The sequence below is a fragment of the Ruegeria sp. AA6 genome, from assembly GCF_056542865.1.
This window is the reverse complement of record NZ_JBQGAN010000021.1, coordinates 1-57,671: the sequence shown is the minus strand read 5'-3', so window position 1 is coordinate 57,671 and position 57,671 is coordinate 1. Positions and strand designations below refer to the sequence as shown.

Below are 57,671 nucleotides of genomic sequence, written 5' to 3'. Positions count from 1 at the left end.
TGACGTGACACCCAGCGGCAATCAACTCAAAGCGCTGGTCGGGACGGATTACAGCACTTCGACCTCCGAGCAGCTGTATGATCAGGTGGTGATAAACTATGGGACACTGCCTATGGATGATCTCTACTTCGATCTAAAACCCCATTCTACCAACGGGGGAGCGGTTGATTACGAAGCCCTGATCAAAGGAACACCGCAGGGCACCGAGGCCAATCCCGATGGCAGTTTTCAACTATTCCGTATCGGAGACGCCGTGAGCGCACGCAACACGCATGCCGCGATCTATGATGCGCTGCGGCTGGTAAAGGATATCTGAGATGCGCTCATCAAAAACTATTCATGTTATTTCCGCGCATGCCGAAGGCGAGGTTGGGGATGTGATCGTCGGCGGCGTCCTGCCCCCGCCCGGAGAAACCCTGTGGGATCAGCGCCGCTGGATCGCCGAAGACCAGACGCTGCGCAATTTCGTGCTGAACGAACCCAGAGGCGGTGTTTTCCGACACGTCAATCTGCTGGTGCCACCCAAGAACCCCGAGGCGCAGGCCGCCTTCATCATCATGGAGCCCGAAGATACGCCGCCGATGTCAGGGTCAAATTCGATCTGCGTTTCCACCGTATTGCTGGACGCCGGCTTGATTCCGATGCAGGAACCCGAAACCCACATGGTGCTTGAGGCCCCCGGCGGCCTGGTGCGCGTACGCGCCGCGTGCAGGGATGGCAAGGCTGAGCGTATTTTCGTCCAGAACGTGCCCTCATTCGCCTGCGACCTGGACCGCACGCTTGAAGTTGAAAGTCTGGGTACGCTCAACGTTGACACGGCTTATGGTGGCGACAGCTTTGTGATTGTCGATGCGCAAAGTCTTGGCTTCTCGTTAAACGAAGACGAAGCGCATGACATCGCTACTTTGGGCGTTCGGATCACGAATGCTGCGAACGCCCAAATCGGGTTTACGCATCCGGAACAACCGGATTGGAAACATATTTCGTTCTGTCTTTTTGCCGGCCCCCTCACCCAAGGCCCTGATGGGTTCGAGGCAGGAGCCGCTGTCGCCATCCAGCCGGGCAAAGTTGACCGGTCCCCCACCGGTACCGCCTTGTCGGCGCGTATGGCCGTGCTGCATGCGCGCGGAACGATGGCCGTTGGGGATCGCCTCACGGCGCGCTCGCTGATCGGGTCCACTTTCTCTGGCACGATACTCGAAGAACTGTCTATAGGCGGTCAAAAAGCGATCCGCCCCGAGATATCCGGGCGCGGTTGGATTACGGGCATTCATCAGCATATGTGCGATCCAAGTGACCCGTGGCCCGAAGGTTACAAGCTGTCAGATACTTGGGGCGCGCGGTAACAGATCTTGGCATTGGAACACTCATGAATATTCCGTTCATTACTTTCGAAGAGGCTGAACCCCTTCTCGACTGGATAAGCCTCGCCGAAGCACTGGCGAATGGTCACGCGCGCGCCAAAGCCAGCATTGGCGACACGTACCTGTATCGCGGTCAGGACACGATGCTGAGCCGTTCGGCCTGGGTGGACGGCCTGGGAATTGCAGTGAAGACGGCCAACATCTTTCCGGGCAATTCTGCCAAAGGTAAACCCGCCATAAACGGATCTGTCTGCCACTTTTCCGATGACGACGGCTCGCTTGAGGCATTGGTTGATTTCCACCTTATCAACAAGTGGAAAACTGCGGGCGACAGTCTGCTCGGTGCGTTGCGTCTAGCCAATCCAGACAGCCGTGAGATTCTCATCGTAGGAGCAGGTGCGGTTGGAGCTTCCTTGATCGAAGCATTCAAAGCCGGATTTCCGAATGCGCAAATACGGGTCTGGAATCGGACGGCGTCGAAAGCCGCGGATTTATGCGAGCTTTATCCCGGAACTTCACATGTCGCCGATCTGAAAAGCGCCGTTGGCGCGGCCGACATCGTTCTGACGTGCACAATGGCATCAGATCCGGTGATCAAGGGGGAGTGGTTGCGGCCCGGTCAGCACCTCAATCTGATCGGGGCTTATCTCCCCGACATGCGTGAAGTCGACGATGAGGCAATCAAGCAATCGGTCATTTTCTGTGACAGTTTCGAGACCACTGTGGAGAGCATTGGTGAGTTCATGATCCCGCTGTCCAATGGGGTGATTAACCACCGGGACCTGCGCGCCGACTTTTATCAACTCGATGAATTTCCACCCTACGATCCTGACCAAATAACGCTCTTCAAGAATGGCGGCGGCGCGCATCTCGACCTCATGACCAGCCACTATATTTTGCAGAAGTGGAAGGCCGCCCAGGTTGCCACAAGCTAGGCTTTGTTGGGCTTAGGACGCGCCCCCACACAACACCCGCAAAGCGCGCTTCATCCCTGCGGCGTAGTCCTCACTGTTGGTTGATTTGAGCAACAGCCCTTTCGATACAGTGTTGATCACAAACCCCATATCTTCGGCGGCCTCCGCAGACGCGGCAAGGCCGCTGTTCAGGATATAGGCCGACATGGCGATCGAGAACGTTCCTTCATAATCCGCCTCGGCACGGGCCGAGGATGCAATCGCGAATTCCATAATTTCCGCCCCATGGGGTGTGCCACGCCAGATTGCGACGTGGTCGCCGATCCAGGCCTGAAACGCCTGGGCCAGAACAACCTCCGGCACTTCGCCGCCCTGCGCGAAAACCTCAACTGCCGCATTGGTTACCGTAGTAAGGACGCTGTCCACCGCCCAGTCCAATACCGCCTCTTTCGATCCGTACTGGTTGTAAATGGACTGCCGGGACAGTCCGGCTGCTTCAGCTATGTCCGTCATCGAGGCTTTGCGAAAGCCGTATTGCGCAAACACATAAAGAACATCGAAGGCGTTTGAAGATTTTTTCATTTTACCTACTAGACACTTTGGTTCCGATTTGTAAATACGATACACAACAAGACCACCAACTGCAACCCCAATCGACAGGACCCCCTCGATGGAACAGAAGATCACCGACTCGGGCTTCAGCAATTGGAAGCCAACGCAACTGCCGGACCTGACTGGCAAGACCTACGTCATCACTGGCGCAAACTCGGGCATTGGCTATGAAGCTGCCCGCATGTTGGGTGAAAAAGGCGGCAACGTCGTTATGGTTTGCCGGTCGCGGACCAAAGGCGAAACGGCGCAGCGCAAGTTGTCGGCCGTTAGCAAAGGTAAGGTTGACCTTATCCTCATGGACCTCAGCGATCTCTCCTCGGTCCGTAAGGCGGCAGAAGAGCTGCGCGGGCGCTATTCGAAAATCGACGGGCTGATCAACAATGCTGGTATCATGATGACGCCGCAGACAAAGACCGTTGATGGGTTTGACCTGCAGATGGGTGCGAACCATCTGGGACACTTCCTATGGACTGGCTTGCTGCTGGACTTGGTCGAAGCTGCCGAAGGCCGTGTCGTTGTGTTGTCCAGTGTCGTTCACAAATACGACCCGCTGGATCTGGATGACTTCATGAGCGATAAAAAGTACACTCCGGTAAAGGGATATACGCAAAGCAAACTTTCCAATCTCATGTTCGCATTTGAATTGGATCGTCGCCTCAAGGCGGCGGGCAGCAAGGCGATCTGCGTTGCGTGTCACCCGGGCTACACCGACACAAACCTGCAATCCACTGGCCCGACAGGCTTCATGAAAGCTCTGATGGCTGTGTTGAACAAGCTGGTGGCACAACGCCCCGAGGCGGGCGCTTATCCCACCGTTCTGGCGGCAGCAGGCAACGAAGCCAAGCGCGGTGCATATTACGGCCCGACGAAAATGGGGGACACCCGCGGCCCAGTCAGTGACGCAAAAGTCAAAGACCACGCGCTGGATCAGGAAAAACAGCGCCAGCTTTGGGCGAAAAGCGAAGAATTGGTTGGGTTTGCATTCAAACTACCCGCCGTCGCGAGCGCCGCTTAATCGTTTACCTACCACTTACCTCTTACCACACCCCCTCACTCACTCACGCAACTGGCCCGGGCGACGCGAAAGTGTCGGCCGGGCCAAAATTTACCAACTCGCAACGGAGTTTAACGTGATCAAGACACTGTTCGTCTGGCTTTTCGCCTTATTCCTTTTAACCGGAGGAACTACGCATCTGATAAATCCGGCTGTCTTTGATGGGTTCATGCCGGATTTCATCCCCAAAGCGCCAGCGAACATCCTTGCAGGAGTTGTTGAGATCGCGATCGCAGCAGCTCTGATCTGGCCCCGCTTCCGGTCTTATGGCGGGCTGTTTGCCGCGCTGCTGTGCGTCGCCTTCACGCCCTTTCATGTGTGGGACCTGTTTCGCCCCGATCCGGTCGTCGCACCTTACTGGGCGGCGGTTGCGCGATTGCTCATGCAATTTGTGATGATCGGCTTTGGCCTGCATCTGTGGCGGCAATACTCCAACCCAAAGCAGATGGAGTATCGGGCCCGATATTAAACGGCACCAGAGCGGTCGGGTCGCTCATTATCAACTAGACAGGCTGAAGTGCGAGCGTCGCACACGCAGCTTCTGAATACTCAGACCGCATCCGCTGCAGGATTGGCGCTGGGTTATGGTGCCAATATGACGTTGGACAAGCCTTCGTAAGCGCCAAGGTCTTTCTCGGACAAACTATCCGTTACGATCATTGGGGACCGTTCGAACTCTCCGATGCTCAACAGCCCAAGCGCACCGGCCTTCGCCATCTTCGAATGATCCACCGCGAAAATGACCTGATCGGCGATCCCGGCCATTGCTTTCGCCATATCCGCCTCGCACTGCTCGGTCACCAAAAACCCGCGTGACTGGTGGACTTGCGCAGCGGTCAGAACACAGAAATCCACGTGCAGTCTTTCTACAGTCTCGAATGCGGTTCGGTCATAAGACGCACCATCGTAGTCGCGTAGTTGAGTTCCGGCGAAGTAGACGTCGTTTCCTTTGACAAGCGACAGCGTACTGGCAACAAAGGCCGAGTTTGTGACCACGGTCAGATTCCGGCGTATCTGAAGTGCTTTGGCGACGAAACCCGCGCTTGAACCTGCATCAATTGCAACTGCCGATCCGTCCGGGATCAGTTCTGCCACTTTAGCCGCGATCTGCGCCTTTGCTTCACGGTTATGCTGCATGCGATTTTGAAACGGTTCGGTCATCGGATTGTCTAGACTGACAATCGCGCCGTGAACTTTTTCAACTAAACCCGCCTCGACCAAAGGTTTGACGATCCGACGAATAGTCTGCTCCGAGACCCCAAGCATGTTCGCAAGCTCTGACACGCTCAGCGTGCCTCGTAGTGCAACTGCGTTCAGAATCTCGTTGTCGTATTTTGCCATTTAGACTTCTTCTCAAAAACAAACTTTGCGTTCAAGCATCCAATCCAACGTCAAGCGTAGTGTGACGGCGGAGTACCCGGCCACCGTGTCGTCCAGATGAGAACTCACAAGACCACAGCTCTCCAAAGACGAACTTGGGACGGCCGCGCTCACATTACAACATAATGCAACATTTTGTGTTGCTTTTTGTTGTTTTGATGTCAATCTGGCGCAAACTTCCTCGAGGACCGGATATGGCACAACACTCTGCAAAACATCTCATCATCGGTGGTGGCATCATCGGATGTTCAACGGCCTATCACTTGGCAAGAAACGGCGAGAAAGACGTTGTGTTGCTTGAGAAAGCTTCGCTGACCGAAGGCGCGACCTGGCACGCGGCAGGGCTGGTCGGGCAACTACGATCCTCGCGCAACACCACCCGTATGTTAAAGCGGTCCGTCGCCATGTATGACCGGCTGGAAGAAGAAACCGGCATGGCGTTTGACTGGAAAAAGGTCGGCAGCCTGCGTCTCGCAGCCACCAAGGAACGCCTGCTGGAAGCGCAGCGGCTGACCACCATGGCAAAAAGCTTTGACCTTGAGATGGAGATGATCTCAGCCGCAGAAGCCAAGGACCTGTACCCGTATATTGATGCCACCGGCTTGCAAGGCGCGGCCTTCATCCCGTCGGATGGCCATGTTGATCCGGCCAGCCTGTGCCAGGCCATCGCAGCCGGTGCCCGCAAGCATGGCGCGCAGATCCGGCAAGGGGTAAAGGTGCTGGATTTCGAGATCACGGATGGCCGCATCACCAAGGTGATGACCAGCGAAGGGGACTACGAAGCAGATACCATCGTCATGGCCGCCGGTATGTGGAGCCGTGAGCTGGGTGCGAAACTTGGCATTCACGTGCCTGCATGCGCCGTCGAGCACCAATATATCGTGACCGAACCTCTGCCGGACGAAGCACTGGTCAAAGGATTGCCCACGCTGCGCGACCCGGAACGGTTGGTGTATTACAAGCCCGACGCCGGCGGACGACTGGTGATCGGTGGCTATGAAGAGGGCACCCTGCCCTTCGGCGACAACGGCATTCCCGGCGAGTTTGTGCGCCAGCTTCTGCCAGACAATCTGGATCGGTTCGGACCACTGGCCGAACTGGCCGCCGAGGTGACTCCCGTGCTGAACGAGGTCGGCATCCGCTCCGTGATCAACGGCCCGATCCCCTATTCGGCCGATGGCGATTTCGTGCTGGGGTGGGCACCGGGTTTCGACAATCTGATGATGGGGACCGGATTCCTGTATGGCATCGCGGCTGGCGGCGGAGCGGGTGAGATGATTGCCGAGTGGATTACAGAAGGCCGCCCGAGCCTTGACCTCTGGCCGCTGGATTGCCGCCGCTTTGGCTCGCATCACGGCACCAAGAGTTTCATGTATCCGCGCGCCGTCGAACATTACGCCCACCACTACAAAATGCGCTATCCGGGCCAGGAACATGAAAGCGCGCGCAACCTGCGCCTGTCACCGCTACACGGGATTCTCAAGAAAAACGGTGCAGTTTACGGATCGAAAAACGGTTGGGAACGGCCTTTGTGGTTTGCCCCCGAAGGCGTTGAACCCGTTGATCAACTCGATTTCCTTGATCCCGGCTGGCATAAGTTTGCAGCCGAAGAACACAAAGCCGTCCGTGAAGGCGTCGCGCTGATCGACCAGTCGAGCTTTGCCAAGTTCGAAATCCTCGGCCCCGGTGCGCTGCCGCTGTTACAGCGTCTTGCGGCCTGCAACATGGATAAGCCCGACGGCACGGTGATCTATGCACAATTCTGTAACGAGACCGGCGGGATCGAAGCAGATGTCACCATCACCCGTTTGGCACGCGACCACTTCTATCTGGTAACCGGATCAGGGTTTGGCGCCCATGATGAGGATTACATCCGCCGTCACATGCCCAAAGACGGGTCGGTCCAGATGATCGAAGTCACTTCGGGTCGGGCGGTGATCGACATCTGCGGCCCCAAAGCCCGCGATGTTTTGCAGGCGGTTTGCGAACAGGACGTCTCGAACGCGGCCTTTCCGTTCGGAACCGCGCGCAATATCACCGTCGGAAGCGCCCAGGTCCGCGCTGTCCGCATCGGGTTCGTCGGTGAGCTTGGCTGGGAACTGCATGTACCGACGGAATTTGGCGCCCATGTCTATCAGACCCTGCGCAGCGCAGGTGAGGAACACGGCATTCGGGACATCGGTTACAGGGCCATCGACTCGCTGAGACTTGAAAAAGGGTATCTCTACTGGTCCGGTGACATATCGCCCGACTACACTCCGATCGAGGCCGGTTTGGGGTTCCGGGTGCATCTGAAATCCGGCGGAGATTTCATCGGTCGCGACGCGTTGGCCCGGCAAAAAGCCGAAGGACCAGCACGCAAGCTATGCACGTTTGTAACCGAAGCCAAGTTGCCGCTGTTTGGGGGCGAGACCATTCTGCGTGACGGGCAAACCGTGTCACTTGCGACCAGCGCGGGCTATGGCCACACCGTCGGGAAAACCATTATCTTCGGCTATCTGGATCAGACGATCAGCGATGAAAGCGCGTTTGAGATCGAGGTGTTTGGCGAACGACACAACGTCACACGGGTCGACGGCCCATTGTTTGATCCGCAGAATGAAAAACTAAAGTCCTGAGGGGGTAGACATGTACGAACATACAGACACCATATTGGCCACACTCCGAAACGTCTCTGGGTTCGAGGACGTCAAACCCGACGACTGCAAGATCACACGATTGGGAGGGCTGACCAATCTGGTTCATCTGGTCGAAGCCCGAGGCAGCAGCGTGATCGTGCGCATTCCGGGCGAAGGCACCGAGGCGTATATCAATCGCGCAATCGAAATTACGAATGCCGAGGCCGCTTGGCGCGCTAGTGTGTCCGCCGAGGTATTGTGGGCGGATGCCTCGACTGGCGAAATGGTTTCGCGCGCGATTGGTGGGATTGAGACGATGACACCTGCGCTGTTCCAGACACGCGCAGGATCACCCGCCCGCGCGGGCGCGGCGTTGGCAAAGCTGCACAACTCGGGCGAAACTTTCGAATTCCGTTTCGAACTTTTTGCGATGATCGACGATTACCTGCAGATCTTGTCGACAAAGGATGTCGACTTGCCCGAAGGGTATCACGACGTGGTCAAAGCTGCCGAACCGGTCAAAGAGGCGCTAAACGCCAACCCGGCTAAGCTGGCCCCGTGCCATTGTGATCCATTGTGCGAAAACTTTCTGGATGACGGAGAGGTCATGTGGATCGTTGACTGGGAATATTCCGGCATGAATGACCCGCTGTGGGATGTTGGCGATCTGGCCGTCGAGGCCGAGATGGACGCGACGCAAGAGGCCGAGTTGTTGCACGGGTATTTTGGGCGCGAACCGACGGCTGCGGAACAGGGGCGAGTCGTCATTTACAAGGCGATGTGCGATCTGCTTTGGACCTTGTGGGGGCTGATCCAACACGCTGACGATAACCCGGCCGAAGATTTCTGGGCCTATGCCACACAGCGTTTTGAACGCTGCAATGCTCTGATGCAAAGCGGTGATTTTGCAAGCCATGTGGCAGCGGTCAAGGCTGGCTGATCGTCAATAAAAAAGCCGAACGCAGGTACGGATTGCAAAAGACTTGTGTTCGGCGGGCAAGGAATAAAATGTCCGCGTGAAAATCCTTACCGCACGCGACTCTTCATGCTTGCCACATGCAATTTGACGTGTATTACGGCCAACAAAATGCGGTAAAATTGCTAGCTGGCAAAATCCTGCCACAGCTTGAGCACGCGGGTGGAGGTCTTCTGGGCACAATGAACGTCACCAGCGGCCTTCCCCTGACTACAATTGTTTTGGTCATAAGACACCAAAGCCGTGACCACAGAGCCGCGTTCAATACCTTGCTAGACAGCGCCACTCAACTTCGCGGCGGCGCGCCGATCCGTGCCATGCGGCGGCTGCCACTCGACCCTGTAAGCGACTGCGAGGCACAGCCTGGCTTGGACCCTATCCTAAGCAAAGGCTGACAGGTCAGACCCTGCACCTAACCGCAGCGGCAGGCAATTCCGAATTAAGACCGGCTCGATACCAATGTCGCGCAAAAACTGAGCATCTGGCCCGAGACTATCGGGCCGGGCAACCTAGCGTTCCGGCGCATCCGGCTGAACAGATGGATGTGCATTCTGAAAGGCCGGCAGTTGCATTGCCGAAGCATACCGGGCGTTCAGGGTCGGGTAATCCCCTAGGGGGCAATCGAAGCGTTCTGCATTGTACATCTGTGCCGCAAGGCAGATATCGGCCAGCGTCGGATCCTCGCCAAAGCAATAGGTGCTGACTGGATCATTCGCGATCATGGCTTCGCAGGTGCGCAGCCCTTCCGCGACCCAGTGGCGATACCAGGCAAGCCGCTCCGGCTGCGTGATGCCCATTTCGTTTTCGAGGTATTGCAGCACACGCAAGTTGTTCAATGGATGCGTATCGGATGCAATCACCTGCGTGAAAGACCGAACGCGCGCGCGCAAGCGTTTGTCTTCTGGCAGAATGGCAGGCGTATCGGGCCGCGTTTCATCCAGATACTCGATGATCGCAACAGATTGCGTCAGCGTAAGATCACCGTCCCTGTAAACCGGTACGAGACCTTGCGGATTCAGCGCTCGAAACTTGGGCTCATGCTGTTCCCCACCCAGAAATACGGGCACAAGCTCGTGATCGATACCCTTGAGGTTCAACGCAATCCGAACCCGATAAGCTGCAGTCGATCGGAAATAGGTATACAGAACGGGTCGATCAGCTGACACGCAACAACACCTTTCCGATATGCGCATTCGACCGCATGTACTCTTGCGCTTCTTCGGCGGCATCCAAATCAAAAGCCTTATCGATCAGAGGCTTCACATCCCCTTGCGACAGCCTTTCGTACAGATCGTCCTCGAACCGTTGCACAACCTCAGAGTGTTCCTCAACGCTGCGGGTTCGGAAGGTCACGCCAATCAGTCGCAGACGTTTCTTGGCCAATTCATCCAAGTCGATCTCATCGACATACCCGCCCATACGACCAACCTGCACGATTCGACCGAGAATTGCGGCACAGTCCACATTCTGCTGCAGGACACCTTTGCCGATATTGTCCATTATGACGTTGACGCCCTTTCCATCAGTCGCCTCAAGCACCATGGCAACCGTGTCCTGAGTCTTTGCGTTAATCCCAACGTCCAGCCCAATGCCTTGGAGCTTTTCCAGTTTCTGCGGCGACCCGGACGTGCCCAAAACAACCGAAGCACCAAGCGCTTTGGCAACCTGTACGCCCGCAATACCCGCGCCCGATGTGGTGGCCTGAACAAGCACGGTTTCACCGGCCTGCAACGCACCGTTGGTGACAATGGCGTCATGGGCGGTCATAAACGACACCGCAGTCGCCGCGGCCTCTTGCCAGGAAAACCCACGAGGCACCCTCAGCGCAAGCCGTTCATCGACAACCACTTTTTCGGCATAGGCACGTGACGCCATCGCCATAACCCTGTCACCAGGGGCAAATCTGGTCACATCTGATCCGACCGCGACAACCTCACCAGCCATTTCCAGACCTGCAATCGGGGCTTCGGCGGGCTTGTCGGCATGCCCGTAATGCGCCGCGTGGCGCAATAGATCAGCGCGGTTTACACCTGCAAACCTGACGGCAACCAAAATTTGCCGAGGGCCGACCTGAGGTTCCGCAGCCTCAACCGCTGTCAGACCCGGTTTGCCATCCCGATCAATGATTGCGATTGCTTTCATCGCAGCACCTCCTCCTTAAACATGCATTTTGCATATATTGCATTTTGCAATTATTAACAAGACTTAAGTGTAATTGCGAACCCCCCAAAACTGTGACACAGTTTGTCAAACAAATGTAGGAAATTGAGGATTTGCGAGACGAGATGGCGGGCGATCAGCAAGAAAAAAACGGCGAACAGATTTGGTTGAACCTTGATCAATCAATCGGGTTCAATCTGAACATCCTGTCAAACCGGTTCTCGCTGGTCCTGCAATCCCACTACCGCAAGAAACACAAGCTGAACGTTGCAAGCTGGCGCTTGATCGCGACCTTGGCAGAAAAAGCGCCGATGTCGGCGCGTGAAGTTGCTGAGTATACGGTCATGGACCCGATCCGGGTCTCGCGTGCTGTCTCGGACCTGCTTAAGCGTCGCCTGATTTCAAGAACAGCAGACCCCAAGGACCGACGCAAGGTTGTCCTGAAACTCACCAAACGCGGATATGACGTTTATTTCGAGATCACGCCATTCCTTGTGGAAAACGAGCAGAAACTGTACGGCGCGTTAACAAAAGACGAACAGAACACATTGTTGAATCTTGTTCTTAAACTGGAAGAATACTCCAGAAGTGAGTTTGGCAAAGTACCAAGCTAGAAAAGGGCGTCGAGTTCAGAAAATACAGGTGTCATCCGAGCGACGACGGAGAAGACGACCTATAGGCATCTGCCTAAATTGTTCCCTGACACAATCAGCATCACAGATGCTGAATCCTATTGCTTTGCCGACACTAGAATAAATTTATTATGTGGGAGCAGTCCCTGGGTTACAGCCTCATTGACTTTCCGCCGGGGATGCTGGCCCGTATCACTTTGTCTTTCAACGCTTCCAACTACTTTCTGATATCTGATTGCCGGAACCAAAGTAGCCTAACTGTTTCAGAAATCATGACCAGACGCAGCGCATATTGCACACTCCAAATCCCCAATGCTTGCCGGAGATTGAGGTCGGGCTTCTTACGCAATTTCGTGAGGGTCCGAAACGAGGGGATAAGTTTCTGAATTGGCGGCACATAGTTCAGTGCTCCACGTCGGGAATTTCGACGAATTCTTGCGCCCTCGATACGACGCACTTTTGTCGCGAATTCCTTCAGGCTGCTCCGGGCAGGATGCTGGACGATAGCATCGGCGGCAAAGACAATCGGTTCGCCAGCCGCGGTTGCCCGGTCATTCCACTCCATATCACCACCGGAAAGCACGTCACCATTGAACAGACCGATGCGCTCAAACATGTCGCGACGCACAATGAGATTTGCTGTGACCGCACGGCCTCGCTCCACCCATTTCTTCTGCTCTAGGCCGAGATGATAGTCATACAGCTCAACAGAAGTCCATTCAGAGCCATTGGGCACAAGCACAACGTCGCCTCCGAAACGACCGATCTCTGGGTGCTCTTGTGCGATGCGAAGACCGCTTTCAACATACTTTGGAACCGGTTGGCAATCTGAATCGGTGAAGAACAGCAAGTTGGCTTGCGCTTCAGCAATCCCTTTGTTGCGCGCTGCGTAAGACCCCGGTTTGTCTTCTGTGACAACTCGCGCGTTTGGAGGAAGTCGAAAACCTTCAGGCATACAGTCTGACGGATCATTGTTCACAACAATGATCTCGAACACTTCTGGGCTAATAGTCTGACCTGCAAGGCAATCCAGACAGGACTGCAGCTTGTCCCAGCTGTTGTAAGTCGGAATGATGATTGATGCGTCCATGTTCATTTCTGCAATCAAGAACCCGCAGTGATAATCCTATTGTTGCAGGAGGAAAGCGTCGCCGTCGAGTGGCGGCAACGCGTTATCTGTATTCGAATATGTTCAGTCAGAATGCACTGCATTGGAATACTGGTGATCGTACAAGGTACGAAATGCACCGTCATTCTTAAGCAACTCGCTTGCGCTTCCTTTTTCGACGATCTGCCCCGCCTCAATCACAACGATCTGATCAGCGTGAAGGATTGTGGACAGGCGGTGGGCAACAATTATAGTCGTCCGATTTTCAGTCAGCCTTTGCAACGCTTCTTGCACAAGGTGTTCAGATTTGGAGTCCAGCGCACTTGTCGGTTCGTCCAGCAACAGAATAGGACTGTCGCGTAGCAGGGCACGAGCAATTGCCAGACGCTGCTTTTGACCGCCTGACAGGAACGCTCCGTTTTCACCCACCCACGTATCGAATCCGTCTTCCAGGTTCATAATGAAATCGTACGCATTGGCAGCTTTTGCTGCTTCTATCACTTCCTCGCTCGACGCTCCTTCCCTGCCAAGCCTGATGTTGTCGGCAATAGTAGCTGAAAACAAAAAGGTTTCTTGTCCGACGAACGACATGTTCGCTCTTAGGCTTTTAAACGAAGCATGTTTGACGTCTTGTCCATCAATTGTAACCTGCCCGCTTTGCGGATCGTATAGTCGAAGTGCCAGGTTCAGAATGGTTGACTTGCCACCTCCGGACAAACCGACCAGAGCGGTTGTTTTTCCGGCTTCAAAGGTCAGGGAAAGATCATTGATTATCGGCTCACTGCTTCGATAACCGAACGTGACATTTTCGAACTTTACCTCCCTCGGACCAGCAGGCAGTACTTGCGGATCGTCCCTTTCGGCCAAGGTTTCAGGTTGATCAATTATTTTGAACAGCATTCGCACGCGGCGCAAACCGATCTCGAGTTTGACTCGAACACGTGACAGTCTTTTGGCTGGCTCATAGGCCATCATCAATGCTGTTACGAACGACATCAATTCACCCGGCGTCGATCCCCCGGATCCAAAAATGTTGGCCGCACTTAATCCGATGACCGATGCAATGGCAAAGCCCGCCAGAATATCCATCAGAGGGCTGGTCGCGGCCTGTAGACGAGCAAGTTTATTGCGGCGTTTCTCAACACTTCTAACGGATTCGTTCATCCGTTTGGCCATCCGCTCTTCCAGCCCGAACGACTTGATGACCCGGATACCCCCAGACGTTTCCTGAATCACCTGCATGATCGCCCCAAGAGATTGCATTTCCATATCGGCAATCTCTCGGACTTTTCGCAACAGGGTCCTTACGCCCCAGATCGCAAGAGGACCAATGACCAAAGTGAAAAGCGACAATAGAGGCTGTTGGTAGAACATGACTGCCAACAATCCGATCAAGCTCAACGTGTCGCGAACGGCCGTCGTCACAACAACCTCAATGACCTGGCGTGCAGCTTGGGCGGATTGAGTGACCTTCATAAGCAGGTCGGAGCTTTCTGTGAGGTTGAAGAAAGATACACCCTGACGAAGCAACTTATCGTAAAGCTTAATTTGCTGGCGCGAAACAATTCGGTTGCCAGCGCGTGTTAAAGCGACCACCTGAACATAAGTTGCAACGCCCTTGATCAGAAAGATCACGAACACAGCAATGGACACACCCAGGACCTGCGACGCGTTATCTGCTTCGAACAAAGAATCTACGACGTCTCTCATGATAAAGGCGACGGCGGCGGTCGTGGCCGCGACCAAAACCATTGCAATGATAGCAATGATGTACAGGGTCATCTGAGATCTCAGGTTTTCCCTGAGAAGACGCCATAAGACAGAATTGTCTAGCGTTTCCGCGATTTTCAGTTTTGTGTTTTGCAAAGCAAAATTCCAACCCGTCCCAAGTGCCGTCATACCTGATAGAATTCAGGCTACGATGCAACCCGGTTTACTTACTTGTAGCCCTGATCGGGCTATTCCCGAAATTCGTTCTTACAGGCCGTTAACAGAACGAAGTGCAGCGACATCCGCCTAAACAGCGTTGAGCCTTTGCCGTAGACCCTCAGTTCATTCCCCCAATTTTGGGATGGCCATGTAATGTGTCAACACCTGAGCAATTTTTTCTACCAAACGTTCAAATTGATGGAACGGACAGAACCCGGGCGGAAATTGGCAGCCGATCCTAAAGTCGCCTATAACCTGGTGGCTGAATCTGCTGATCCCATTGACCTTATGACCGAGTTGAATGAGACCCGGGTTCTCGGCAGCCCCGCGAGTACATAAGATGTGTGCCCCCGGAAACAACCACTTTTAGGATAGAGCATAGAAGTCCGGGCTTGAGTCCTATATGGCATCGGGTGCTGAAAGCGCTTAACAAGCCCGGAGATTCATCCAGAAACCGGTATTTTAGAAAACCAATCAGAAAACCGGTTCGTCCATATCAATGCGAAAGGTTTACTCAATCCTTATGGATCGTCGTTCCTCTCATCTCAAGATTACCGTTGCGGCCCTGACAAGACAGCGACCGGAAATGCTGTCAAGCTTGCTGGAAAGCTGGGGAGAGATGGTTCTTCCTGTGAATTGTTCCGTTCAGTGCCTCGTGGTTGAAAACGACACGGCACCGCACAGTGAAGCTGCGGTTCGATCTTATGGAGAAGTGCTGCCAAACGGCGCCTCCCTGCATTATGCGCTTGAGACGGAACCGGGTATCCCCTTTGGCCGTAACCGGGCAGCCCGAATTGCAATCGAGCAAGGGGCTGATCTTCTGTGTTTTATTGACGACGACGAAACCGTAGCTGTGGATTGGCTTGCATGCTTAGTTGAGGGGTACAGAACCAGCTCAGCCGTTCTTCTGGGTGCGCCTCTGCGGGCCGCCCAACCATCGGGCGACGAAACAAAACTACAGCGGCTGATGCTGAGCAACATCACACATCGGTACCTGACAAAAGAAAGGGCCGCTTCCAAGCGCGCCACGCTGGAAGATACAGGCGGAGTGACAATTGTTACCAACAATTGGCTAGGGGAAACTCGGCTTTTCACTGACCGCAACATTTGGTTCGACGAAACCATGCGGATGACGGGCGGCACTGACGCCAAGTTCTATGCTGAAACAGTTGCCGCGGGGTTGCCTTCCGGCTGGGTCAAAAATGCGTTTGTTTACGAGCGCATACCACCCGAGCGGCTGTCTTTCTGGTATCAGGTGGCACGCGGTCGGGATCAATCCAACACCCATATGCGCAGAAAACTGGAACAGCGACCAATCAAGGCGCTAGTGCATATTGCCACAGCGCCGCTTCGCATTGTTGTTTTGGTTGGTTTGGTGGTTTTATTGCCGTTCCAACCGCAAAAACGATTAATCGAAATCGCCCGCACGCTGGGATGGCTCGTCGGGGTGCTGGGTATCCCTTTCGGCTATAAATCCACGCTGTATAAGAAAATCAGCGGCCAGTGATACTTCCTGAAATAGCCACAATACTCTAGCAAAGATGCTGTTTAAAGCGCCTGCGTAGATAGCGGTCGGAGGTGAACAAAACACAAGGAACTCTTGTCAGCTATCGCCAATACGGCGATAGTCTTTGGCCTGCTGCACGTTCGTCGTCACTTGCAGCGTAAATGCCGCGCTCACCTTATTGGATTTAGAACTTCTTTGTGACGGTTCCCCGTTCCACGAAGTTCGAACGGGGAACCGATCCGGACTTCCAAAACCTGAGGCTGTGACGCCCGTTTCCAAAAGACGATACCGGGCGCCACCTTGTCACCACTCACGCCTTGATCAGAGCTTTAGGCATCCAAATTCTTAACGCGGCAATCTTGTCAACCGTCAACGCCGACGACATCGCGCGCAGTTTCGGCTGGGGTGCAACGGTTACTCACACCGATGGTAGACTGCTGGACCTGCCGTTTTGCGGCTTTTTCCGGCGTGCAATCCGAATCCACCACTTCGCAGCCCAATCAGACAAAGTGCAGCCCAAACGAAGATTGAACAGGCCCAGCCCATTGGTACAGGGGCAGGGACTCCAACTGCTCAAAAAAGCCCGATCCAAAGTTTCCGTCAACTCAAGCACGAGAACTCAGACCAAATCCTGACGGAAGCAGCGAAGTTTGCCCCAAATCCCGGTGATCTTCACCTGCCGCCAACCGTTCCAGCGTATTCTTTACCATGCCGCCGCTTGGGCTGGATCCAAGATAGACAAGGCTGGCAGCAACTCGAGCAGGAACAGTGAACTTGTCGGTGTTGCTCGAAAGATAGTCCTGCAGAAGCGCGTCGTCAGGTTGTATTGCTTGTGCTTCGGAAGCCAACAAGAATTTCATTCTCTGCACCAAGGGGTTACGGATGATCTGATCGTTGCCGTCCAGCCCCAGCACCAAGGCTGCGCGCACCAGAACCTCGCGGTTCAGCTAGTCTTCTTTGAGCTTGCCCAATTCATCTGTATTCGGAGGGCGGCGCCAAGTGTCTTCGAACTGCTTTGCCAGTACGTCGACTTGCTGTTGGTCAATAATAATAACCCGCGCATCCGGTGCCACATTCCACTCGACAGGCTGCGCCAGCTTGAACCAGCCAAAGATCGCGACGCTGATAAGCGCAAAATGAACAAATGGTTCTGTGGCTATGCGCCGGAGCAGCCGGTGTTTACCCTGGCGCGGTTTAATCGTGCGCGGCGGGTTCACTGTCTGCCAGTTAACACTCATCAGATCATCACTCTTGATTTGGTCCTCCCTTTGGAACCAACACTTTCAGTGTGAAGTTGATCGTGTAAGCCGCAGAAACCACGTCGTCTGCAAAGTTGTGTTCGTAGGATAAAGACCACTGTCACGGCAGCCCGTTGCCCAGATTCAGCTTGGAGACTTTGACCCCCAATGGATGACTGCTGAAATCGCTGGCCTCCCAATCGAAAACAAAGACCATCTCGGACGCACCGGCTGACCATCCATGACCAAGGTTTTAGATGAAGACCGGTTGAAGCGTGGAAAGATTGACACTCGGTCGTCATCCCCGGCCACTGTAAACAAGTTCTGGTTGAAAACACCCCATAGCCCCCAACTTTCCTGTGCGGCGAAGCCTGCGGCGGGACCTAACGCCCATTTCTCTGCGCTTAGTCCATCCGCGCCCGTCGGAATTAGCGCAACGGCACCGACACTGAAGCGGCCCCAGGAGCGCTCAAATGTCATGAGGTCGAACAGAGTTTAGACGCTGAGCCCCGACTGACTCGTCGCGCTGTCGGTTACGTATGGCAGCGTAAGCCGGGCAATATGGTTTGTTTGCCCGAGTGAAAATGGAATTGCTGCGCGAAATTGCAGCAGGCTGCTGTCTTCGGGCGAGTTGTACAGATTCGGCGAATGGAAGACTGTAACCTGAAACGACATGATCGAAGCCGAGGGATCGTTGGCTGCGTTTTCAATCGTCTCCACCCCCTTTTGCGCCTGGATAACAGCCGCGATCGAAAGGGCGGCCGCCATCCACAGCGACACAGTTTTTTTAATAATGATAGGGACTTTGCTGATCAAAATGCCAAGGACACCTGGGCGGTGAGGATATCGCTTTCGAGCCGCCTCTTGGCCGAGAATTCGTGCGTGTATTTCAGCTTCAGAGACGCCTCGGCCCCAAACAACGTCCCGCCCGAGTAGATTACGATCGGGCCAATCCCGCTAACTTGAGCTTTCAGGCTGCTCGCTCCCAGTGCGATCTTCAGCGCCTCGGCTCCACGACCGCTATCGTCGTCGATTTGCTGATATGTGTAACCCGCAAGCCCGACGCCCCAGCCCGACCGAAACCGTTGTATCACAGCCCCCTCAATCTGGATGGTAGGTGCTGTTTGGAAATCCGTGTCATCGTTTTTCTCGCTGAACAGAAAGCTGACCGCACCTGAGGCTTCGAAGCCTCGTTCAGGTACGAACCACGTCGCGGCGAAAAAGGGTTGGAAAGACCACACATTCTTTCCAACCGACAGCGCACTGATGGACCGGTCCACAACATTGATCGACGCGGTTTGGTAATCTCCAGTTGGTATAAAAACTGACAATCCGGTGCTGTAGTGCAGATTGTCACGATGCCATCCCACAAGCCCGGTCACAGTGATGTCGGCTAGCCCGGATGCGGTGTCCGATATGCTGGCGCCTTGAAACGGTGGCCTAATTGCTGTGAAAGACAAGTCGCCATCTACATATGGCAGAGTAATGTCGATCGCAGGCGTCCCACCAAAGACCTGTGCATCGAACACCTGCGTGACATTCAATCGCCAAATATTCAACTCAAGATCCGCATCCGCGGCAATCGGCAAACCGCCAAGTGACAACCCGTCGACGCTGCCATCCAGATGGTCGAATGTCAGTGCGGTATAGGTGCCAGGCTCGGGGACAAACCCCGCAAACGTGTCCCTTGTTTCCATGAAATAAGCACCAATCCCCCCTTCAACGGCGATGGCTGGCTTGGCAGTCAGAACCGTTAAGGCCGCAAAGAATGCTGCGCCCAGCGTGGGGCGCATACCGGGGAAAAGATTTTGCATTTGTCACCTCGTTCAGACGTATTCGCGCGTTTGTCGCGCTGTCCCTTCATGCGGGGATGGATTGATCAGAGTTTGGGGTCAGGGCGTGTACCAGATGGGGGATGTATAAGCTCGGTCCTGAATGGATTCGGGTGCCCCTTCCGGTAGCTCAACGCCAAAGAACTTGCGGTCATACGTCGTCCAGCGCGGGGTCGGGATTTCCAGAACCCGAACGTAGTAGAACGCGCTTTGCGCAGGGTCGAAGTCCGGGTCTTCCCAGTAACCACCCAGAATGGCCTGACCGATGTCATTTGTAAAAGTGGCATCTAGCGCGTTGACGGTGTTTCCGACCAATCCATCGCAAGCCCCGTCAATCACGTTACGGCCACCGCACGAGACGTCATAGACTTTCTCGGAAGTAGTTCCGTCAACGTTCAGCCAACCCTTTATGATCTGAACGCGGTCCAGATTAGCCCCGTCCGGATCGCGCAACGCGCGTACTAGGAATCGCGGCGCACGACCTTCACTCTTTGCCAGATCACCCCCCATAGGTACGCCATTGGCATAGCCATGCGCTGCGAAATCTGACCGAGGCAGGTCAGATTCTTCAAAGTCATAACCCGCGAACACACGAACCCGGATGCGCGTGCCCGAGGTCGCGTAGACTTCTTTGCGCATCATCGCGTCAAAAATGGCCTCGCGCGTGTTTTCACGTGCCCATACCGCGGCCAGACCAGAAGCCGAGGTCTGCCAGGCGTTAATTCCGTTCTCTGGCGCGCCCAATCGTCCAGCAATGGTTTCTTCAAACCAAACAGGGTCAGCCGTGGGTTCGAGCTGCGCAACTTTGCCAAAGAAACTTTCTTCACGCGTTGTCGGCAATGAAGTATGCGCGTCGGTCGACCCGATCATACCGAATTTGAAAGGGTTCGCGCCAAGTTTTGCTTCATGGGACAGACCCCGCCGCAGTGCCGGACGGGCGTATTCGTTCGGCAACATATCAGGTGTCTTGGCATCAGAACCGAAATTGGCCGTGTCCCACGTTTCGAAATCCGCGAATTCGTCATCCGGTGACAGCATTGGATGCGCTTCACCATCGCCTTTCATCTGCGTGACTTCGTAGATCGGCTCCCATCGCGCCCTGCGCTCAGCGTACGCCTGATCGATGGGCTCATTCGTGTCGTATCGCGTATCATCGAACATCAGCCCGTTGGACAGATTACCATTGTGCGGAATGGCCAGCACGCGCCCACCGGTTTCCGCCTCAAGCGCTTCCATCCAATCCCACAGGTCTTCGGGGTTCACGCCCGCATCCGCCGAAAGCGGAACGCGACTGTTCGCGATATCCTTGCCATCTCTGTAGACAACAACGCGGTGCATATTGTTACCGTTTGGCGTTGAAGACCATTCGAACCCAATGATCGCTGAAAACAGGCCGGGTTCATTTGCCGCGTCGGCGGCGTCTATTGTTTCCTCCCAAGGGCCGCGGGAAAAATCAGGGTTGTTCGAATAAGGGTTTGTGCCTTCAAACCGGGACCCGGCCCATAGGTTCCATGCTTTTCCAGCTGCTTCGGCTGAGCCGTCCTGCACATACCCATGTAACGTTTGGCCGAATTCAGTGTCCAATACGGCAGGGTCATCCCGCTTGAGCATGGGCGCAACGCCAAGACCTTCTGCGTGATCTGAAATCACCAGCCAATCCAAGGGTCGCACCAGACGAACGGGAACACCCATCGAAGACACCACTTCTTCTCCTTTGGCGAACCGAAACGCGTCAGCGGGGCCAAGGTTGTTACCGATCATCCCGGCATCAGGTGAGTAGGATGTGTGTAGGTGGGTATCGCCGAAAAGCACCTGGTTTGGAAATTCTTGCTTAGGATAAGGCGAATATTCACGTTCGCCCGGGTTCCATGGCGGTACGTCTTGCGCAAATGCCGCCGATGACAATGCAATGGCCGATACTGTAAGCGCTTTTAAATACATAACTAAATCCTCAAGACGGCGTGTACCAAATGGGCGAGGTGTAGGCGCGTTCCTGGATCGAGACCGGGGCACCCTCGGGCAGTTCCGTGCCAAAGAACTTAGAGTCAAAGGTGGTCCAGCGTGGCGAAGGGATTTCTAGAACGCGAACATAGTAGAATGCTGATTGCGCCGGGTCGAAATCCGGGTCTTCCCAGAAACCCGCCAGAATGGCCTGACCGATATCGTTGCTCCAGGTGGCCGTCGCCTGATCAACCGTGTCGCCCACCGGGCCCTCACACGCCCCGTCAATCAACGCGCGCCCGCCGCAGGCAATATCGACAACCTTTTCCGTTGTGGTGCCGTCGGCATTCATCCAGCCTTTGACGATCTGGATGCGATCCAGATTGGCACCGTCGGGATCGCGCAGTGCCCGCACCATGAAACGCGGCGCACGGCCATCGCTTTCGGCGAGATCAGCGCCCATCGGCGCCCCATTCTCATACCCGTATGCGTCAAAATCCGAGCGCGGCAGATCGGATTCTTCAAAATCATACCCGGCGAAAACACGAACCCGCAGGCGGGTGCCGGTGGTGGCAAAAACCTCACGCCGCATCATTGCGTCGAAGATGGCCTCGCGCGTGTTTTCGCGGGCCCAAACGGCGGCCAGACCCGAAGCCGAGGTCTCCCACGCCTTGATCTGGTTTGCGTCATCACCAAGTCGGCCGGTTATTGCCTCATTAAACCGAATCTCGTGGGCCGAAGGTTCAAGGGCAGTAATCTTGCCAAAGAAATTCTCTTCCCGCGAAGTCGACAGTGACGTGTGGGCGTCCGTTGACCCGATCATTCCAAACTTGAACGGGTTTGTGCCAAGTTCTGCCTGATGCTGAAGACCTAGTCGGTAAGCAGACCGCGCATATTCACGGGGTAGCATTTCGGGCGTTTTTACCTCGGTCCCGAAACTGCCTTTGTCCCAAGTTTCAAAGTCCGCAAACGCGTCGTCCGGGGACAAGGCGGGGTGGGTTTCACCGTCGCCTTTCATCTGGGTCACTTCGTACAGCGGCTCTAGACGTTGCCGACGCTCGGCATATTCGGCTGACAGCGGTTCCCCCGCGAAATTTTTGTCGTCGAACATAAGCCCATTCGACAGGTTTCCGTTATGTGGAATTGCCAGAAGTTGCCCGCCGGTTTCAACCTGATACTCCTCCATCCAGTCCCACAAAGCCTCGGGATCGTTAATGAGCTCATTTGACAACGGAATACGCGTGTTGGCCTGTTCCTTACCATCCCGATAGACAACTACGCGGTGCAGGTTGTTGCCGTTCGGGGCGGAACTCCATTCATACCCAATGAAGGCGGTGAAGCTGCCCGGCACATAAGCCTCTTCGGCGGCATCAATGATCTCTTCCCACGGAACATTAGGTACGTTTTTGTCCGCGGCCAGATGGTTCGTGCCCTCATAGGTGCGACCAAGCCAAAGGTTATATGCAGCTTGTGTGCTTTCGATCGTCTTTTGGCTGACCAGTTCATAAAGTTCGGCGCCCAGAGGATCTTCCAGCAAAGTCGGGTCGGCGCGCGTCAGAAGGGGTGCGATGCCAAGACCGTCTGAATGGTCCGATACCACCAACCAGTCAAGCGGCCTTTGCAATCTGGCGGGGATACCGGTGGACGCAACAACTGTTTCGCCCTTGGCGAACTTGTAGGCATCTGCCGGAGACAGTTTATTGAAAACCAAACCGGCATCCCATGAATAGGACGTGTGAAGGTGTGTGTCCCCAAAAAAGACCTGATTGGGAAAATCCTGATCGGGATACGGAGAATACTCCGCTCGGTCTGGCGCTACGTTCGGAGCATCCTGCGCCATCGCCGAATGTGCTAATATGCTCGGGAAGCTGATTTCCGCGGCACTGAACGCCAAAGCACAGAAGACTGGAAAACGGGAAACAAACACCATCACTTCTCCATAATAATGTTTATTATTAAGGACTTAAGCTATTGTAACGCTTGCGCTATTGGGCCAAACTATCAGAACGACCGGCACAAGACTTTCCCGATTGGGGTAATTGAGATGAAGAAATCCAAAGACCCATCTTTCGACGTTTTCACTTCTGCGTGGCTCAAAGGCGTTTCAGAACAAAGCCTTCTGGAGCTGAAGCAACTGTCAGAGACAGTCAGATTTGAAGACAAAGAGACGATATATGCACTCGGAGGACCGCAGAACGCGCTTTGGGGGGTCATATCAGGGCAGGTTCAGGTTCGGATCGCCTTGATCGAAATGGAGCCCGTTTTAGGACATATCCATCAACCCGGTGCGTGGTTTGGAGAGTCCGAACTGATTCAGGGTGTGGACGGTTTGGTCGAAATGAAGGCCGTGGGTCTAACAACAGTAGCAAAGGTACTGTATTCCCGGTTCCGAAAACTTGCATATCGTCAACCCGATCTGTGGGAAGCCTTTGCTCGCCTCACTTCTATGAACCAGCTTTTGGCGATGTCTGCGGCCAACGATCTTGTTCTTCGCACAAGCCTAAAACGAATAGCGGCTGCGCTGCTAAGGTTGAGCGGACGACGCGGAGTCCTTCAGGGCTCACATCAGACAGAAACCGTGAATGCCAGCCAACACGAGGTCGCGGAGTTGTCCAACATCGCGCTTTCCAAGGCTTCTGTTCACCTTGGGACGATGGCCGATTTAGGCCTCATCCGACTGGAATATGGACGTATCGTGTTGGTTAACCCCAAAGGTTTGCTGGATGTGATAAATGAATAAGCAGGTTTGTCTTCATCGTAGACGCTAGGCGTTTCACACTGGGAGGGTTGCACAAGTGGTTAGTCTTACGGGCACCTACGGTTTTCTGGTCGCACTCCGGAACCGTTTCACACGAACCCTATGGATTGTCTTTTTGTGCGCTGGCGCAATGATAGCAACTGTGTCCACGCCACGCCCCGCAAGCGCTTGCGCGGTGTGTGTGACGCTGCCCGAGGCATCACTTGCAGATCACCTGATTTCCGCCGAAATCATCGTTCTGGCCGGGCCGTCCCCAGAGAATCCGTTCAGGTTTGCGCCGAAGGCATTGATCAAGGGCACAACTCAGGATCTTGAAAGAATACCCGAGATCCCATTTCTTATCGACAGTGCAACTCGTGCAACATTCCGAAACCACCCGAACAAGAGCATCCTTTTCACCTATGGCAGCATCGACAAAGATGCGGCAGGTCGCACCACTTCGCGTAGTTGGAAAAGAATTTTCACCCTTACGCCGGAAAGAGAGCAATTTCTGTCTGATCTCAGAGATGCCGCCGCTTTCTGGACCCCCGGCAGCCGAGATAATACGGATCGCGTCGAGTTTTTTATAAAATTTATTACGTCCGATGACCTTATATTGCGCGACGCTGCATTGATCGAAATGGATCGCGCCTCGCATCCGATCGTGAAATCCCTGCGCCCGAGGGTTCCGACTGACCAACTGATGGAAGAATTTCGCAATATCACCCGCATCAGATTTGTCCCCGTCTCAATCCGCCTCTTGGCCCTACAAACAGACGATCCCGATGCCGTCGCCATAGTTCGGTCGCGTTACCCGAATGCATTGCGCAGCGGTCGGGGATACTTGTACGAATGGGGATTAGCCGGGATCGAGGTGGATGGGCCTGTTGCTGTAAAGTCCGTCGAAAACGCCCTTGGATCAAAGGGCATGAAACTGGGCGACAGGCGCGCGCTCGTTCGCGCTTTGGCTGATGGCGGCACAAGCTCACCAATGCTCCGAGATCAGATCGTTGATATATTTTCCAAATTGTTAGACGACGACGCTGCGCTGGCCTTGATTATTGCGAAGGCGTTGCACGACTGGTCCGAAACGCGACTGGATTACCAACTCAGAGCGCTGATGGAGAATGAGGCAACAGACCCAGTGACTCGGTTCGCCATTCAAATCAGGCTTATGCCAAACGATTGAGAAAAAACTAGATGAGAAACAAAAGGTGCAAACTGAACTGTTCTTAGCGTGTGTTTTTGGGGTTGCTCAAAAAACGTCATTGGTCACGCCATCGGCCATACCGCTTACAACTCCCATCGCACTGAAGCGGCATACGTTCTCACCTCCTTGCCGGACCGTTTCAATCAGCGAGAAGGCCTGAAAGTTTGTCAGCGCCCTGTCGGAGCGTTTCCAGAAAACACATTAGGCTTTTGACGCCATGACGCTGCGTCGGCGCGTGCACGGACAGCGTGCCAACCAAACGGCCTTGCCCGTCCAAAACAGGCACAGCTAGGGCCGTCATACCGGTCATGAATTCCTCATCATCGGTGGAGTACTTGTTTTCGGAAATTCTCAATATTTCTGCCCTAAGCGCTTCGGGATCTGTCAAAGACCGTTCCGTCTGCGGGTGCAAATTCCCAGCTGACAGGAACCCCTCCAGCGTTTTTTGCCGCAGAGTGGACAAATACATCTTGCCACTTGCTGTGCAATGAAATGGCACCTGCGTGCCGACTGGCAGCTGAATCCGTAAGGGCCATTTGGTCTCGACCCTGTCCAGATAGATCATTCCTTCGCGGTCCGGAATGGCAAGGTTGCAGGTCTCGCCCACCTCTTCGGCAACGCTGCGCAGGATCGCCAAACGCGCTGTACGCAGGTGCTCGGCGGACATGGTGTTAACCGCGAGCAACCGCAAACGCCGACCCGGGCCATAAGATCGGCCGTCCAAATCACGTTGCAAGAACCCTTCAGCCTCGGCGGTTTGCAGCAGTCGGTGGACGGTAGGTTTTGCCAGACCCAATGTGTCGATCAGGTCTGACGGTTTGACGGAAACCCCGCGCCTGGCCACCTCTTCGAGGATCAGCAGCAGGCGCAGGTTAGTTGGGATCTGAGTTTCCTTGTCTTGTGTTTCCGTCTCGGCCATCCCGCAACAGTCTAGTTATTTGGCAGGAGGATCAAGGCCAGATTGGGCACCAGCGACACCAAAATCCACACTGAAAGCAGCGCTGCCAGATAGGGCACCGTGTACCGCAGTAGCCGGAAGTACGGCACGCCAGTCACGCCAGACGCCACATACAGGTTCAGCCCGTAAGGCGGCGTGATGAACCCGATAGAAGCACCCACAAGGAAAATCACCGAGAAATGGATCGGATCAATGCCAACCGAGGCGGCAATCGGTGCCAAGATCGGGGCCAGAATGATCGTCACCGGCAGGCTCTCAAGAACCATGCCCGAGAAGAAGACGATCACCATCGAGGTGAACAGCACTGCGTGGTAGCCACCCATAGAAGTTACAAAGTTCCCAATGGTCTCTTGTGCGCCCAATAGTGAAAGGATCTGCTGCATCACCACAGAAATCGCAATCAACGGTGCAAGGATGCCGGTGATCTGGGCGGATCGGATCACGATCGAGGGGATTTCAGGGATCGTGAACCCTTCGACCACGAACATCTCGGCAAAGGTCTTCTCGGTCGGCGGAATGTCATTCCGTGCGCCCATAATTCGGTTGATCGGATAGCTCACCAGACCTGCGATGACACAGAAGCCCACGGTCACTCCGGCGGCTTCAGTCGGTGAGAATTTGCCGGTGTAGATGCCCCACAGCACCAGACCGATAGCAAAGAATCCAAGCCATGCCCCGAACGCGGTTTTCAGCACCCGGTTCAGTTGCAGCGGAATCAGGTGACCCCAGCCATTCATGCGGCAAATGATCCAGCAGGCAAATTGCATGCCAAACACCATCAAGGCACCGGGCAGAATACCAGCGACAAACAGCTCAGAGATCGGCAGGTTCATCAGAAACCCGTAGACGATAAAGATGATCGACGGCGGGATGATGATCCCCACTGTGCCGCCCGCCGCCGCGGTGGCTGCGCTGAACCGCTCGTCATAGCCGCCTTTGACCATTTCAGGGTGCAGCATCGACCCGATGGTAGCGGTCGTGGCCGAGTTCGACCCGGAAATCGCCGCGAACAACCCGCAGGCCCCCAGCGAGGCCATCGCCAACCCGCCGCGTATCCAGCCCAGACAGGCATAGGCGAAATCGCTGAGCCGCCGCGCGATACCTGATTTGTTGATCAGGTCTCCGGTCAGGATGAACAGTGGCATCGCCAGCAGCGCAAAGCCCTTGTTGAACACGTTCAACAGCTCGGCACCCATATTGTCCAGCGTCAGGCCGAGGACAAAGGAACAGCCGATAACCCAATAGCCGATGACAAGCAGCACCGGCACGCCCAGCATGAACAGAAAGGTGACCCCAAGCGAGATCAATGTAACCATGGTTCCGTCTGTCATCAGTCTGCTCCGATCACGGCCTGCTTGATCAGCGGCTCACCTGTTTTCCAGTTGTGCAGATCGTCGGCGAGGTTTTGAAACACCCGCCCAACCATCAGAAAGAACGACAGTGGCGCGGCCAAAAGGAACCACCACTGCATAATATTGTCCGTGCCCAGTACGATCTGAAAGTTGGATGCCGACAATGCCACCAACCGCGTGGTGGTCACTATGACAATCACCGCAAAGATGAACCACAGCACCGCGTCCAGAAACAGGCAGGCCAACTGCCCGCCTCGGGGCATGGAGGTGCGGAATTCACTGAAGCTCAGATGCGTGCGCAGGCGGACATTATATGAAGCCCCAAACCACGCCATGACCATGAACAGCAGCGGCGGGATGGTTGTCGACCATGGTTCTTGGTCGTTGAACACAAAGCGGTCGATCACGCCCCAGAAGATAATCAACGCGATAGCAAGATAGGAATACACCATCACCGACCGCTCAAAATGGCGCTCGACAAAGGGCACTGCCCGATAGATCAGCATGATCACGAACCCGCCAAGGGCCGAGACAATCGCGCCCAACACCCATGCGGCATCGGATTCCAACGCGGATTGAATCTCGAACGAATCCCGGCTCAGAAAAGCGCTGAATATCGCGCCCATATCTGCCCAAAACGACATGTACCCCGTCCTCCCAGTCGGTATTTTGTTGAACCGGCCCGATTTGGGCCGGCTCGAATAGGCTTATCAGGCCTGGCCCATCCACCAGCGGCGCGGCTCGACATTCTCGGGCAGAGTATCCGCCGGAATCTCGCGCGCGATGTCGTAGATCTCCTGATAGGTATCGATGCCTCCGGCCCATTTGTTCAGGCGTTCACGCCACTGCGCCCAAGGCTCGGGGTTGTAGTTCGGGGCGCACATTTCCTCAGCCAGTTTGATCTGATCGTCGGCCAGGAAAGCCGGACGGACGCCGTTTTCCGCAAAGATCGTGTTGGGCAGTTGCGGGTCCGAGAAGCCAACGGTGTTCAAAAGCGCGGCTTCGTTTGCGCCTTGGATCAGAGCCTGCGTGAAATATGAAGACTCCATCACTGCGTCCTGCAATTCACCCCCAAGGCCGTCGAAGACCTTGGCCGACATCGAGGTATGCTCGGTGCCACAGAAGAACTTCAGGTTCACCGACTGCGACACCACCGGTGCCATATTGGCGTAGGCTACAGCCGAGGCCCATGTTTCTGCACCATCAATCAAACCGGTTTTCAGCGCGTCGAGCGTTTCCTCCCACGCTACTGGTACCGGATTCAGGTTCAGCAGTTGCATCGCAATCCGGCCGAGCTGTGTGCCTGTCACACGGTTCTTGGTGCCAAACAGTTCTTCCAGCTTGGTCACAGTCGGCTTGTCGGCAAAGTTTGAACCCATTTGCAGACCGCGCAGTTCACAATGCGTGAACAGGAACTTCAGCCCGTGCCGTTTTTCCAGCGGGTCGCGCAGAATACGCTGACTCGCCGGGCTGTAGAAGAAATGATACTGCGCCGCGCGGCTGGGGAACATATAGGCATAGTCCAGCACGTTCAGATAAGGCGCACCCCCGGCCGAGTTCTGCGTCGAGGCCGCATAGATGTCTACGATCCCCTGCTGGGTCTTCTCAACACAGCTGAGCTGGCCGCAGATTTGGTTGTCGCCGATGAACTCGATCCGAATCTCGCCATCGGTACGCTCTTCCAGATCTCGCGCGAACTCGATCGCTCCGGCCCGTTCGATCAGCAGGTTGCGGGTGTTAAAACCCGACGCTCCGAACTTTAGCGTGTGCTTCGGCTCTTTCGAAAAGCGTTTTTCATAGGTTGATTCGGCAGCCTGGGCGAGATTGGCCAGACTCATTGCACCGCCAAACCCACCAGCCGCCAGCAAAGTCGAGCTCATGCCGTAACGGCCCGCAACACGGAAGAAATCCCGCCTTGAAATACCACTCAGTTTCCGACCAATTTCCATTGCTTACCTCCCTGATCGCAATTATTGAGACGTTTTGTATCAAAAAAGGCTAGTATAGTTCGATCAATTTGCATAGAGTTTTTTTCGAAGACGCTGGGAGGAGACAGTCATGGAGGTGGATTATGCGGTTGTCGGTGCGGGGTCGTCGGGCTGTGTCATCGCCAATCGGCTGAGCGCCAACCCGAACACAACTGTGGCTCTGCTCGAGGCAGGCGGGCGCGACACGAATCCGTGGATTCACATCCCGGTCGGGTATTTCAAAACCATGCATAATCCCTCGGTCGACTGGTGTTACCGCACCGAGCCTGACCCCGGTCTGAACGGGCGCTCCATCGACTGGCCGCGCGGTAAGGTACTCGGCGGTTCATCCTCGCTGAACGGGCTGCTGTATGTACGGGGCCAGAAAGAGGACTATGACCGCTGGCGCCAGATGGGCAATGAAGGCTGGGGGTGGGACGATGTGCTGCCCCTGTTCAAACGTTGCGAGGATCAGGAACGGGGCGAAGATGAATTTCACGGCGTCGGCGGACCGCTGTCCGTATCCAACATGCGCATTCAGCGTCCGATCTGCGACGCCTGGGTCGCTGCAGCACAGGCGGCGGGTTATCCGTTCAACCCCGACTACAACGGAGCCGAGCAGGAAGGCGTTGGCTATTTCCAGCTGACGACACGTAATGGCCGTCGCTGCAGCGCCGCCGTGGCCTACTTAAAACCCATTCGTGATCGGAAGAACCTGAACATCATCACCAATGCGTTGGTCAGTCGCGTCGTTCTAGACGGAAAAAAGGCCACCGGGCTTGTTTACCGAGACCGCTCGGGCGCTGAGAAGACACTGAAAGTGCGGCGGGAAATCATCTTGTCGGGTGGCGCAATAAATTCGCCTCAAATCCTGATGCTGTCAGGGATCGGTGACCCGGATCATCTGAAAGAAAACGGAATCGACCCAGTGCATGCTTTGCCCGGCGTAGGCAAAGGATTGCAGGATCACTTGCAGGCGCGGCTTGTTTTCAAATGCAACGAACCCACGCTGAATGATGAAGTCCGCAGCCTGTTCAATCAGGCCCGCATCGCACTAAAATACGCTCTGTTCCGCGCAGGGCCGATGACGATGGCCGCCAGTCTTGCGACCGGCTTTATGAAGACACGGCCTGACGTCGAAACACCCGACATCCAGTTCCATGTCCAACCCTGGTCCGCCGACAGCCCCGGCGAAGGCGTGCATCCTTTTTCGGCCTTTACCATGTCGGTTTGCCAGTTACGCCCGGAAAGCCGGGGAGAATTACGTTTGGACGGCCCAGATCCTACTAAGCATGTCAAAATCATCCCGAACTATCTTTCAACTGAAACGGATTGCCGGACCATCGTCGACGGGGTGAACATCGCGCGCAACATCGCCAAACAAAACCCGCTGGCCTCCAAGATTTCTGAGGAGTATCGGCCCTCGGCAGACCTGAGCCCTGAAGACTACGAGGGTACGCTGGATTGGGCCAGATCGAACACGGCTTCGATCTACCATCCTACCGGAACCTGCGCGATGGGCACCTCGAACGCATCGGTTGTCGACCCGAAACTGAAAGTCCACGGTATAGCAAACCTGCGGGTGGCTGATTGTTCGATCATGCCGGAGATTGTCAGCGGCAACACAAACGCTCCGGCGATAATGATCGGGGAAAAGGCCAGTGATTTGTTAGCTGCGGATGCTTAACCAGCTGACCTGATAAAATGCAGCAAAACCGAGTAAGCCGCTGACGTGTTCCCCCTACTCCACCGAAAAAAGTTGCGTTCGAACTGAGTTTTTTGGGCACGAGCAGCCCCCGCTCAAACAAAAAAAGGCGACCAGTGTTCGGTCGCCTTCTTTGTTATTCTGCGGCGATTGCCTGCTCGGAATCCGCGCCTGCCTGAATCGGAGACCAATTCAGGTCTCCATCATAGCGCCAGGCCAGCTTGCCCTGATCATCCATCGCAATCAGATGCAACCATCCATTGTCAAACAGCGCGCGCACCTCGGGATGGCGGGACAAGATATCCGACATCGCTTCACGCGGTGCTTCGATGATCACCGACAGGCGCAGCGGTTCGTGTTGCAGACGCTCGCCGTCATGGATCGACTGCCACGGCAGACCTGGACGCGGCGCACCGTTGTTGCCTTCAAGCACTCCGATCCCGCCGACCACGTTGTGCAGCAGCTTGTTGCCACCCCCGAACAGCTGCGGCGCGACGGTCGAGCCGTAATACTGCAGGCTGATCCAGCTGACAACGACGACAGGTGCGGTCATGATCAGCTCCAATACTCCAAACCCGTCATCCTTGCGCCAGTTATAGTTGTGCAAAAAGGCCTGCCCCGCCAAATCCGCCCCGTCGGTACGATGACGCGGGGCCGCGATGAACGCGCGACATCCGGCAAGGCCCCATTCGGGGCGGGTTTCGGCCCAGTCCTGGGCGCGTCGTTGTATGTCAGTGGCTTTGTTGGCGCGAGGCAAGCGAGCGGCACGCTCGGCTCGGGCAAGCTGTCCGGCCGCGTCCAGCCACTTTTTGACCTGTGCCAGCTCCAGTGCCCAGTCGCCGTGCGGTAGGTCCTGTTCATAAAGGCTCACCTTGTCGGTTGTCGTATAATGCATGGCAGGCAGGAAAACGGTGTCTGCCGGAATGTTGATCCCCTGCTCTTGCAACCCCGAGCGCAGTTCAGCATCGTTCAACAACCCAGCCAGTAGCCGCGCATTCACGTCGCCAGCATGGCCACCACAGGCCCCGCAGTGCAGCGCGCTTTCATGCGGGTTGTTGGTCACATCCGCGCCGTGCCCTGCCAGCAAAACGATCCGGGCAAAGTTCTCGGTCAGCGACATCGCCGTCAGAACGGTCTTCGCCATGCCAATGCGGGTGTCCAGATCGAGGCTCGGGTCCAAAAGCGGAGCGGGATCGGTTTTGGATTTGCCGCCAAGTCCCAAGGCATCGCGCATCAGTTTCCCGGCATACAAAGGGCCTGTTGCCTCAACAAAGGCAAAGGACGACACCGCCGCCAACTTGAACCGGCCCCAGGCGCGCTTGGCTCGCGCAGTATAACGGCGGGTCAGATCGGCCTTTTTCGGCTCAGCCGCATGCGAGCACACACCCGGTTTCAGCAACACGGGGCCATGCTGCTCGACCACGTCCGAACCGGCAGCTTTATGCGCGCTGGCGAGACCGAAGAACCCTGCAAAGCCGAGGGTTTCGATACCACTGTCCTGCGCCTCGAAAGCGCGGCGGAACACTTCGGAACGCACATCGATGCAGAACGCGGCCTGCACTTGCGGGCGGCCTTCGGTAGCACGCGTTACGCCCGGCAGCAGCCGTTCGGCCAGCTTGCGCTGTAGTGCCCGCTCGGCCGCCTCTTGCAGCATAGCGTCGATGACAAAATCGGTCGTGGGCGTGACCGGCGCTTCATGTGCGGTAACAACTTCGGCCCATTTCTCTGCGATCTGGTCTTCGTAAAGGTCGTACAGCGCCTCATCAAACACCATGCGCAGAGCCAACAATTCGGTCACGGTATTATCCTGTTTGCCGTTCAGCTCGGCATCCCACAGCAGGTAGCGCGCGTATTGCGCCCATCCGCCCATGCTGCTCAGCCAGCGGTGATAGGCGGTGGCGGCAGCCTCGGTGCTAAGCCCCAGCCGTTCCGAGGACCGACCAATCGCACGCCAATGCGAGCGGTTGGTAGTGGCCACAAAAGCGCCAAACCCTTTTAGCCCGTGTATTTCCGGTGTCAGGTCGCGCGTCGCGTAGTCACGCCACGCGCTGAACGCGCCACCCGTCCGGGCCTGCTGCCACAGCGCCTGACCCTGATCGAAATGACTGGCGGCCCAGATACCGATCCTGTCTTCGATCAAGCTAGGCCAGTCTGTGCCCGATACCTCGGCCGCCAACTCCGCCACAGTAGGCAGGGGTTCCGGCTGGTCCGCCTGCTGGCGCACCGCTGCCATGATGTCATCCAGGCTTGGAACGTTGAACTGACCCTTAATCGCGGACAGCGCGTCCAGAATATCGGCCTCGGTGATCTCACCGGCATCCAGCTGCTGCGCCCAATGCGACCGCTCGGGCGTGATCCGTGTGCCCGCAACCCGCGCCAGACGGGCAGAAGTGACGGCCAGCGGCTCATCCGCCTGCCCTAGGAACGGGTTCACCGCAACATTCGCGGACAATGGGAACAGCGGCGGGATCGCCTTGGCCGCTGTTTTGGCCTCGGTCACCAGTTCAAGCAGAGGGGCGGGGTAGGATTCGAGTTTGGCAAACATCGGTTAGGCTCCTTCTCAGGCTGCGGACCGCTTGGACCAACCGTCCAGCAGCTTGTCGAAAATCGCGTTGGCATAGAGGCCGTTGGACAGGTGCACCCGCAGGCCCGCCGCTGCCGGGTGCGGTGCCCAGAGCGGGAAGGTCGCCTGCGCCACGGCCACCAGACCAAAGCTCAGCAACGCCAACACGATCAGCGCCCATTCCAGCGGACCCGGCGCGGGTGTTGCGGGCAGCGTGCCAGCGGTTAGGTGCTGGGCAATAACTTGCAGCGCGAAGTAGCTGACCGAAGTCACCAACGCATAGACCACTGTGCGCTGCGTCAACTGACGCGGCGCGGCATCGGCAAAGCCTTGTGCCAGCAGGTAGGCCACACCAAAGATCAGGATCACGCCCAAGGCGATGGCCTGCACCGATTTGCCATCAAAGCCCAGAACCGTGCCGACCAGAGCGTAGATCACAATCGCCGTGCCAAATGCGCGCAGAACGTTGCTGGCACTGGGCACCGCGATCGGGCCGGGCCGGTTGATGGCTGCCACGTTGCGTACTGCCTCACCCGAACTCAGGAACGCGTGTGCTTTGTAAAGCGAGTGCGCCACAATATGCAGCAGTGCCAGCGGGAACAGCGCAAGGCCGCACTGCATTACCATGAATGCCATCTGGGCAATCGTGGACCATGCAAGCGAAGTCTTAACCGCGGGCTGCGTCAGCATTACTAAGCCCCCGAACAACGCGGTGAACCCGCCCAGCATCACCAGCAAGGCCATCACTCCGGGTGCGGCCAGCATCACATCGGCAAAGCGGATCAGCAAGAAACCACCGGCGTTGATCACACCCGCATGCAACAGGGCCGAAACCGGTGTTGGGGCCTCCATCACCTCAGTCAGCCAGCCATGCACCGGGAATTGGGCCGAGGCCAGTACGGCCGCCACAGCGATCAACAACGCCGCCGCAACGGTCATCCAATTGGCCTGAACCGTCGTCAGGATCGTGTGGATATCAGTGGTGCCAGACGCAACGATCAGCAAGACTATGGCTGCGGCTAACGCGCCCTCGCTCAGCCGGGCCACAAGCGCCTTTTTACGTGCCGCGCGTTGGGCTGTTGCACGCTCGGGGTAAAACAGCAGCAGTTTATGCAGGGCCAGGCTGGTGGTGGTCCAGGCGACCAGCAACTGGATCAGGTTGCCCGACATCACCAGCAAAAGGACCGAAGCCAGCGCCAATGCCATCCATTTGGTGAACAAGCCCTGCCGCGCTTCGCCATCCATGTAGGTGGCCGAATAGCGTAAAACGATCCAGCCGATAAAGCTGACCAATACCAGCATCACCGCGCTAACAGCATCCAGACGCACCGATAGGCCTACTCCAAACAGTCCGATCAGAGCAGAGGTGCCGGAACCGTTTATCACCAGCATCACTGCCGACACTGCCGCCGCCAGAAAGGCGCCGAACCCTGCAAGTTCAGCCAGTTTTGGTACCCGCCCCGGGCGCAAACCCGGATGACGCCCGGCATAGATCGCAGCGGCGATCAGGATCAACGGGCTGAATAGCGGAAAATAGAGGTAGAACATGGCGGCAATCCCTGCGTCTTAAGTCTGGGAATGTCAGTTAGGACAGATTCAATGCCATTAAAAATTCATTGTTATTGAGATTTCATTCTATTAATTAGAACGATATGCCTCTGAATTATCATCACCTGCGGTATTTCTGGGCCGTTGCCCATGACGGGAACCTGACCCGCACAGCGCAACGGTTGAACCTGTCGCAATCGGCCTTGTCGGTGCAGATCAAACAATTGGAAGAACGGCTGGGACATGACCTGTTCGAACGTCGTGGGCGGCAGTTATATCTGACCGAAGCAGGACGCATTGCGCTGGACCATGCGGATGCGATTTTCTCAACAGGGCAAGAACTTGTCGCCACGCTGACTGAGACCGTTCAATCCCGCAAGGCCCTTCGGGTCGGAGCGCTGGCAACCCTGTCGCGCAACTTTCAGATCGGATTTTTGCGCCCCATTCTGTCGCGCATGGATGTTGAGGTGATCCTGCGATCCGGCAGCCCGACCGAGTTGATGGAGGGGCTGGAGGCACTGAATCTGGATCTCGTCCTGATGAACCGGCACCCTCCGGATGACAGTCTGACGCCGTTTGAAACTCATCAGATCGCCGAACAACCCGTCAGCATCGTTGGCACGCCTGATCGACTGGCCCCGGAACGTCCAATCAAAGAGCTGTTGCAAACGCAGCCATTCATCCTGCCCACCACGGACAACAGTGTACGCACCGCGTTTGACGCAATGGCCAGCCGAATGTCCGAGCGCCCACAGATCGCTGCCGAAGTGGACGACATGGCAATGATGCGTCTTCTCGCGCGCGAGGATATTGGACTGGCCCTTGTGGCCCCCATCGTGGTGACGGACGAACTGACCTCGGGACGATTGGTCGAAGCAAAAGAGCATCCGCGCATCAAAGAAAGCTTTTACGCCGTCACCCTACGCCGCCGTTTTCCAAATCCTCTGGTCCAGGAACTGTTATCACAGGACGCAGATCCCGCCTTACTGGCGTAAGAGACTGGCGGGTCCCGGACGAGGCCCGAAATCCATCCGGCAAGGACTCGGAAATTCCGACGATCCGTGCGTGCAACGCAGGATCGCCAGTACCGGACTGCACACAGCACCCAATAGATAACAACCGCAGTATCAGATTATTCAAATGCGGGACGTTTCGACCGTTGCTTAAACGTTTAAGCGCAACCTTACTCCGGCAAAAACATTGATTTTGCTGAATATGTCCGCGTATCATTGAGAAAACGGGGGCGCAGATGGACAGCTCTATTTCAGATGAAGCCCTGGCCCGGCTGCCCTTCTGGGTCACGCCGCCAGGTGAAACTGACGGTTTCCTAATTGCGGTCGGCGTGCTTCTTGTGCTTGTGCTGCTTGGGTTCGGCGCGCTTTATTTCACCATTCAAGCCATCCCTGACAGGATGGCGGCAGGGGCGCACAAAGTGCAAATGCAACTGGTCGGCGTTTTGGGCCTGATTTCGCTGTTCACCCTGAACAACGCGTTCTGGATTGCCGCGATTCTGATCGCCGCCGTACCTCTCCACGAAATCTTCCCTTTGCACATAAAGGCAGGTCAGGACGATGCTTGAGCTCCTGTTCTCAGCCCTGATCACGATTGTCCCGGACTACCTCTATCGACGATATAAACAAGGCAAACGGTGGGGACATGAGATTACCCTGTTCAACATCTGGTACGAGCTGCGCTGGGGGCTGACCGCTTGCGCAATTCTGGCCGTGACCCTGATCACGGTCATTTTCTATTTCCACCCTTCCACCCGCAACGTCTCGGCCGCCTTTCGCACTGTTACGATCCTGTCAGACCGCGCCGGCCGGGTGGCCGAAGTCTATGTGACCAACAATGAAACCGTGACCGCCGGACAGGCCATCTTCCGGCTGGATACCACCCGACAAGAGGCAGCCGCTGAAACCGCCCGCCGCCGGATTGACGAAATAGACGCCGCCCTCGGCGTGATTGAAACCGACATCACCGGAGCACAGGCGCAGGTCGAGGCTTCCGAGGCCGAATTCCGGCAGGCATCGGATGATCTGACCCGCCGCCAGTCACTGGCTGAACGCAATGATGCAACCGTCAGTGAACAGGAACTTGAACGGTTGCAAACGGCGGTCTCGCGCGCCGATAGTCAGCGCGCTGCGGCAATTGCAGCGCTCGACGGGATCAAGCTGCGCCAGAGCACGTTACTGCCAGCGCAACAGGAAACCGCCAGGGCCGCCCTGCGTGAGGCTGAGGCTGAAATTGAGAAATCCACGGTTTTTGCCGAAGTTGACGGCACTGTGACGCAGTTCCTGCTGAAACCGGGCGACATCGTGAATCCTATCCTGCGGCCTGCCGGTATTCTGGTGCCCGAGGTCACAGGCCAAGGGCGCTTCGTGGCCGCGTTCGGGCAAATCTCGGTGAGTGTGCTGAAACCCGGCATGCTGGTAGAAATCACGTGCCCCGCCAAACCCCTGACGATTATCCCGATGGTCGTTGATGAGGTGCAGGACGCCATCGCAGCCGGGCAATTCCGACCCGGCGACGCGTTGGTGGATCAACAGGACCGCGCCCGTCCCGGCACGGTGACGGCCTTTCTTGCGCCGATCTTTCCGGCGCATCTGGACCACATCCCTCCCGGTAGCGCTTGTGTCGGCGTCGCCTATACCAGCCGTGCGCAGGAACTCGAGGCCGGAGAAATCACAGGATTCTCTGCCTTCATCGCGCGGATCGTCGATGGGATGGGGATTGCAAACGCCATCGTTTTGAGGGCGCAGGCCATCCTGCTGCCAGTCAAGGCACTGGTGTTTAACTGATCCTGTATCGGAACCGGATAAGAATATCCGCAATCGGAAAAAGCACAGGCCGGTTCGCTTTGAACCGGCCTGAAACGTCTTAGAAATGCGCCGAGTTGGTGTTGCCCGGTACTACGGGCGGCGCAAACTTGGTCAGGTCAATACCTTCGACCGCAGCCTTGTACTCTTCGATCTTCGGCGTCCGGCCCAGGATCGCCGACAGCACAACAACCGGGGTCGAGGCCAACAGGCTTTCGCCTTTCTTGTCCGGCGCATCCGCCACGACGCGGCCTTGGAACAGACGGGTCGACGTGGCCAGAACCGTATCCCCCTTAGCGGCTTTTTCCTGATTACCCATGCAGAGGTTACAGCCGGGGCGTTCGAGGTACAGGATGTTCTCGTACTCGGTGCGCGCCTTTTCTTTCGGGAACAGATCGTCGAATTCGAAGCCCGAGTATTTCTCGAGCACTTCCCAGTCGCCCTCTTCCTTCAACTCATCGATGATATTGTAGGTCGGAGCCGCGACCACCAGCGGGGCCTTGAATTCGACCTTGCCGGTTTCTTTTTCCAGGTTTTTCAGCATCTGGGCAACGATCTTGATGTCCCCTTTGTGCACCATGCACGAGCCGACAAAGCCCAGATCCACGTGCTTTTCAGCATTGTAGTACGAGATCGGGCGGATCGTGTCGTGGGTGTACCGCTTGGACACATCCGCATTGTTGACGTCCGGGTCCGCGATCATCGGCTCGACAATCTGGTCCAGATCGACGACAACCTCAGCGTAGTATTTCGCATTCTCGTCAGGACGCAGAGCGGGATTTTCACCCGACTTGATCTCAGCAATGCGAGCGTCCGCGATGTTGATCAGCTTTTGCAGCATGCCGTTTTCATGCTCCATACCCTTGTCGATCATGATCTGGATGCGCGACTTGGCCAGTTCCAGCGAACCAACCAGCGTCTCGTCATTCGAGATACAGACCGAGGCCTTGGCTTTCATCTCAGCAGTCCAGTCTGTGAAGGTGAATGCCTGATCCGCCAGCAGCGTGCCAATGTGCACTTCGATCACGCGACCCTGGAACACGTTGTCGCCATGCTGTTCCAGCATCTGCGCCTGGGTGGCGTGCACGACGTCGCGGAAATCCATGTGCTCGGCCATTTGACCCTTGAAGGTCACCTTGACCGATTCCGGGATCGGCATCGACGCCTCACCGGTGGCCAGCGCCAGCGCCACGGTGCCCGAGTCCGCCCCAAAGGCCACGCCTTTGGACATGCGGGTGTGGCTGTCGCCGCCGATGATGACCGACCAATCATCCACGGTGATGTCGTTCAACACCTTGTGGATCACGTCGGTCATTGAATGATAGACACCTTTCGGGTCCCGACCGGTGACAAGGCCGAAATCGTTCATGAACTTCATCAGACGCGGCGTGTTGGCCTGCGCCTTGGCATCCCAAACCGAAGCAGTGTGACAACCCGACTGATAAGCACCATCAACGCTGGGTGCCACAACGGTTGCGGCCATCGCCTCAAGTTCCTGCATGGTCATCAGGCCGGTGGTGTCCTGCGAGCCGACGATGTTGACCTTCACACGTACGTCCGAACCTGCATGCAGGGTCTTGCCCGGCGTCGTGCCAACAGCGTTCTTGTTAAAGATCTTCTCAACCGCAGTCAGGCCCTGACCTTCGTGGCTGATCTCTTTCGATTGGGCAAAGACCAAAGGCGCTTCGACGCCTAGCGTTTCGGCCGCGAATGTCTGCAGTTTCTTACCGAAAACGATGGCGTATGAGCCACCCGCCTTCATGAACTCCACCTTTTGCGGCGTGAAGGACGAGGACACGTCCACCAGCTCGTCGTCATCTTCGCTCAACAGCTTGTGGTTCTTGGTGTTGATCTTCAGAACAGTGCCGGTTGCGACCGAGTACTTCTCTTCAAGCACCGGATTGCCATCGTTGTTCAGGATCGCCTTGCCGTCTTCGTCCACCTTCTTGGCCCAGTTCTTCAGATCAAGGCCAATACCGCCGGTCACGCCCACGGTGGTCAGAAAGATCGGCGAGATACCGTTGGTGCCTGCCACGATCGGAGCGAAGTTGACGAAAGGCACATAAGGGCTAGCCTGCTTGCCGGTCCAAAGCGCCACGTTGTTCACACCCGACATCCGAGACGAGCCCACGCCCATGGTGCCCTTCTCAGCGATCAGCATCACGCGCTTGCCCGGATGTTGCAGCTTCAGCGCCTCAACTTCCTGCTGCGCTTTATCGGAAATAAAGCATTTGCCGTGCAGTTCCCGGTCAGCCCGCGAGTGCGCCTGATTGCCCGGCGACAGCAGGTCGGTCGAAATGTCACCCTCGGCCGCGACATAAGTCACGACTTCGATTTCTTCTTCGATTTCGGGCAGCTTGGTGAAGAATTCAGCCTTGGCATAGCTGTCCAGAACGTCTTTGGCCACCGCGTTGCCGGCCTCGAAGGCTGCTTTCAGTCGATCAGTGTCCGCGTCATACAGGAAGACCTGAGATTTCAGAACCTCAGCGGCCTGCCCGGCAATCGCCGCATCGTTACCCAGCGCCAGATCCAGCAGAACTTCAACCGAGGGGCCGCCTTTCATGTGCGACAGCAGCTCGAACGCGAAGGGCACCGAGATTTCCTCGACCACGGATTCGCCCAGAATGATCTCTTTCAGGAACTTGGCCTTTTCACCTGCAGCGCTGGTTGTGCCCGGCAGCGTATTGTAGATGAAGAAGTTCAGCGACTCATCGCGATGTTCATTCCCTGCATCTTTGATCTGAGCGACAATCTCTTTTACAAGAGCCCCGTCGTCGATGGGCTTGGGATGCAGCCCCTGTTCTTTGCGGGTTTCGATCTCGGCTAAGTAGTCTGTATAAAGGCTCATGGCTGTTCCGGCTATCTGCTTTCGGTGACGTTTTGCGCCGGGTTTGTGGAGGTTTGACCCGCTCCGGCACATGTTTGTATGCGGCGGTATACTAATTCTGCAAAAGTTTCAATAGACCATCTGCGCGCAGTATCTGAAAGACGGGATCCTACCAGTCGGTATTTTTGTATTGAACGGCGTGGCCTATCCCGATCTGGAAGAAATTCCGCAAGAGAACCTGTACAAGTCTTCTATGCCCGAACAATGCAGACTTAGACTTTGCAGAGTTTCGATATTCCAAACGTCGAAAAGGCATGATCTCTGGATTGGTGCTTGAGAGTTTAAATAAATAGCAACTCGAAAAAGGATTTGCCGCGTTCAAAAGCCCACCAGCTGGCAACCGTACCACACCCAATCGCGATCACCATTCTCAACGACAACTCCAGGGTCGGACCGAGCCTTGTGAACAAGGACAGAAGCGGCCACGTTACCAGGACAATCGCAAGCTGGCCAACCTCAACGCCGATGTTGAAGGCCAGTAGGCTCTGCCAGATATTTGGGGACGTCACCTGCAATATTTCGTGCAGAACGAAGCTGAAGCCCAGACCGTGCAATAGGCCCATCAGGACGGTAATAACGAAGACTTTTCTATTGGAGCCTGTGTCTGAGTTGCCCTCCAACACCGCCAAGAATGCCGCATATATGATGGACAAGGCGATACCTGTTTCCACGAATGGGACAAACCATGCGCCCGATGGTACGTATCCAAAGAACCCAAGCGACAGTGTAACGCTGTGACCAACCGTGAAGCCGGTGACCCGCCATAGAAGCGCATGCAACCCGTGTGCTCCGATGACAAGGCAAACGACGAACAGAACATGGTCAATGCCCTCCAGAATGTGGCGCACGCCCTCCCAGACAAACGTTGCGACCCCTGCTATTCTGGATCGCGAGATCTCGACTGGGTCCTTCATCAGCCCGCGGGTACGAAAAACAAGTGGATCGCCGGAACCGTAATCCAGGATGAGGTTCGCGGTCATTTCCTGGTCCGGCAAGCCAGGGTCCAGAAGACTTGTGAGAGCGTAGGTCGAAGGTGCCTGCCCGAAGTGGTAGTTTATTACAATATCCACAACCACGTCACCGACATAGGCAGGCGGGTTGTCTTGCAGGGTCGAGCCCTGAGATACAGCCTGTTTGGCTTCATTCAAAGTTGCAAAGCCAGGTTCTTCGCCCACTCGATGGATCGAAACAGATTCAACGGTGCCAGGAACCTGCGCCTCTCGAATCTTTAAGACCGTACCCGCCTCAGCGATTTGACCTAGCCCAAGCGGGTCGGTAGCCATTTCGGCGAAGTTGACAAAATGAACCACCCGGTCGTTCTCAAAGGCGTTTGTGGTAAAAGGTGCCGCTGACGGAAGGCCATCTGTGCCCTGTTCGCCGGTTTTGTCCGCCACAAGGTAGGGCATCGGCACGCGCAGAAAGATGCGGAGCCCGTCATCTTTGTGTTCAACATGAAAGACGCGCACATTGAGGTTCAGAAGGAAATGCGCCTGGCTTGCGACCGCAGAGACGATCAGACAGGCGGTTACACAAATCAGCAGGATATTTCGCATACGATCAGACATCCGGTGAACGTGCCTCCAACACTGTGATGGCGGTGAGAACCCAGTTTCCTCGGTCAGGCCGAAGCTCTATCCGGGCGCGATAATCGACGCGCCGACGGTGATCATGCCCCCAATGACCGGCCCGAGCGTCGACGCGCCACTCTACGACGCCTTCGAACATTCCTCTGCGGGTCATGTTGCCATCAACAATGACGACATCCCTGACATCGACGATTTGCGCGCGTCCGCCACCTGGCACCCGGATCGTCAGGCTGGTTTCCAGCTCAGCCGCCACATCAGTGCGCGATGCCTCGGTGACGATAGGTTCAAGCGCTTTCTTTCGCTCTTCGGGAAACACTTCGAGAGCGGCCACATACGTGTTGGTCAAAAGTCGGGATATTGCACTGGTTGCAACCTGGCCGTCAGATTGGCCAGAGATCGGGCTTAGGACAGGAATTGCGTGCGTCCCTGAAAAAGCGATGCCTGCAAAAAGAGACATTGTTGAAAGCGCCACACACCCAACACGTATCGGTTTTTTGGATGATCGGAACGCGACTACGCCTGCACCAGCTGACAGGACAACAGCCAACGCTGTCCACAACGGGACAGCAAAGATGCCCGTTGCTCGAACCGGCGCTACCTCGGGATTGTCATATCGTTTCAGATGATTGGTCCATGTGACAACAGGTTCGTCCGGTGTTGCCCAGGCAAAAAACGGACCCGCAACGTCAGTCAGCGTTATCGGGACTTTCTGGATCGTATCGTCAAACATGTCCCAATTGATTGACGCTTTGGTCGGCAGTTCCGAGATCGGATAGGTCAGTGTCACACCGACAAACGTCGTGTCGGCTATAAGCTTCGGATGGCCTTCAACGACTTGAAACCCTCGCTCGCTTAACGTCAGAAATGCTCCACTAGCCAAAGTAGGTGAGACGATCTTTCCCGAGATACTCAGCGAATTTCGGGTTTTGAACGCCTCTAACGCAGCAGATAAGATCTGCGACTGCAGCGCGGGTTCCAGCCTGATACCTGTCGTAAACTCCTGCTCAATCCACGGCGCGAGTTCCCGAACACGGATGAGAACTTCATGCCGGACTTCACGCGGTGCCACATACAGGAAAGAGGTCGTGCCACTTTGTGACGGACGATTGAGGTTTGGGTTCGCGAAAGCCGTCAACCACGGATCGGGCCAGTTGATCGCCAGTCGTATGTCTTTGTTCAGAAAACCAAACCGCGTGACCGGGACATGGCGGTCAAAAACCATGAACCCTATTGATGCCGCGGGTGGTCCATCATCGGTATATGGAGGGCGAATGATAAAAGTCTCAGGTCGCGCGCCCTCAAAACTGTAGAACGCCTCAAGATATATGACCTCTGGGTTTTCAGGTGGTCCGGGGATTGGTCTTCCGGTGAGGGGGTCAGGTTTTCCGGCAAATGGCGAAGCCCGGTCAATTCTCTGTCGGCGTTCCACGCGGATCAGATCAGACGGCAGCGGCTTCCCGTCAACGCGAGCGACTAGAAGGCTTTCCGGATACCCGCCTGATGACTGATCGTATCTGGCCGGAGCCGCAAGGGACTCTGATACAGGCTTCAACGGAAAGGAGCGTTCAAAAACAGCCAAATCCTCGGGATGGATTTCCAGTTCCAGTCGAATGCCTTCGTCTTCTATTCGAAACACCGCGATATTTTTTGCGACTTCAGCCCCGCTGTATGGGATCACGTTGGCCTTTACGGCAGTTGAAAGGGCGGAAACCACCAGCACCGTCAACAAGAATTTGATATGTCCTGATAATATCGTCATGGATCAAAAACGGTGTCACGTCTCCTCTTCAATTATCTCGGATATACTAGTGTCGCTGACAGCCGCGCACCCCAACCGTCGGGGCCAGAGGCCGGAGATGCCAGGTAGTAGCGCGCGCCGGCCTGCAGCGACACGCGCTGTTCCCCAAACCTGACTAGCTTTGAAATCATAAGATTCACCGGAGCGGTCCACTCATCCGTGGTCCAGTCATAGGTGGATTCGGAATTCACCGTGAAAGTCCAGGCGTCCTTGGTGGTGTGCGCCAGAAAGGGCTGAAGGTAGGTTGAATTGATGTCGTCACTTTCAAAGGACCAGATGTGGTTGCCCAACCCGCCGATGGTCCACGGCCCCTCCTGAACCAGCACGACACCAGTTATACCCCCGCCCCATTCGCCCACGCCCAGTTCACGGTTACTGGATGTGGGCAAATAGAAGATAGGCCCGACGCCCCATGTGAACGACGATTTGGTCGGGCTGAACCAAAGGCTTACCGTTGTATCGCCGAAACCATGGTTGCTGCCGGACTCACCGGAAACATCGTTTTGCCATTTGTAGGGAATGATCGTCCGCGTGATCAGGTTTAGATTATCGTTCAGGGAAAAGGGTATAACGGGTTGAATGTTCAGAGTTGTCTGATTGCCATCTTCGCTGCCGTATCCGGTGTCGTAATTGAACTGGAACGGAACCGAGATCAGCGACGCCAGCGGGTTCGACAGTTGCTTGGCCAGTTCCGAGTCGTCTGCCGCCGCAGCCGGACAGCATGCCAGTGCGACCAGGGCAACCGGCAGCAAAACGCCTAGTCGGGCCAGTTTGAATATCAGAGTTTTGGCAAAGGTGATCATCAATCCGTTCATTCCTCGGATCGGCTACCCTCATTCAATCGGACAGAGGCATAGCGACCTTTGGTTCCTGGGTTTCGATGGGTGTCTTCGGCCCGAATTTTAATCCGTTGCAAACACCTTGAGATTTCAAGAAAGGCGCCCCCGTCGGGATGCGCCTTCTAAACCGGGATCATTTGTCATCCGGCATTTTCGGCGGGGTGTACCCTTTCCATTTCCCGGCCAGTATCTTGTCAGACGGTTTCTTCTCTTTAGACCGCGGCGCGTCATTGTACGCCTGTGTTACCGACGGGGGCAGCGCGTATTCATCCACTGACGCTTCGCGCACTATTATTTTGTCCTTGGTGACGTTGATAACAGTCAGATCGCGCGTAAGCGTGAGGTCTCCGTCATAGGTTGTACGAATGCCTTCCAGGATTGCCTGATAATTCTCGGGCGAAAGCACCGAGTGATAACCCACCGCGTGGCGAGGCTGCACTTCGGCCATGACTTTGCCAAAGGCCGCTGGTTCGGTGTGAACGCGTGTCGAAACATACGTCGCTTGGCCAAGGGTCCAACCAAAATAGGGTGCCAGCGCTTTCGGTGGCAGAAAGGCTTCATGCGATGCGATATCCGCGCCTTTGGCGTATTTCACGTACCAATTATTCGGATAGGTGTCGCCGCCAAAGACATACTTCAACCCGTTCCATTCCAAAGAATAACTCACCGATCCATCCAGAAGATGAATGGCTGGCCAGGATCGGATCGTAACGCCATTTTCCTCATATACGATCTCGTTTTCCTGCATGTAGTCGAATTCCGTCACTTCGATTTTGCCGCCATCGTCCGGCAATGCGCCTGTGCGACCTTCAAGATCCCAGGCGTAGGCTTTCTGGCTGTTTTCGACAAAAGCCTTGATGCCCAATTCCGGGGTCGATCCGGTCGGCCCAAATATCCGCAACGGGGTATAGCGGCCAGACAGCCAGCTTCCGATGTGCAGCCCCATAAAGTCGCCGACATGGTCGACGTGCAGGTGGCTGATGAATACTTTGTCAATCTTCGAAAAGTCAGGCCGGAGTGAGAACAGGTTGCCCATCGAGCCCATGCCGACATCGAACAGGAACACATCGCCGTTGCCAAGCTCGACAAGAAACGAAATGGACACCGCAGCCTTGGTCTGGTTCGGCATACCGGTTCCCAAGGCGGTGATCCGCATTTCATCGGTCCCCAGAATTTCCGTATTTGGGAAATAGCTGGCGGGATATTCTTCGTCACTGATCTGCGTTGCGGTGCGCCCGGTCGGCAGGTTTTCGGCGTAAACGGCCGCCGAGCCAAAAACCGTGACCACAGCGGTGCACGCCAAGGCCACATTCCTAAATCTTCTACCAATGTAAAAAAACATTTTCTCCTCCATCATTTTTCCTGTCTCAGTTGCAGACGAGGCCGGGTCCGCAATTGCAAAGATCGTTTGGGTTATCGGGATTGTCGGCGGCGCAATGACGGACCTCGCGACGATCATGCCGACGATGGACGCCGGCCACCGACCCAGGCGACATTGGTCGACCGAAATGGTCGATGAACAACGTGCCCGGGCCTGTGGTTTTCGGCATGTCACCCTTGATGAGCTTGACGCCGGGATAAGTCATCGTTCCCTGATCGTTCTGGGGCCGCTGCGACAATTCAACGACCACATCGACAGGCTGCTCGCCATTCGCAACAATGGTCAGTACGGCGTTGGGCGGGTCCTCGGCAAAGCTGTCCTCACCTTCGGACACCATATCCAGAAAGCCCTGTATGCTTTGCACACCCGCATACCGCACCGGCCTGTCACAGAAGAATGTGACGATGGGGCTGACATCTTCCATGGTTATCGTGTCGCCAGTCATCGACACCGAACCGGCGTTGTGCACGAATAGCGCTTTGCATTCCTGTGCTTCAGCGTCCTGCGCTAGTGCGAAGGGTATGTGGCCGAGCACGATTGACAGCGCAATAAGAAGCGTCTTGCAGGTTTGTTTAGTCATTCCCCCCTCCTTGCATGCTGGAAATCAGGTCGCGACATCGGGCAAGTTGCCTGTTTGGGCGTCGGTCGTGTTGCATCAATGGTGACCCTGCGCCTTGGGTCCGACCATGGACCGGTTGACGTATTCCATCAGTTCGAGCTTCAGATCCTCGCAAATCTGGTGATATTCGACCGCTCGGGCTTGCCCGTATTCCCCCTGTGCCTGAAAGTTGTGGTACGCGGTCACTGCCTCGCCGAAGTCACGACAAATAGCCTGAAACTTTGGGTCGCTCCGCGACAAAGACACGATCGTGAATTCATCGTTGGGTGATTGTTTCACCAGTTCGGAACATCCGGCAGCAAGAAAATTTTCCACTTGCTCCCCTCCCTGCAAAGACCGTCGGCCATCAGTGAGACTCTGTTTCCAGTGGTATGTCCGCTGGGACATCCCATGGAGACACCAAATTAACACCCGTGACCCACGAACTGGTGTACCGAACATGTTCTGAACGTGTATCGAACGTTAAAAATTCTTTTGTTTGAATGTAATACTGGACGTGACCCGAATAACCCGGGTACTGTTTGATTAGTTTGGATGGAACGAACACAGCCGACAGATACTGCAATGGAAAGTCAGCTATCCGAGCAGAAGTCTGCGCAGCCTCTGGAACAGGCAGCCATAGACGAACAGCTCGACCGTATGTTTGAGAGTTCTCAGTTTGGTGCGAATGACCGCCGACGTGCGTTCCTCAAATACATCGTCGATGAAACACTGGCCGGGCGTGCTGACCGGCTGAAAGGATATTCGATTGGCGTTTCTGTTCTGGGCCGTTCCGAGGATTTCGACGCGACCACGGACCCCGTAGTACGCCTGGAAGCGCGCCGTTTGCGGCGCGAGCTGGAACACTATTACCTGACGGACGGAAGCAACGATCCGCTGGTAATTACCATTCCCAAAGGATCATACGTTCCTTCGTTTGAATTTCGAGATGTATCTTCAGCGCCGTCTCGTGCTCCGGAGCGGACAGGCAAACGCGGCAGAACCGGTTGGCGCGCTCCGAACTGGGTTGTGTTGCTTTTGTTGACGCTGCTGGTGGCTGTGACAGGTTTCATGTTGTTCCAAAGTTTCGAATCTGAAAACCCTTCTACCGATCAGGCGACCACAGTGGATGACCTTTGGGGGGATTTACCGGTCGTTGCCGTGATGCCGTTCAATCCATTGGGAAACAGCGCGGTCACATCTGTAGCGGCCCGAGGCATAGCCGAAGATATCACAACTGACCTGGCACGCGTGCAGGGGTTGCGTGTGATCTCTTACGCGTCGACAGCCGAGCTTTCCGACGGGGCAGTCGATCTGATCGATGAAGGGCGCAAGCTGGGTGCGACCCATGTTTTGCGCGGCAGCCTGCAAACCATGACGGATGGCTATCGGTTGAATATCGGCCTCGTCGACGTGGACAGCCGGGGCGAAATGTGGGCCAAGCGGTTCGATTATAAAACAACTGACCGGTTCGATACTCAGACTGAGATTTCACGCGAGATCAGCTCGACTTTCTCTATCGAATTGTTCCCCGAACTGACTTCGAGGATGGAAGACGCGCGGTGGACCCGCCGGGACGCCAGAATCCTCTATCAGCAGGCATTGGACATCATACACCCGCCGAGCGATCCATCGCGGTTTGACGCCGCACACACCTTATTGCAGCGCGTAGTGCGGTTGGAACCGGACGCTCCGCACGGTTATGCCGGGCTGGCATTCGCGGAAGCGCATAGAACCTGGTTTGGACTTGCTGCAAACACGGATGAAACGCGCGGTCTAATCAGACAGTGTGCTGAAAGCGCATTGGAAAAGGATCAGGCAAACGTTCGCGCCCTGTTGACGTTGGGAATTCTTGAAATCTTGATGGGCAATCCGCAACCGGCAATTGACTACGGTGAACGTGCCGTCGAGCAAGAGCCGAGCTCCAGCCTGGCGCATGGTTATCTGGGAATGTTCCTTCTGTACGCAGGCAAGCCGGAACGAGCGATCACACCCTTGCAGCGCGCGTTAAGCCTTGATCCCCTAAGTATCCGGCGACCCTACAGGAATATTCTGGGCGTTTCACAATTCCACGCCGGAAACTATCAGGAGAGCTTGGCCACGCTACAGGAAAACCTGGACCTCGGCGGACCCTTCGGGCCGCATATGATGGTCTATCAGGCCGCTGGCAACGCTGCGATCGAGCAATTCGATGAAGAGAAGGAAATCCTCGAAACTCTCGCGGCGATGATCGCCGAAGGCGAAACGTTTCCGCTAAGAAGGTGGTTGGAGAAAGTTATCTACGACACGGAAATGATGCGTCCATTGTTGGACGAATATGAAAAAGCCAAAGCGCTGGCTGAGACGCAGTAACTGCGCTGAAGCATGTATACGTTACAGCAGGCCATTCTGATCTAAAAGCCCGCCGCAATAGACCTCGGGGGCTGGCCCATGCTCAGCTCCTGCCTTGCTATCCTTTGATTTCTTGAGGAACCCCAACAGCTCCGAGAATAATGCGAACTCCGGGGCGGGACGAACCCGACCCCGGAGCAGATGAAGGACCAGCGGGAGCGGCCTGTCCTTCGAGTTATCCCGCCCAATACAGCTCGTGCGGTTTGATCTCGAACGTTATGTGGTGGTCTGCACCAAACAGATTTTCTTTGGAGAAGTTGGTCACCGTGCGCCAATACGGCTGAATGATAACCCCTTCGTCCAACATGATCTGTTCCAACTTGGCGACAACGTCCTTACGCTTCTCAGGGTCCGCAATTGCAAGCGCTTCAGCGAGCGTGGCGTCGAACTCGGCATTATCAAAACCGGTCTCATTCCATGCTTCGCCAGAACGATACGCAAGCGCCAATACCTGCACACCTAACGGGCGGTGATACCAATCCGTCACGCTGAAGGGGTATTTCGACCAGTTGTTCCAAAACGAGCTGGCAGGCAGGATTGCGCGTTTGACTTTGATACCCGCATCGCGCAGCTGTGCAGCAATCGCGTCTGCTGTATCCCGTCTCCACCCGGCTTCCAGAGAAAACAGCTCGTGCTCGTAGTCCGCCATGCCGGCTTCTTCCAGCAGTGCCACCGCGGCGCTTGGATCAAGCGGTGTTGAACCAATGTCGACATAGTCTGGGTGCGGTTGTCCGACGTGATGGTTCTGGGCGACAAGCCCGTTTCCGTCGACACCAAGTTCCAGACACACAGTGTTGTCGACCGCCATTTGCAGCGCGCGCCGTACCCGCACATCTTCATAGGGCTTCTTGCCGTCAACCTCAGTCTGCTGATTGGGGCGCGCAACCAGTGTTGTTGCCGTTACGATGTCAAAGCGTTTCCAACCATCAAGCGTCTCGAACAGCTGGATGTTTCCACCGTCGATGTCAAAGGTCGTGTCGATTTCATCTGCATCTGCCGCCGCAAGCCAAGAAGCCCCTTCGGTTCCATAGTCGATGAATTCGATGCGATCCATCCATGCGCCGTTTCCGGCATTCCACCATTCATGATCTTCATTGCGAACAAGAACGGCTTTTTCACCGACAGTATGGCTTTCAAGCTTGTAGGGCCCAGTGCCAATAGGTGCCGACAGCGCGTTCTCTTCAACATAGTCGGCATGCGTGATTGCAGCAGGATAATCCGCCATGCCGGCGATCAGTGTGATGTCGGGGTTGGGCAGGTTCAGACGAACGGTATGGTCATCGACCACTTCGATGGCGCCTTCAATCGCCTTACCAGTCTCGCTGTCGATAAGCGTCGCAAACCGGCCAGCCATCGAGTTCCCTTCGACGGACTTATCACACCAGCCCTCGATGTTGCGGGCGACATCTTGCGCTGTAAAGTCGTCGCCATTGTTCCACTTCACGCCTTTGCGGAGATTTAGAACATAGGTCTTCGCGTCTTCTGAAACCTCCCAGCCTTCCAGAAGCTTGCCCTCAAAGGTGGCATCATTGTTGTATTGGACCAGATATTCCAACCAGCCACGCGAAATATTCGCGTTCTCGGCAAACGCCCAGGTTCTGGGTTCTTTGAGCGCGTAGACCAGTTGCTGAACCCGAGCGGTTCCACCTTGCTGTTTTTCGCCCGTGGACGCTGCGGCAGGGGCTGGCATGCCAAGCAGGCCGTAAGCCAAGGCTGAAGACGCACCAAAGGTGCTGGCTAGCGCCAGAAACTCTCGTCTTTGCATTTCATTGCCAGACCGCCGCGTCCCTTCCGCCATCTCACGGATGAACTCAGGCACGAAGTCTGCGGGTTTCACATTTTTCACGATAACCTCCCGTTATTTTGGAAACGTCCAACTTGGCGGGAGAATAGGAATGGAGGGTGTGTCCGCAAAACAATCTTTGGTTGGCATCGGATAACTCGCGGTTATACTGGGATCGGGCTGCGCCAATGCATTCCAGGAGTACCGGGCAGTCTTGCGGTTGAATATTTCAAAGGTTGGACACTCGCAAACAAAACTCTGGTTCAACTATCTTTCGTAATGGCCCTTATCGCCATAACGGCTGCCGGAGATACGGAATGAAGTGAAGGTCAGCACTCCGTTCTTTGCAACGAATTACGCGGATTGGCTGGGTCGTGCATCATCGAGAATCCATAGCGAGACTAAGCACATTTTTTCGCGGACACGGTAGTGCCGAAGATGAACGGGTATCATGCCATTCTGCTTTAAACATGTATAATCCGCGCCGCCGCCGACCGCGTCAGCCGCTATGCACTCGACATGCGCAACGAAAATCTTCAATCAAAGTCGGTTATGAACTCAATGAACAAAGGATTTGCTCCCCTGCCCATTAATGCCCTTCAAACGCGTGAACCAAGATAAACGACCTTCAACGCCAAAGATTGAGTCAAGGCTATAGCCGAACTGTTTATTCCTTGGGTAACCGCGCCGAATAGAATTGGGCAATTGCTTGCGTTCTGTTTTTGACCGCCAGTTTTTCGTAGATGTTTGAAAGGTGGAATTTCACGGTATTCGTCGAAATCTCCAGCTCTTTTGACAACTCACGGTTGGACATACCTTGTGCCAGCGCTTCAAGGATCGCGCGTTCTTTGCGCGACAGGCTTTGAATCGGATCCTGCTGCATTTTCCGAACGTCGATAAACGGGAAAACCATCTTGCCTGCTGCTACGTCAGCGCAGGTTTCAAGCAGTCCCTCAACCTCTCCAGATCGGGCAGCAAACCCTGCGGCTCCTGCCTGCATTGCCAACCGGGGTATCTCGCCCGTCGCGTCGCCATAAACGACAAACCGCGGTGCATTGGCTTGCTCGCGTAGTACTTCGATCAACTTGGCCGCGCCCAGTACCGGCAGGTTCCAGTCCACCACGCCGACCTGAACTGGAACACGCATCACGGTTCCAAGAAACCCTTCGGCCGTGGCCGAGGTGGCCACGAGCGAGAATCGCGGGTCGCGTTCGAATATTTCGGACATTGCGGACAGAACCAGCGGATTGCTGTCGGCCAGCATGACATCGATTGGAGCGTTAGCGGTAGCAGTCAACTGATTTGCCCTATTTTCCCAAAAACCTACCCATAAGGGCAGGATCAAAATCGGTATACCTCGGTATTTTTACCCAAAAGGATGGGTATTTACCCATTCTTTTAGCCATCCTAAAGCAGTAGTAAGTTACGTTGCGTAATAGAACAAGTCAGCGTTTTCTATTCGGCAATGTAACACAACAGGCCACTGCGGCCGACCAACTGCCGAGGATGTCTTACGATGACCTTTCAGATCTTCCCACCGCTCGAAATCCCCGAGACCCTTGCTGCTGGTCCGGGGCCGGGCAATACCGACGCCCGCGTTCTGCATGCTTTTGCCAATGCGGGGGTTGCGGACCATATGCAAGCCGACGTGCTGCGGGGGATGATCGAATGCAAGCACATGCTGCGCAAGATCTGGGGCACAGTAAACGCATATACCTTCGCGGTCGCTGGCACCGGTTGGAGCGCACTAGACACCATGTTCTCGGCCGTGATGCCAGGCGACAGGGTGGTTGCCTTCACCAACGGCACCTTCTCGGGCATCGATGCGCTGACACTGCGGATTAAGGCTGCGACGCCTGAAGAACATGCCGCCAACCCACTTGACCCGCACGCCGCCAGCGTCACCGTGATCGAGGTTGCGCACGGCCAGCCGGTGACAGGTGAACTGGTTGAAGCCGCTTTGGCAGGGCACCAGCCGAAATGGGCCTTCATGGCACATTGGGAAACAGGTTCGGGCCGCATCAACGATCTGCAAGGATTCTCTGATGCCTGCGAACGTCATGGTGTGATGGGGTTGATCGACGCCGTCTCGTCCTTGGGCGTCGATGATTTTTCAATCGACGATTATCCCGGCATCGCAGGCTGGGCTTCCTGCCCGCAGAAGGGGCTGTGCTGCTTGCCGCTGACCTATGCGCCAGTCAGCTTTACGGATGCTTATATCGAATCTCTGAAAACCTCCGGCGCTTATACCTACGTCCACAACCCGATCTTTGAAGCCCGCCATTGGGGTATCGTCGATGGTCAGGACGTGGAAAAAGGCACCTATCACCGAACCCATTCGGGATACGCGGTTGCGGCTTTCCACGAATCCCTGCGCCTGACCCTGCAAGAAGGTCTGGCAAAACGGTCGATGTCCTACCGCACCCATGAAAAGGTTCTGCGCGACGCCGTGATTGAGATGGGGTGCGAGGTCACCTCGGACATGCCGAGCCTTATCGTCTTGAACCTGCCGCCTGAATTGGCGGGGCGCGAGATGGAGTTGGTACAGAACTGCCGGGCACGGGGTTTCGGTATCTGGCCGACGCTCAGCGCACCTGTTCAAGTGCGCATTGGCATCCTCAATCAGCTGAACCGCGAAGCCGTCAGCCGGATTGTTCGCCTATTTGCCGAGGCGCTGCGCGAATTGGGCGAAGAGGTCGATCACGACGCAATCGAGGCCTTACTGGAAAGCCGCTACGGCACATCGATCGCTGCTTAATAGCACTGCATGAACGGGAGGATTGCAGATGGATATTCATGAGTACCAGGCGAAAGAGCTTCTTTCGAATTTCGGTGTCGACGTGCCTTCGGGCGCGTTGGCTTACAGCCCCGAGCAAGCGGCCTATCGGGCACGCGAACTGGGCGGCGACAAGTGGATTGTCAAAGCACAGGTTCACGCTGGGGGGCGCGGCAAGGCCGGTGGCGTCAAGCTGTGCAACACCGAGCACGAGATCTATCAGGCCTGCGATGATCTGTTCGGGCGCAAGCTGGTCACGCACCAGACCGGCCCGGAGGGTAAAGGCATTTACCGCGTCTATGTCGAAGCCGCTGTGCCGATTGATCGCGAGATTTACCTGGGCTTCGTGCTGGACCGGTCCAGCCAGCGAGTCATGATCGTCGCGTCATCGGAAGGCGGGATGGAGATCGAGGACATCTCGGCCAACCGCCCCGAAAGCATCGTTCGGTCGATTGTCGAACCTGCGGTTGGGTTGCAGGAATTTCAGGCCCGCGAGATCGCGTTCAAACTGGGGCTGGAACCCAAGCTGATCCAGCACATGGTGCGCACGCTGCAAGGCTGCTACGCCGCCTTCAGCGATTTGGACGCGACCATGGTTGAAATCAACCCGCTGGTCATCACCGGCGACGACCGCGTGCTGGCGCTGGACGCTAAGATGAGCTTTGACGACAACGCCCTGTTCCGCCACCCGCAGATCGCCGAGCTGCGCGACAAGAGCCAGGAAGACCCACGTGAAAGCCGCGCTGCTGACCGTGGCCTGTCGTATGTCGGATTGGACGGCAACATCGGCTGCATCGTCAACGGCGCCGGTCTGGCGATGGCGACGATGGACACGATCAAGCTGGCCGGAGGTGAGCCTGCCAACTTCCTCGACATCGGTGGCGGTGCCTCACCCGAGCGCGTGGCCAAGGCCTTCCGGCTGGTTCTGTCGGATAGCAACGTGCAGGCGATCCTCGTCAACATCTTCGCCGGTATCAACCGCTGTGACTGGGTGGCCGAAGGAGTCGTTCAGGCGTTGAAGGAACTTGAACTCGATATCCCTGTGGTCGTGCGACTGGCCGGAACCAATGTGGAAGAGGGCCAAAAAATCCTTGCCAAATCCGGTCTACCCATCATTCGGGCAACTACTTTGATGGAAGCCGCAGAACGCGCCGTGGGCGCATGGAAAAACGACCTTACTCAAGGCACCAAGATGAGGGCTGTGTAATGAGCATTCTTCTCGATCGCGACTCGCGTGTCATCGTTCAGGGCATCACCGGCCGTATGGCGCGGTTCCATACCAAGGACATGCTGAAATACGGCACCAACGTCGTGGGCGGCGTTGTGCCCGGCAAGGGCGGCGAAACCGTCGAAGGCGTGCCCGTCTTTGACACCGTCAAACAAGCCGTCGAAGCCACTGGCGCCGATGCCAGCCTTGTCTTCGTGCCACCACCCTTCGCAGCGGACTCGATCATGGAAGCTGCAGATGCCGGTATCCGTTACTGTGTCTGCATCACCGACGGTATCCCGGCGCAGGATATGATCCGGGTAAAGCGGTACATGTATCGCTACCCGAAAGAGAAACGCATGGTCCTGACCGGACCGAACTGTGCCGGTACGATCTCGCCCGGCAAAGCCCTGCTGGGGATCATGCCGGGGCACATTTACTTGCCCGGGCACGTGGGGATCATCGGCCGGTCCGGAACGCTGGGCTACGAGGCCGCGGCGCAACTGAAAGAGCGCGGCATCGGCGTGTCGACCAGCGTCGGTATCGGGGGTGACCCGATCAACGGCTCGTCGTTCAAGGACATCCTGCAGCGGTTCGAAGAAGACGAAGACACCCATGTCATCGCGATGATCGGTGAAATCGGCGGCCCGCAGGAAGCTGAAGCTGCTGAATATATCCGTAACCACATCACAAAGCCCGTCATCGCGTATGTTGCCGGTCTGACCGCGCCCAAAGGTCGAACGATGGGGCACGCCGGGGCAATCATCTCGGCCTTTGGCGAAAGCGCCAGCGAAAAGGTTGAGATCCTCTCGGCTGCTGGTGTGACTGTTGCGGAAAACCCTGCCGTGATCGGTGAAACGATCGCCCGCGTGATGGAGGCTGCGTGATGGTCAAACCTTCGGTTCTGGTTACCCGTCGCTGGCCAGCCGCCGTCGAGGCGCAGCTGGCCGAGAACTACAACGCGGTTCTGAATACCGGTGACAAACCGATGTCCCCGGCCGAAATCCGGCAGGCGCTGAAGTCCCATGACGCCGTCCTGCCCACGGTCACCGATACGCTCAGCGCCGAGGCGTTGGATGTGCCCGGTGCACAGACGAAAATCCTCGCCAATTATGGCGTTGGATACAGCCACATCTGCGAGCCGTCGGCGCGCGGGCTGGGCATGACCGTGACAAACACGCCCGACGTGCTGTCCGAATGCACTGCTGATATCGCCATGACGCTGATGCTGATGGTGGCGCGGCGTGCCGGTGAAGGCGAACGCGAACTGCGCGCTGGCAACTGGAGCGGCTGGCGCCCCACGCATCTGGTCGGCACCAAAGTCAGTGGCAAAACGCTGGGTATCATCGGCTATGGCCGCATCGGGCAGGAAATGGCCCGCCGCGCTCATCACGGGTTCGGAATGGATATCCTTGTCTACAATCGCAGCCAAGTTGCGCCGAACACTCTTGCCAAGTGCAATGCGACGCAGGTGGACACGGTTGATGAGTTGTTGCCGCAGTGCGACTTTGTCTCGTTGCACTGCCCCGGGGGCGCCGCAAATCGCCACCTGATCAATGCGCGCCGTCTGGACCTGATGAAGCCTGATGCGTTCCTGATCAACACGGCCCGTGGCGAGGTAATCGATGAGCGCGCTCTGATACAGTCCCTGACCTTCGACATGATCGGAGGCGCAGCGCTGGATGTGTTCGACGGAGAGCCACGGATCAACCCCGACCTATTGCAATGCGACAACCTTGTGATGCTGCCTCATCTTGGCAGCGCCACACGTGAGGCGCGCGAAGCGATGGGGTTCCGCGTGTTGGACAACCTGAGCGACTTTTTTGAAGGCCGCGAACCGCGTGACCGGGTGATCTGACGCCCTCTGGATATCCAAACGAACGCCTGTGCAGCCGTTTAAGCTTCACAGGCTCATACAGGAGATTTGCCCCGTGAATGCCCCACACCGCACCGACGGTTTTTTCACCCAATCCCTTGCCGACCGTGATCCCGAGCTGTTTGGCTCGATCACATCCGAGCTGGGTCGCCAGCGCGACGAGATCGAGCTGATCGCATCCGAGAACATCGTCTCTGCTGCCGTGATGGATGCGCAGGGCTCGGTGATGACCAACAAATACGCCGAGGGTTACCCCGGTCGTCGTTACTATGGTGGCTGCCAATTCGTTGATATCGCTGAGAATCTGGCCATCGACCGCGCCAAGCAGCTGTTCGGATGTGGCTTTGCCAATGTCCAGCCGAACTCGGGTTCGCAGGCCAACCAGGGCGTGTTCCAGGCGCTGATCCAGCCCGGCGACACCATTCTGG

The 57,671-nt window shown here is 56.0% G+C and carries 47 protein-coding genes and 1 pseudogene (1 of these 48 running past the window's edge); 21 read left to right on the top strand and 27 right to left on the bottom strand.

Annotated elements, in window-relative coordinates; all coding sequences use genetic code 11:
* The 3 genes in view from ACR0LN_RS19065 to ACR0LN_RS19055 are tightly spaced (at most 23 nt apart) and all read left to right on the top strand, a layout consistent with a single transcriptional unit that may run on beyond the window.
* Positions 1-316, top strand: partial view of an FAD-dependent oxidoreductase gene (locus tag ACR0LN_RS19065; RefSeq protein WP_480431918.1) — the final stretch only. The gene continues 1,730 nt to the left of window position 1, outside the view; the window shows 316 of its 2,046 coding nt (coding positions 1,731-2,046); its start codon lies off the left edge, out of view; the stop codon is at positions 314-316.
* A 1-nt stretch (position 317) separates the two neighbouring features.
* Positions 318-1,346, top strand: a complete 1,029-nt coding sequence (locus tag ACR0LN_RS19060) for a trans-3-hydroxy-L-proline dehydratase (protein ID WP_480431916.1) — start codon at positions 318-320, stop codon at positions 1,344-1,346.
* A 23-nt stretch (positions 1,347-1,369) separates the two neighbouring features.
* A complete protein-coding gene (locus tag ACR0LN_RS19055) occupies positions 1,370-2,299 on the top strand; it encodes an ornithine cyclodeaminase family protein (protein WP_480431914.1) in 930 nt (309 codons plus the stop codon).
* Positions 2,300-2,311: 12 nt separating this feature from the next.
* On the opposite strand, the gene ACR0LN_RS19050 is transcribed toward ACR0LN_RS19055, so the two are convergent.
* Positions 2,312-2,860: a TetR/AcrR family transcriptional regulator gene (locus ACR0LN_RS19050; protein WP_480431912.1), complete on the bottom strand. Its 549-nt coding sequence runs from the start codon at positions 2,858-2,860 to the stop codon at positions 2,312-2,314.
* A gap of 88 nt (positions 2,861-2,948) precedes the next feature.
* Between ACR0LN_RS19050 and ACR0LN_RS19045 the strand changes: the two genes are divergently transcribed.
* On the top strand, positions 2,949-3,905 hold the full coding sequence (locus ACR0LN_RS19045; protein WP_480431911.1) for an oxidoreductase: 957 nt from the start codon (positions 2,949-2,951) through the stop codon (positions 3,903-3,905).
* Between the two features lie 115 nt (positions 3,906-4,020).
* Positions 4,021-4,413, top strand: coding sequence for a MauE/DoxX family redox-associated membrane protein (locus tag ACR0LN_RS19040; protein WP_480431909.1), 393 nt, complete (start codon positions 4,021-4,023; stop codon positions 4,411-4,413).
* Between the two features lie 113 nt (positions 4,414-4,526).
* Here the strand turns inward: ACR0LN_RS19040 and ACR0LN_RS19035 are convergent, their stop codons facing one another.
* Positions 4,527-5,285, bottom strand: coding sequence for a DeoR/GlpR family DNA-binding transcription regulator (locus ACR0LN_RS19035; RefSeq protein ID WP_480431908.1), 759 nt, complete (start codon positions 5,283-5,285; stop codon positions 4,527-4,529).
* 233 nt (positions 5,286-5,518) lie between these two features.
* Between ACR0LN_RS19035 and ACR0LN_RS19030 the strand changes: the two genes are divergently transcribed.
* Entirely contained in the window at positions 5,519-7,942 is a 2,424-nt protein-coding gene (locus ACR0LN_RS19030) for a GcvT family protein (RefSeq protein WP_480431907.1), read from the top strand.
* A 10-nt stretch (positions 7,943-7,952) separates the two neighbouring features.
* The gene (locus ACR0LN_RS19025) at positions 7,953-8,882 is read left to right on the top strand and encodes a phosphotransferase (RefSeq protein WP_480431906.1); all 930 of its coding nucleotides are present in this window, start codon (positions 7,953-7,955) and stop codon (positions 8,880-8,882) included.
* Positions 8,883-9,427: 545 nt separating this feature from the next.
* On the opposite strand, the gene maiA is transcribed toward ACR0LN_RS19025, so the two are convergent.
* A complete protein-coding gene (gene maiA, locus ACR0LN_RS19020; RefSeq protein WP_480431904.1) occupies positions 9,428-10,084 on the bottom strand; it encodes a maleylacetoacetate isomerase in 657 nt (218 codons plus the stop codon).
* The gene (locus tag ACR0LN_RS19015; RefSeq protein WP_480431902.1) at positions 10,074-11,060 is read right to left on the bottom strand and encodes an NAD(P)H-quinone oxidoreductase; all 987 of its coding nucleotides are present in this window, start codon (positions 11,058-11,060) and stop codon (positions 10,074-10,076) included. The genes maiA and ACR0LN_RS19015 overlap by 11 nt, the downstream gene beginning before the upstream one ends.
* Before the next feature lie 131 nt (positions 11,061-11,191).
* On the opposite strand from ACR0LN_RS19015, the gene ACR0LN_RS19010 reads away from it, so the two are divergent.
* The gene (locus tag ACR0LN_RS19010) at positions 11,192-11,692 is read left to right on the top strand and encodes a MarR family winged helix-turn-helix transcriptional regulator (RefSeq protein WP_480431900.1); all 501 of its coding nucleotides are present in this window, start codon (positions 11,192-11,194) and stop codon (positions 11,690-11,692) included.
* Between the two features lie 235 nt (positions 11,693-11,927).
* Here ACR0LN_RS19010 and ACR0LN_RS19005 read toward each other — a convergent pair whose 3' ends face one another.
* The gene (locus ACR0LN_RS19005; protein WP_480431898.1) at positions 11,928-12,800 is read right to left on the bottom strand and encodes a glycosyltransferase family 2 protein; all 873 of its coding nucleotides are present in this window, start codon (positions 12,798-12,800) and stop codon (positions 11,928-11,930) included.
* Between the two features lie 102 nt (positions 12,801-12,902).
* Positions 12,903-14,600, bottom strand: coding sequence for an ABC transporter ATP-binding protein (locus ACR0LN_RS19000; RefSeq protein WP_480431897.1), 1,698 nt, complete (start codon positions 14,598-14,600; stop codon positions 12,903-12,905).
* 733 nt (positions 14,601-15,333) lie between these two features.
* Between ACR0LN_RS19000 and ACR0LN_RS18995 the strand changes: the two genes are divergently transcribed.
* Positions 15,334-16,254 carry a glycosyl transferase gene (locus ACR0LN_RS18995; RefSeq protein ID WP_480431895.1) on the top strand — a complete coding sequence of 307 codons (921 nt, stop codon included), beginning with the start codon at positions 15,334-15,336 and terminating at the stop codon, positions 16,252-16,254.
* Positions 16,255-16,859: 605 nt separating this feature from the next.
* Here the strand turns inward: ACR0LN_RS18995 and ACR0LN_RS18990 are convergent.
* The 6 genes from ACR0LN_RS18990 to ACR0LN_RS18965 form a co-directional block, all read right to left on the bottom strand.
* Entirely contained in the window at positions 16,860-17,183 is a 324-nt protein-coding gene (locus tag ACR0LN_RS18990; protein WP_480431894.1) for a hypothetical protein, read from the bottom strand.
* A gap of 18 nt (positions 17,184-17,201) precedes the next feature.
* A complete protein-coding gene (locus ACR0LN_RS18985; RefSeq protein WP_480431892.1) occupies positions 17,202-17,492 on the bottom strand; it encodes a hypothetical protein in 291 nt (96 codons plus the stop codon).
* 495 nt (positions 17,493-17,987) lie between these two features.
* Positions 17,988-18,308, bottom strand: coding sequence for a hypothetical protein (locus tag ACR0LN_RS18980; protein WP_480431890.1), 321 nt, complete (start codon positions 18,306-18,308; stop codon positions 17,988-17,990).
* A complete protein-coding gene (locus ACR0LN_RS18975) occupies positions 18,305-19,306 on the bottom strand; it encodes a SphA family protein (RefSeq protein WP_480431889.1) in 1,002 nt (333 codons plus the stop codon). Before ACR0LN_RS18975 ends, ACR0LN_RS18980 begins: the two co-directional genes overlap by 4 nt.
* A gap of 78 nt (positions 19,307-19,384) precedes the next feature.
* Entirely contained in the window at positions 19,385-21,265 is a 1,881-nt protein-coding gene (locus ACR0LN_RS18970; protein WP_480431887.1) for a DUF3604 domain-containing protein, read from the bottom strand.
* 10 nt (positions 21,266-21,275) lie between these two features.
* Positions 21,276-23,195 (bottom strand): DUF3604 domain-containing protein, encoded by a 1,920-nt coding sequence (locus ACR0LN_RS18965; RefSeq protein WP_480431885.1) that lies wholly within the window; start codon positions 23,193-23,195, stop codon positions 21,276-21,278.
* Positions 23,196-23,309: 114 nt separating this feature from the next.
* On the opposite strand from ACR0LN_RS18965, the gene ACR0LN_RS18960 reads away from it, so the two are divergent.
* Positions 23,310-24,005, top strand: a complete 696-nt coding sequence (locus ACR0LN_RS18960) for a Crp/Fnr family transcriptional regulator (RefSeq protein WP_480431884.1) — start codon at positions 23,310-23,312, stop codon at positions 24,003-24,005.
* Positions 24,006-24,165: 160 nt separating this feature from the next.
* Entirely contained in the window at positions 24,166-25,191 is a 1,026-nt protein-coding gene (locus ACR0LN_RS18955) for a hypothetical protein (protein ID WP_480431882.1), read from the top strand.
* A gap of 160 nt (positions 25,192-25,351) precedes the next feature.
* On the opposite strand, the gene ACR0LN_RS18950 is transcribed toward ACR0LN_RS18955, so the two are convergent.
* From ACR0LN_RS18950 to ACR0LN_RS18935, 4 genes are all read right to left on the bottom strand, one after another.
* On the bottom strand, positions 25,352-26,131 hold the full coding sequence (locus tag ACR0LN_RS18950; protein ID WP_480431881.1) for an IclR family transcriptional regulator: 780 nt from the start codon (positions 26,129-26,131) through the stop codon (positions 25,352-25,354).
* Between the two features lie 11 nt (positions 26,132-26,142).
* Complete coding sequence (locus tag ACR0LN_RS18945) at positions 26,143-27,501, bottom strand: TRAP transporter large permease (RefSeq protein WP_480431880.1); 1,359 nt, start codon at positions 27,499-27,501, stop codon at positions 26,143-26,145.
* Positions 27,501-28,166 carry a TRAP transporter small permease gene (locus tag ACR0LN_RS18940; RefSeq protein WP_480431878.1) on the bottom strand — a complete coding sequence of 222 codons (666 nt, stop codon included), beginning with the start codon at positions 28,164-28,166 and terminating at the stop codon, positions 27,501-27,503. Before ACR0LN_RS18940 ends, ACR0LN_RS18945 begins: the two co-directional genes overlap by 1 nt.
* Positions 28,167-28,232: 66 nt before the next feature.
* Positions 28,233-29,471 carry a TRAP transporter substrate-binding protein gene (locus ACR0LN_RS18935; RefSeq protein ID WP_480431876.1) on the bottom strand — a complete coding sequence of 413 codons (1,239 nt, stop codon included), beginning with the start codon at positions 29,469-29,471 and terminating at the stop codon, positions 28,233-28,235.
* A gap of 109 nt (positions 29,472-29,580) precedes the next feature.
* Between ACR0LN_RS18935 and ACR0LN_RS18930 the strand changes: the two genes are divergently transcribed.
* The gene (locus ACR0LN_RS18930; RefSeq protein WP_480431875.1) at positions 29,581-31,176 is read left to right on the top strand and encodes a GMC family oxidoreductase; all 1,596 of its coding nucleotides are present in this window, start codon (positions 29,581-29,583) and stop codon (positions 31,174-31,176) included.
* A gap of 154 nt (positions 31,177-31,330) precedes the next feature.
* On the opposite strand, the gene ACR0LN_RS18925 is transcribed toward ACR0LN_RS18930, so the two are convergent.
* Complete coding sequence (locus ACR0LN_RS18925; protein ID WP_480431874.1) at positions 31,331-33,739, bottom strand: YbcC family protein; 2,409 nt, start codon at positions 33,737-33,739, stop codon at positions 31,331-31,333.
* 15 nt (positions 33,740-33,754) lie between these two features.
* Entirely contained in the window at positions 33,755-35,305 is a 1,551-nt protein-coding gene (locus ACR0LN_RS18920; protein ID WP_480431872.1) for a proton-conducting transporter transmembrane domain-containing protein, read from the bottom strand.
* A gap of 104 nt (positions 35,306-35,409) precedes the next feature.
* Between ACR0LN_RS18920 and ACR0LN_RS18915 the strand changes: the two genes are divergently transcribed.
* From ACR0LN_RS18915 to ACR0LN_RS18905, 3 genes are all read left to right on the top strand, one after another.
* Positions 35,410-36,300: a LysR family transcriptional regulator gene (locus tag ACR0LN_RS18915; RefSeq protein ID WP_480431870.1), complete on the top strand. Its 891-nt coding sequence runs from the start codon at positions 35,410-35,412 to the stop codon at positions 36,298-36,300.
* A gap of 254 nt (positions 36,301-36,554) precedes the next feature.
* On the top strand, positions 36,555-36,884 hold the full coding sequence (locus tag ACR0LN_RS18910; protein WP_480431869.1) for a hypothetical protein: 330 nt from the start codon (positions 36,555-36,557) through the stop codon (positions 36,882-36,884).
* Positions 36,877-38,103: an HlyD family secretion protein gene (locus tag ACR0LN_RS18905; RefSeq protein ID WP_480431867.1), complete on the top strand. Its 1,227-nt coding sequence runs from the start codon at positions 36,877-36,879 to the stop codon at positions 38,101-38,103. Before ACR0LN_RS18910 ends, ACR0LN_RS18905 begins: the two co-directional genes overlap by 8 nt.
* 79 nt (positions 38,104-38,182) lie before the next feature.
* Here the strand turns inward: ACR0LN_RS18905 and ACR0LN_RS18900 are convergent, their stop codons facing one another.
* The 7 genes from ACR0LN_RS18900 to ACR0LN_RS18870 all read right to left on the bottom strand — a co-directional run bounded on the left by ACR0LN_RS18900 (position 38,183) and on the right by ACR0LN_RS18870 (position 47,546).
* Positions 38,183-40,969 (bottom strand): bifunctional aconitate hydratase 2/2-methylisocitrate dehydratase, encoded by a 2,787-nt coding sequence (locus ACR0LN_RS18900; protein ID WP_480431865.1) that lies wholly within the window; start codon positions 40,967-40,969, stop codon positions 38,183-38,185.
* A 320-nt stretch (positions 40,970-41,289) separates the two neighbouring features.
* Positions 41,290-42,573 (bottom strand): HupE/UreJ family protein, encoded by a 1,284-nt coding sequence (locus ACR0LN_RS18895; protein ID WP_480431863.1) that lies wholly within the window; start codon positions 42,571-42,573, stop codon positions 41,290-41,292.
* Positions 42,566-44,323 carry a hypothetical protein gene (locus tag ACR0LN_RS18890; RefSeq protein WP_480431861.1) on the bottom strand — a complete coding sequence of 586 codons (1,758 nt, stop codon included), beginning with the start codon at positions 44,321-44,323 and terminating at the stop codon, positions 42,566-42,568. The genes ACR0LN_RS18895 and ACR0LN_RS18890 overlap by 8 nt, the downstream gene beginning before the upstream one ends.
* 62 nt (positions 44,324-44,385) lie before the next feature.
* Positions 44,386-45,207 carry a transporter gene (locus tag ACR0LN_RS18885; protein WP_480431860.1) on the bottom strand — a complete coding sequence of 274 codons (822 nt, stop codon included), beginning with the start codon at positions 45,205-45,207 and terminating at the stop codon, positions 44,386-44,388.
* A gap of 157 nt (positions 45,208-45,364) precedes the next feature.
* Entirely contained in the window at positions 45,365-46,573 is a 1,209-nt protein-coding gene (gene gntH, locus ACR0LN_RS18880; protein ID WP_480431858.1) for a guanitoxin biosynthesis MBL fold metallo-hydrolase GntH, read from the bottom strand.
* Between the two features lie 25 nt (positions 46,574-46,598).
* Complete coding sequence (locus tag ACR0LN_RS18875; protein ID WP_480431856.1) at positions 46,599-47,192, bottom strand: hypothetical protein; 594 nt, start codon at positions 47,190-47,192, stop codon at positions 46,599-46,601.
* Positions 47,193-47,267: 75 nt separating this feature from the next.
* Complete coding sequence (locus ACR0LN_RS18870; RefSeq protein WP_480431854.1) at positions 47,268-47,546, bottom strand: hypothetical protein; 279 nt, start codon at positions 47,544-47,546, stop codon at positions 47,268-47,270.
* 219 nt (positions 47,547-47,765) lie between these two features.
* Here ACR0LN_RS18870 and ACR0LN_RS18865 point away from each other — a divergent pair, with 219 nt between their 5' ends.
* Positions 47,766-49,562, top strand: coding sequence for a tetratricopeptide repeat protein (locus ACR0LN_RS18865; RefSeq protein ID WP_480431852.1), 1,797 nt, complete (start codon positions 47,766-47,768; stop codon positions 49,560-49,562).
* A gap of 214 nt (positions 49,563-49,776) precedes the next feature.
* Here the strand turns inward: ACR0LN_RS18865 and ACR0LN_RS18860 are convergent, their stop codons facing one another.
* Both ACR0LN_RS18860 and ACR0LN_RS18855 read right to left on the bottom strand, forming a co-directional pair.
* Positions 49,777-51,399 carry an ABC transporter substrate-binding protein gene (locus ACR0LN_RS18860; RefSeq protein ID WP_480431924.1) on the bottom strand — a complete coding sequence of 541 codons (1,623 nt, stop codon included), beginning with the start codon at positions 51,397-51,399 and terminating at the stop codon, positions 49,777-49,779.
* Between the two features lie 652 nt (positions 51,400-52,051).
* Positions 52,052-52,648 (bottom strand): response regulator transcription factor, encoded by a 597-nt coding sequence (locus ACR0LN_RS18855; RefSeq protein ID WP_480431923.1) that lies wholly within the window; start codon positions 52,646-52,648, stop codon positions 52,052-52,054.
* A gap of 252 nt (positions 52,649-52,900) precedes the next feature.
* Here ACR0LN_RS18855 and ACR0LN_RS18850 point away from each other — a divergent pair, with 252 nt between their 5' ends.
* The 5 genes and pseudogenes from ACR0LN_RS18850 to glyA form a co-directional block, all read left to right on the top strand.
* On the top strand, positions 52,901-54,142 hold the full coding sequence (locus tag ACR0LN_RS18850; RefSeq protein WP_480431850.1) for a pyridoxal-phosphate-dependent aminotransferase family protein: 1,242 nt from the start codon (positions 52,901-52,903) through the stop codon (positions 54,140-54,142).
* Positions 54,143-54,170: 28 nt separating this feature from the next.
* Positions 54,171-55,367 (top strand): malate--CoA ligase subunit beta, encoded by a 1,197-nt coding sequence (locus ACR0LN_RS18845; RefSeq protein ID WP_480431849.1) that lies wholly within the window; start codon positions 54,171-54,173, stop codon positions 55,365-55,367.
* Positions 55,367-56,254 (top strand): succinate--CoA ligase subunit alpha, encoded by an 888-nt coding sequence (gene sucD, locus ACR0LN_RS18840; protein WP_480431847.1) that lies wholly within the window; start codon positions 55,367-55,369, stop codon positions 56,252-56,254. Before ACR0LN_RS18845 ends, sucD begins: the two co-directional genes overlap by 1 nt.
* Positions 56,254-57,225: a 2-hydroxyacid dehydrogenase gene (locus tag ACR0LN_RS18835; RefSeq protein ID WP_480431846.1), complete on the top strand. Its 972-nt coding sequence runs from the start codon at positions 56,254-56,256 to the stop codon at positions 57,223-57,225. The genes sucD and ACR0LN_RS18835 overlap by 1 nt, the downstream gene beginning before the upstream one ends.
* Positions 57,226-57,298: 73 nt before the next feature.
* A pseudogene (gene glyA, locus ACR0LN_RS18830) lies at positions 57,299-57,671 on the top strand (serine hydroxymethyltransferase); the annotation flags it as partial.

Excerpts from the sequence above, each read along its gene's own strand:
- ACR0LN_RS18930 (WP_480431875.1), top strand. The coding sequence starts at position 29,581 with ATGGAGGTGGATTATGCGGTTGTCGGTGCGGGGTCGTCGGGCTGTGTC.
- ACR0LN_RS18965 (WP_480431885.1), bottom strand. The coding sequence starts at position 23,195 with ATGGTGTTTGTTTCCCGTTTTCCAGTCTTCTGTGCTTTGGCGTTCAGT.
- gntH (WP_480431858.1), bottom strand. The coding sequence starts at position 46,573 with ATGTTTTTTTACATTGGTAGAAGATTTAGGAATGTGGCCTTGGCGTGC.
- ACR0LN_RS18835 (WP_480431846.1), top strand. The coding sequence starts at position 56,254 with ATGGTCAAACCTTCGGTTCTGGTTACCCGTCGCTGGCCAGCCGCCGTC.
- ACR0LN_RS19005 (WP_480431898.1), bottom strand. The coding sequence starts at position 12,800 with ATGGACGCATCAATCATCATTCCGACTTACAACAGCTGGGACAAGCTG.
- ACR0LN_RS19055 (WP_480431914.1), top strand. The coding sequence starts at position 1,370 with ATGAATATTCCGTTCATTACTTTCGAAGAGGCTGAACCCCTTCTCGAC.
- ACR0LN_RS19015 (WP_480431902.1), bottom strand. The coding sequence starts at position 11,060 with ATGAAAGCAATCGCAATCATTGATCGGGATGGCAAACCGGGTCTGACA.
- ACR0LN_RS18855 (WP_480431923.1), bottom strand. The coding sequence starts at position 52,648 with ATGCTGGCCGACAGCAATCCGCTGGTTCTGTCCGCAATGTCCGAAATA.
- ACR0LN_RS18960 (WP_480431884.1), top strand. The coding sequence starts at position 23,310 with ATGAAGAAATCCAAAGACCCATCTTTCGACGTTTTCACTTCTGCGTGG.
- ACR0LN_RS18925 (WP_480431874.1), bottom strand. The coding sequence starts at position 33,739 with ATGTTTGCCAAACTCGAATCCTACCCCGCCCCTCTGCTTGAACTGGTG.
- ACR0LN_RS18985 (WP_480431892.1), bottom strand. The coding sequence starts at position 17,492 with ATGAGTGTTAACTGGCAGACAGTGAACCCGCCGCGCACGATTAAACCG.
- sucD (WP_480431847.1), top strand. The coding sequence starts at position 55,367 with ATGAGCATTCTTCTCGATCGCGACTCGCGTGTCATCGTTCAGGGCATC.
- ACR0LN_RS18920 (WP_480431872.1), bottom strand. The coding sequence starts at position 35,305 with ATGTTCTACCTCTATTTTCCGCTATTCAGCCCGTTGATCCTGATCGCC.
- ACR0LN_RS18950 (WP_480431881.1), bottom strand. The coding sequence starts at position 26,131 with ATGGCCGAGACGGAAACACAAGACAAGGAAACTCAGATCCCAACTAAC.
- ACR0LN_RS18940 (WP_480431878.1), bottom strand. The coding sequence starts at position 28,166 with ATGTCGTTTTGGGCAGATATGGGCGCGATATTCAGCGCTTTTCTGAGC.
- ACR0LN_RS18935 (WP_480431876.1), bottom strand. The coding sequence starts at position 29,471 with ATGGAAATTGGTCGGAAACTGAGTGGTATTTCAAGGCGGGATTTCTTC.
- ACR0LN_RS18945 (WP_480431880.1), bottom strand. The coding sequence starts at position 27,501 with ATGACAGACGGAACCATGGTTACATTGATCTCGCTTGGGGTCACCTTT.
- ACR0LN_RS19060 (WP_480431916.1), top strand. The coding sequence starts at position 318 with ATGCGCTCATCAAAAACTATTCATGTTATTTCCGCGCATGCCGAAGGC.
- ACR0LN_RS19000 (WP_480431897.1), bottom strand. The coding sequence starts at position 14,600 with ATGACCCTGTACATCATTGCTATCATTGCAATGGTTTTGGTCGCGGCC.
- ACR0LN_RS19050 (WP_480431912.1), bottom strand. The coding sequence starts at position 2,860 with ATGAAAAAATCTTCAAACGCCTTCGATGTTCTTTATGTGTTTGCGCAA.
- ACR0LN_RS18860 (WP_480431924.1), bottom strand. The coding sequence starts at position 51,399 with ATGGCGGAAGGGACGCGGCGGTCTGGCAATGAAATGCAAAGACGAGAG.
- ACR0LN_RS19030 (WP_480431907.1), top strand. The coding sequence starts at position 5,519 with ATGGCACAACACTCTGCAAAACATCTCATCATCGGTGGTGGCATCATC.
- ACR0LN_RS18970 (WP_480431887.1), bottom strand. The coding sequence starts at position 21,265 with ATGTATTTAAAAGCGCTTACAGTATCGGCCATTGCATTGTCATCGGCG.
- ACR0LN_RS18975 (WP_480431889.1), bottom strand. The coding sequence starts at position 19,306 with ATGCAAAATCTTTTCCCCGGTATGCGCCCCACGCTGGGCGCAGCATTC.
- ACR0LN_RS18905 (WP_480431867.1), top strand. The coding sequence starts at position 36,877 with ATGCTTGAGCTCCTGTTCTCAGCCCTGATCACGATTGTCCCGGACTAC.
- ACR0LN_RS19025 (WP_480431906.1), top strand. The coding sequence starts at position 7,953 with ATGTACGAACATACAGACACCATATTGGCCACACTCCGAAACGTCTCT.
- ACR0LN_RS18845 (WP_480431849.1), top strand. The coding sequence starts at position 54,171 with ATGGATATTCATGAGTACCAGGCGAAAGAGCTTCTTTCGAATTTCGGT.
- ACR0LN_RS19045 (WP_480431911.1), top strand. The coding sequence starts at position 2,949 with ATGGAACAGAAGATCACCGACTCGGGCTTCAGCAATTGGAAGCCAACG.
- ACR0LN_RS18895 (WP_480431863.1), bottom strand. The coding sequence starts at position 42,573 with ATGTCTGATCGTATGCGAAATATCCTGCTGATTTGTGTAACCGCCTGT.
- ACR0LN_RS18910 (WP_480431869.1), top strand. The coding sequence starts at position 36,555 with ATGGACAGCTCTATTTCAGATGAAGCCCTGGCCCGGCTGCCCTTCTGG.
- ACR0LN_RS19035 (WP_480431908.1), bottom strand. The coding sequence starts at position 5,285 with ATGGCAAAATACGACAACGAGATTCTGAACGCAGTTGCACTACGAGGC.
- ACR0LN_RS18865 (WP_480431852.1), top strand. The coding sequence starts at position 47,766 with ATGGAACGAACACAGCCGACAGATACTGCAATGGAAAGTCAGCTATCC.
- ACR0LN_RS18875 (WP_480431856.1), bottom strand. The coding sequence starts at position 47,192 with ATGACTAAACAAACCTGCAAGACGCTTCTTATTGCGCTGTCAATCGTG.
- ACR0LN_RS18915 (WP_480431870.1), top strand. The coding sequence starts at position 35,410 with ATGCCTCTGAATTATCATCACCTGCGGTATTTCTGGGCCGTTGCCCAT.
- ACR0LN_RS18885 (WP_480431860.1), bottom strand. The coding sequence starts at position 45,207 with ATGAACGGATTGATGATCACCTTTGCCAAAACTCTGATATTCAAACTG.
- ACR0LN_RS18900 (WP_480431865.1), bottom strand. The coding sequence starts at position 40,969 with ATGAGCCTTTATACAGACTACTTAGCCGAGATCGAAACCCGCAAAGAA.
- ACR0LN_RS18995 (WP_480431895.1), top strand. The coding sequence starts at position 15,334 with ATGCTGTCAAGCTTGCTGGAAAGCTGGGGAGAGATGGTTCTTCCTGTG.
- ACR0LN_RS18850 (WP_480431850.1), top strand. The coding sequence starts at position 52,901 with ATGACCTTTCAGATCTTCCCACCGCTCGAAATCCCCGAGACCCTTGCT.